A 57,671-nucleotide genomic window follows, 5' to 3' on the forward strand; every position below is an offset into this window, starting at 1 on the left:
GCGGCGACGCTGACCGTGAACACCAGCAGGTTGGTGGTGGCTGTCCGTCCTTCGACCACGGTGCCGTTGAGCGACAGGTTGACCGCCTCACCGGTGGCCGTGTCGGTCAGCCCGGAGGCACCCGCCACCACGCCCAGCGCATAGGTCTGGGTACCCGCACCATCAGCGCCAAACGCCGAAGTGAAGTTGGCGGTAAAGCTCTGGGTATCGTCAGTCGCCAATACGGTTTCATCCACCGTCAGCGTTGGTTCCGCACCGGAGGCGCTGATGCTCGGCCCGTCGTCCTTGAACACCAGGTTCTGCCCGATGTTGAGCGTCGCCTGAACGCTATCGCCGTCCTTGTCGGTGATGGTCGCCGTCAGTGTCACCAGCTCGTCCGAGGTCAGGCTCGTCGAATCATCAGGATTGGTCGGATCGGGATGCACCACCGCGCGCTGCTGGTCGAGCGTGACGTCACCGTTGGCGGCGACGCTGACCGTGAACACCAGCAGGTTGGTCGTGGCCGTCCGTCCTTCGACCCCGGTGCCGTTGAGCGACAGATTCACTGCCTCACCGGTGCCGTTATCCGTCAGCCCGGATGCTCCCGGCACCACGCCCAGCGAATTGGTCAGCGTGCCCGCGCCATATGCGCAAAACGCCGAAGTGAAGTTGGCGGTAAAGCTCTGGGTATCGTCAGTCGCCAATACGGTTTCATCCACCGTCAGCGTTGGTTCCGCACCGGAAGCGCTGATGCTGGGTCCGTCATCCTTGAACACCAGGTTCTGCCCGATGTTGAGGGTGGCCTGGGCGCTGTCGCCGTCCTTGTCGGTGATGGTCGCCGTCAGTGTCACCAGCTCGTCGGAGGTCAGGCTGGTCGAATCATCCGGATTGGTTGGATCGGGATGCACCACGGCGCGCTGCTGATCGAGGGTGACGTCACCATTGGCGGCGACGCTGACCGTGAACACCAGCAGATTGGTGGTGGCCGTGCGTCCTTCGACCACGGTGCCGTTGAGCGACAGATTCACCGCCTCACCGGTGGCGGTGTCGGTCAGCCCGGAGGCACCCGCCACCACGCCCAGTGCGTAGGTCTGGGTACCCGCACCGTCAGCGCCAAACGCCGAAGTGAAGTTGGCGGTAAAGCTCTGGGTATCGTCAGTCGCGAGTACGGTTTCATCCACCGTCAGCGTTGGTTCCGCACCGGAAGCGCTGATGCTCGGCCCGTCATCCTTGAACACCAGGTTCTGCCCGATGTTGAGGGTGGCCTGGGCGCTGTCGCCGTCCTTGTCGGTGATGGTCGCCGTCAGGGTCACCAGCTCGTCGGAGCTCAGGCTGGTCGAATCATCAGGATTGGTGGGATCGGGATGCACCACGGCGCGCTGCTGGTCGAGGGTGACGTCACCATTGGCGGCGACGCTGACCGTGAACACCAGCAGGTTGGTCGTGGCCGTCCGTCCTTCGACTACCGCGCCGTTGAGCGACAGATTCACCGCCTCGCCCGTGGCCGTGTCGGTCAGCCCGGAGGCACCCGCCACCACGCCCAGCGCATAGGTCTGGGTACCCGCACCATCAGCGCCAAACGCCGAAGTGAAGTTGGCGGTAAAGCTCTGGGTATCGTCAGTCGCCAATACGGTTTCATCCACCGTCAGCGTTGGTTCCGCACCGGAGGCGCTGATGCTCGGCCCGTCATCCTTGAACACCAGGTTTTGCCCGATGTTGAGGGTGGCCTGGGCACTGTCGCCGTCCTTGTCGGTGATGGTCGCCGTCAGTGTCACCAGCTCGTCCGAGCTCAGGCTCGTCGAATCATCAGGATTGTTGGGATCGGGATGCACCACGGCGCGGATCTGGTCGAGCGTGACGTCACCATTGGCGGCGACGCTGACCGTGAACACCAGCAGGTTGGTGGTGGCCGTGCGTCCTTCGACCACGGTGCCGTTAAGCGACAGGTTGACCGCCTCACCGGTGGCCGTATCGGTCAGCCCGGAGGCACCCGCCACCACGCCCAGCGCATAGGTCTGGGTACCCGCACCATCAGCGCCAAACGCCGAAGTGAAGTTGGCGGCGAAGTTCTGCGTGGCGTCGGTCGCCAGCACCGTTTCGTCTACCGTCAGCGTTGGTTCCGCACCGGAGGCGCTGATGCTCGGCCCGTCATCCTTGAACACCAGGTTTTGCCCGATGTTGAGGGTGGCCTGGGCACTGTCGCCGTCCTTGTCGGTGATGGTCGCCGTCAGTGTCACCAGCTCGTCCGAGCTCAGGCTCGTCGAATCATCAGGATTGTTGGGATCGGGATGCACCACGGCGCGGATCTGGTCGAGCGTGACGTCACCATTGGCGGCGACGCTGACCGTGAACACCAGCAGGTTGGTGGTGGCCGTGCGTCCTTCGACCACGGTGCCGTTGAGCGACAGGTTCACCGCCTCACCGGTGGCCGTATCGGTCAGCCCGGAGGCACCCGCCACCACGCCCAGCGCATAGGTCTGGGTACCCGCACCGTCAGCGCCAAACGCCGAAGTGAAGTTGGCGGCGAAGTTCTGGGTGGCGTCGGTCGCCAGTACGGTTTCATCCACCGTCAGCGTTGGTTCCGCACCGGAGGCGCTGATGCTCGGCCCGTCATCCTTGAACACCAGGTTCTGCCCGATGTTGAGCGTCGCCTGGACACTGTCACCGTCGCCATCGGTGATGGTCGCCGTGAGGGTGACCAGATCGTCCGAGCTCAGGCTGGTCGAATCATCCGGATTGGTGGGATCGGGATGCACCACCGCCCGGATCTGGTCGAGCGTGACGTCACCATTGGCGGCGACGCTGACCGTGAACACCAGCAGGTTGGTGGTGGCCGTGCGTCCTTCGACCACGGTGCCGTTAAGCGACAGGTTCACCGCCTCACCGGTGGCCGTATCGGTCAGCCCGGAGGCACCCGCCACCACGCCCAGCGCATAGGTCTGGGTACCCGCACCGTCAGCGCCAAACGCCGAAGTGAAGTTGGCGGCGAAGTTCTGGGTGGCGTCGGTCGCCAGTACGGTTTCATCCACCGTCAGCGTTGGTTCCGCACCGGAGGCGCTGATGCTCGGCCCGTCATCCTTGAACACCAGGTTCTGCCCGATGTTGAGCGTCGCCTGGACACTGTCACCGTCGCCATCGGTGATGGTCGCCGTGAGGGTGACCAGATCGTCCGAGCTCAGGCTGGTCGAATCATCCGGATTGGTGGGATCGGGATGCACCACCGCCCGGATCTGGTCGAGCGTGACGTCACCATTGGCGGCGACGCTGACCGTGAACACCAGCAGGTTGGTGGTGGCCGTGCGTCCTTCGACCACGGTGCCGTTGAGCGACAGGTTCACCGCCTCACCGGTGGCCGTATCGGTCAGCCCGGAGGCACCCGCCACCACGCCCAGCGCATAGGTCTGCGTGCCGGCGCCATCAGCGCCAAACGCCGAGTTGAAGTTGGCGGCAAAGTTCTGGGTGGCATCGGTTGCCAGTACCGTTTCATCCACTGTCAGCGCCGGCTCGGTGCCGGTGGCGCTGATGCTCGGTCCGTCGTCCTCGAAGATCATCCTGGAGCCGATTTCGGCGATCGTAGTAGAGGCCTGGCTCAGCGTGAAGCCGCCGATATCAAAATCGGCGTGGTCATTGCCCCTGGCGTCGACTGCCGCCCCGTTCTCGATGAGCACGCGGTTGTGGTCCGACGTTGTGGTGTATTCAATCTGGTAGCCGGCCAACACGCCGGTGATGGTTGCAACCCCACCAGAAAAGCTGATGTTAATGGTCGGATCATTCACCGATCCGTCTGAATTCTCGATCACCAGTCCGGTGCTATTGTTGATGACGCGAACACTGGTGATGGCAACCGGCGTATCGTTCGTATAACCGTTGATGAAGTTCACGCCAGGTTCAGCAGCGGTACTGAATGCGCTGATTTTTACCACAGCACTCTTGCCGCTTTGCAGCTGCACGACATCGAAATTGGCCGAGGTCGTATTGTAGACGCTGGTAAAGTCGATGTTGGACTCAACATCTGCTTCGGTCTGACTAAGGTTGGGAATGGTTACGTTCTGCCTGGCACCGGTGACGAATGAAAAGCGGATGCCTTCCTGTTCCGTAATCATCTGGCTGTTGGTGCCAATGGTGGTCGGGCCACCCCCCTGGCTGGTATTGATCCTGTCGCCAGTGTTTATGTTGGCGCCGCTTGACTGGTCAGCGGGGTCCTTGCCGGTGGCGATGATGGTGGGATCGGTGATCCGCACGATACCATCGACCGTTTCAGTGGCCGGGTTCAATTTCGTGAACATCAGGAACAGGTTCTGACCGGAGGGCGCACCGGCCAGACTGAATTCCAGGTCCTGAGTGGCGCCAATGAACACCTTATCCAGCAGGTTGAGCGAATCATCGGGGTTCGTTGTATCGGGGTGCTTGAGTGGTTGGTACTCCACGGTCCAGATCTTGCCGCCGGTGACCGGTGATCCGGTTTCTTCAATGTAGGCCGCGAACACGATCGCGCCATCTGCGCCCCCGGCTCGACCCAGAAGGATGTTGTTGTTCGTGTCCGTATAGAGAAGGATGCTGGTGCCATCGAGGGTGTCCAGTCCGCTGTCCACGCCATTAAGGGGGGCGCCAGCGCTGTCGACGAAGCGGATATCGGTAATGCTTCCGCCGCCGGTGATGGTGAACGCCTCGCTGCCCGTGTTGCCCGCGGCACCGGTATAACCACTCAAGGCCGCACCTGTTGCGGTGCCTGCTCCAAGTGCGGTCAAACGGGTGGAGAAGGTCGAGGGTAGAGATGCTACTAGAATGTCGTTATCGTCAGCGTCTCCTGCAGGGGTTGGAGTGGCGGTTGCGTTCTGCAACCCGGCCGTTTCGTCTAGCACAAGGTCCTCGCCGGTGATTGCAATAGCCATGATTTTTCTCCCGAGCAATTGCGGTCATTGAGGTCTGACCATTGACCTCTACAACTATGACCAAGCGCCGGGAATTGCACATTGGCCGATACTCCCAAGCGGGATGGGAGTTTCGGCCTAGTCGTCCTCGTTGGTGGTCTGCCGCAGGGTGCTCAGGTTGATGCGAGCGTGCGGATCGCCTGTTGGAACTGCAAAAAAATGCGAGGGAGGCTTGTGCCACCCTCGCATCCTTTTACGCGCGCGACGCCTCAGGCGCTGCCATAAACAATGTCGCTACTCAGAACATCAACCCCGACCAAGGTGATGGTCGTGATTTGTCCGCCCGTTTCGGTAACCGTCACGATGCTGTCTGCGCCGCTGGTGTCAATCTGGACAGCGGCGTTCTGGTCGCCGTTGAGCACCAGGGTGTCTCGCAGGTTTGCGTTCGCATCGAAGCCGGTGACCTGGTACTGGTCCTCATCGAATGACAAATCGACGTTGAAGGCATCGCGCTCACCGCCCGTACCCACCAGCGTGTAGTCGAAGGTGCCGGTCAAGTCGTTGGCGAACAGGTTGGCGTCAAACGTACTCGTCGCCGAGTCCCCATCCCTGTCCGTCACCGTCGCGTTGAACGTCAGCTGGATATCACTGGCCAGGCTTTCGGTCTCCTGAATGAACTGGATCACCGGGATCTTGATCGTGCCCAGGCCCATCGTGAGCTGAACCGCGTCAATGAGCTTGGAGCCCTCTCTCTCGATGACGAAGGACGTCTGTCCCCCGGCCTCCGAGGTCAGATCAGCGGCAAGAACCTTCGTCGGCGAACCCGAAGTGGTGCCGTCCGCGTAGAAGATCGTGTAATACAACTCTTCCGTTGCCGGGTTGTACCCCTGCACCGAGTTGTCGATGAACACTTTCATGCCCGTCAACAACGTCTCGGGGTTGATGACGAAACTCTCGTCACCCACGGATTTGGAGTCATTGGGGTCAGCGCCATTGATGCCTGGTATTGTGTTTCCATCCAGGTTGTTGTTGCCAATACCGATGCCGGACGTGCTGACGTTCATGTTCGCGGTGCCGAGGAATGCAAAGCCGCCGGCTTCTACCTGCGCTTCGGTGAGGTCGGGCGCTCCCAGCCCAATGGCGGAAAAGATGTCGCTTGAGGAAGTGGTTGCGTTTACACCAAAAAAGACAATCTCCTCAGATGGCGAAGGAATAGTCGGCGGATCCTGCTCTGGAATCAGCAATGTGCGCACTGGATCCGGGCCGCCGGCACCGAGCGAGCCATCGGCACTGCTGAGCACAACCGTCGAACTGAAACCTTGCACCAGATCCAGTACATAGCTGCCATCGGCATAGGCGCTCAACGTGTAGTCGATGGTGGTATCCGCCGTGGCGGCGTTGTTGTCGAAATCGGCGGTCAACGTCCCGGCGAATTGGTACGCGCCATTGCCGTCCGGTGAGGGCGACTGCTCGGTGAGTGTGGCGGTCCCGGTCGTGGTGGTGTTGTCTGGCCTGACGAGGGTGAACGGGTTATTCACCGAGATATCCAGACCGTTCGCATCCAGCCCGTCGGCGCCAGCCGAATGACTCCAATACCCGGTTTGTGGCAGGACGCTACCGGTGCCGATCAGGTTGCCAAAGGCGAGTGCAGGGCCGTCATCCTCGAAGATCATCCTGGAGCCGATTTCGGCGGTCGTAACAGCAGTTTGGAGCAGCGTGAAACCACCGATATCAAAATCGGCGTGGGTATTGCCCCTGGCGTCGAGGGCCGCCCCGTTCTCGACGAGCACGCGGTTGTGATCAGCCGTTGTGGTGTATTCAATCTGGTAGCCGGCTTTAACGCCGGTGATGGTTGCAACCCCATTAGCATCAAAGCTGATGGTAATGGTCGGATCATTTACCGAGCCGTCTGAATTCTCGATCACCAGCCCGGTGCTGATGTTGAAGACGCGAACATTGGTGATGGCAACCGGCGTATCGTTCGCATAGCCGTTGATGAAATTCACGCCAGGTTCAGCAGTGGTGCTGAATGCGCTGATTTTTACCACAGCACTCTTACCGCTTTGCAACTGCACGACGTCAAAATTGGCCATCCTCGCATTGAAGACGGCGGTAAAGTCGATGTTGGCTTCAACATCTGCTTCGTTCTGATCCAGGTTGGGAATGGTCACATCCTGCCTGGCCCCCGTGACGAACGAATAACGGATGCCTTCCTGTTCCGTAATCATCTGGCTGTTGGTGCCGAAGGTAGTCGGGCCCCCCGCCTGGCTGGTATTGATCGTGTCGCCAGTGTTTATATTGACGCCACTTGACTGGTCTGCGGGGTCCTTGCCGGTGGCGATGATGGTGGGATCCGTGATCCGCAAGACACCACCGACGTCGACAACTGTCGGGTTCGCCGTCGTGAACATCAGGAAGAGGTTCTGACCGGAGGGTGCACCGGCCAGGCTGAATTCCAGGTCCTGACTGGTTCCGACGAACACCTTATTCAGCAAATTGAGCGAATCATCGGGGTTCGTAGCATCTGGATGCTTGAGCGGTTGGTACTCCACGGTCCAGATCTTGCCGCCGGTGGCCGGCGATCCGGTTTCTTCGATATAGGCCGCGAACACGATCGCGCCGGTTGCGCTCCCGGCTCGGCCCAGAAGGATGTTGTTATTCGTGTCCGTATAAAGAAGGATGCTGGTGCCATCGAGGGTGTCCAGTCCGCTGTCCAGGCCATTGAGGGGGGCGCCAGCGCTGTCGACGAAGCTGATATCGGTAATGCTGGCTCCGGGGTCAGGGGTAATGGTGAACGCATCACTGCCCGTGTTGCCCACGGCACCGGTATAGCCACTCAAGGCTGCACCTGTTGCGGTACCTGCGCCAAGTGCGGTCAAACGGGTAGCGAAGGCCGAGGGCAGGGACGCCACCAGAATGTCATTGTCGTCAGCGTCTCCCGCAGGGGCTGGCGTGGCGGTTGCGTTCTGCAATCCGGCCGTTTCGTCCAGCGAAACGTTCACGCCGGTGATTCCAATAGCCATGATTTTTCTCCCGAGCAATTGCGGTCATCGAGGCCTGACCGTTGACCATTGCCCGAACTATGGGCATGGGCCGGGGATTGCGCATCGGCCGATACTCCCAAGCGGAATGGGAGTTTCAGACTACTTGGATGGGGGAACAGCACGAGGGCGTGAAGGAACGGTGCCGCCTATTCCGTTTGTGAATGAGGACATGCCGCAAGGCTCGTCCGGCCTTGGCTCAGGGACCGCAGTGGCCCAATAAAAAACGGCCTGGCCCCTTGCGGGAGCCAGGCCGTGTACCTGCAGCGGTTTTCAGACTTCCTTAGTGATCAAAGCACGAGATCTGTCGGTGCCAGGTTAGTTACTCCCACCAGTTCGACCACGACAGGATTTTCGATGTCAATCGTCTGGACATCGGTGAAATCGCTATCTGCATCGACGACCTTGAAATCCAGCGTTAGATCAAGGGTCGCTGGTGTAGTCGTGGTGGTGGAGAAACCAGCATCGATGATCTTCAGCGGATTCGTACTCGTATCCTCCGCAATCGTGTTTCCAGGCCCGACGAGACCACTGACCGGCTGTGCGGAAGTGCTGCTTGCGCCATCGTCACCGACATTGCGATTCAGATTTATCGCGCTGCCCGTAAGGCCAGCATCATTCGAAAGAATCTGAATACCCTTGATGAGCCAGTTATCACCGGTCTGAATGTTGTAGTCATTGCTTTCAACAATCAACAGAGCATCATTATTGTCCAGGAACGGGTCGTTCGGATCGGCTGGGTCGTTGAGGATAAGGGCCTCGTACTTGGTTCCAACAAGATCGGAGTTGTTCGTATCGTTCTCGTACACATCGCCTTGGTCGACGTAGATGGCACGTGTTGTAGTGATGGAGGAATCATTTGCATCAACAAGACTGACTATAAGCAAAAGATCATCGCTTTCAGTCTCGTATCCATCGAACTTGATAAAGAAATCGGTCGCGTAACTGTAATTGGTGGCGCCCAGATTTCCTTTCGGATCAGTCTGGAAGAAATTGATGTTGGCCGCTTCACCTGCCTGGATCGTATTTCCGGAGACGCCCAGAGCAGTGCTGGACAAGGTTACAGGGGCCTGCGTGCCGCTCACAAGCTCACCCGCCGTCACAACATTATTGCCGCCGGCAGTAAGTGGTGCCTCGAAGCCCGTGATCTGGATGAAGAAACCTTCCCCAAGCTTCCCAGTGGCCACAGGTGATGGGCCACTGGAAGGCTCCATACCATCCACGTCATACGTTTCGTATCCAGTGCCTTCGCCCAGTGTGACGTCTTGCTTCCCTTGCAGCGCATCCATCTCGAACGTATAGGTGTCATTGGCTTTGTCAAACACCAGCGTGCCTTCCACCAGTTCAGGATCGGTGCCAGCATTGCGATCGTGATCGTATTTGAACGACACGTTAAACGTGGCAGCGTCGAGATTCTCTGAATCCCAGGTGACTGTTGGATCAACGATCGCAACATCGTTCGCCGTACCAGAGAGGGCGAGTGCGGCAAAATCACTGTCCGCTGCCGAAGAGTAGGTCGGCCCGCGCTTGTCCGCACCTATCGAGTAGGCGAAGTCACCCGAAAAGGTCCATGACGTCGCACCCAAATCGGGATCGACATCCTGCACAGGGGCTGTCCCTATAACGGGCGTATCGTCGTCGACGTTGATTCCCAGCGTGCCATCGGCCGTATCGCCATCACCATCGGTCACCCGGTAGTTGATGGTGAACGCCTGGTTGTTCTCGGTCAGGCCTGCCGCATGGAGGATCGGGTTGTTTTGCGTCACCGTGTAGGCGCCCGTTGCCGCGACCATCGTCAGCGTCAGCACAGTGGTCGTGCCCTGCTTGACCAACAGATTGGTGCCATCGGCCACATAGGTGAAGCCTGTGGGCGCTCCGCTGGTGAGAAAGGCCACCGTGCCGGCCCCGTCCTGACCAAAGTCGTGGCCTAGAGTGCCGCTTGTGTTAGCCGCGTCTGCATCGTCGCCCGTGCCGCCCGAATTGCCACCCGTGAGTGCATCGTCGTCGAGCAGCACCGTGTTGTTGGCTGACACCGCCGGTCCATCGTCGTCGAAATTGATGTCGTTGCCGATGCCGACGCTGTCGGTGCTGGTGTCGCCGTCGCCGTCAGTCACCATCACCACGGCGTTGATCAGGCCGGCCAGATCGACCTGGTCGTCATGGGCCGCCGCCGTACTGCCGGCGGTGGGGTGCGTGAGCGAGACATACTGCGCCACCGCCACGTTGCCGTCTTGCAGCAGCGCAATCGCGAACGCCGCCGGATCGTCTATCGTGACCGTGCCATTGGCCACGTCATAGCGGCCGACAATCAGATCGCCTTCCTTGAACAGCTTGATGTCCTTGCCATCAGTGGTGTTGAGCAGCGAGTCGGTGCCGTCACCGCCCACAATCTCCAGCGACAGCACTTTTGTCGCACCCTCTTGGTCCTGACCAAAGCTGCTGAGTGTCGTACTGGCCAACGGCGTGGTGCTGATCGCGAACTCCGTTGGATTCAAGTCCGTGCCCTTGTTCACCACTTCCGTGTCGAACAACGCCAGAACCGCCGCCGCATCGCTGTCGTTATCCTGGTTGCCGGCCGTTTCGTCGATCGTCACCACGCCGCCGCCATCGGCCACGTCCGCGCTGGGCCCGTCGTCGTCGAAGTTGATGTCGTCGCCGATGCCGACGCTGTCGGTGCTGGTGTCGCCGTCGCCGTCGGTCACTGTCACCACTGCGTTGATCAGGCCGGTCAGATCGACCCGGTCGTCATGGTCTGCCGGCGTGCTGCCGGCGGTGGGGTGCGTGAGCGAAACATATTGCGCCACCGCCACGTTGCCGTCCTGCTGCAACGCAATCGCGAACGCCGCCGGATCGTCGATCGTGACCGTGCCATTGGCCACGTCATAGCGGCCGACAATCAGATTGCCTTCCTTGAACAACTTGATGTCCTTGCCATCAGTGGTGTTGAGCAGCGAGTCGGTACCGTCACCGCCTACAATCGCCAGCGACAGCACTTTCGTCCCACCCGCCGCGTCCTGGCCAAAGCTGCTGAGCGTCGTGCTGGCCAAAGGCGTGGTGCTGATCGCGAACTCCGCTGGATTCAGGTCCGTGCCCTTGTTCACCACTTCTGTGTCGAACAGCGCCAGAACCGCCGCCAAGTCGCTGTCGTTATCCTGATTGCCGGCCGTCTCGTCGATCGTCACCGCGCCACCGCCATCAGCCACATCCGCGCTTGGCCCGTCGTCGTCGAAGATCATCTTGGAGCCGATTTCGGTGGATGACGTGCTGGTCTGCAGCACCTTGAAGCCGCCGATGTCGAAGTCGGCGTGTGTCTTGTCGCTGTTCTTGGCGGTCAGCAACCCGGCGTTCTCGATCAGCACGCGGTTGTGGTCGGTCGCCGTGCCGTAGGTGATCTGCGCGTCGGTCGGAATGCCGGTGATCAGCACCGTGCCGTCGGCGTTGTAGGTGATGACGGCGGTGCTGATAGTGACGCCCGCGAACGTTTTCACGGTGACACTGCCGTTGGTGATCGCGACCTTTTCACCGTCGTCGTTGGCGTAGCTGTTGATGAAGTTGACGCCGCTCTGCGACCCGTTGACGTTGTCGGCGTTCTTGAAGGCAGTGAGCAAAATCTTCGCGGTCGTGCCGCCCGTCTCCTGCACGACCTGGAAGGTCGCAGCGCGGGCGCCGAAGTACTGGGTGAAGTCGATGTTCGCTTCGATACCCGCTTCGCCTGGGCTCAGGTTGGGGATCGTGACGTCCGCCCTGGCACCGGAGACGAAGCTGAAGCGCAGGCCTTCCTGTTCGGTGATCGCCTGGTTGTTGGTGCCCAGGGTCGTGTTACCGCCGCCCTGGCTGCTATTGACCGTGTCGGCGCTGGTGATGGCAGCGCTGCTTGCCGACTGATCCAGCGGATTCTTGCCGGTGACAATGATCGAGACACCGGGAATCCGGCCGTTCACATCGGCCGTCGCGCCCTCGGTCGTGAACATAAGGAACAACTGCTGACCCGACGGCGCCCCAGCCAGGCTGAAATTCGCGTCCTGAGTGGCTCCGATAAAAACCTTATTCAGCAGATTGAGCGAATCATCGGCGCTCGTAGTATCTGTATGCTTGAGCGGTTGGTACTCCACCATCCAGATTTTGCCGCCCGTGACCGGCGATCCGGTTTCTTCAATATAGGCAGCGAACACGATCGCGCCGGTTGGGCCCCCGGCTCGGCCCAGAAGGATGTTGTTGTTCGTATCCGTATAGAGAAGGATGCTGGTGCCATCGAGGGTATCCAGACCACTGTCCAGGCCATTGAGCGGTGCGCCGTTATTGTCGACGAAGCTGAGATCGGTAATGCCTGCTCCGGGGTCAAGACTGACGGTGAACGCATTGCTGCCTGTGTTGTCAGCGGCACCGGTATAGCCACTCAAGGCCGCAGCCGTTGCGGTACCTGCACCCAGTGCGGTCAAACGGGCAGCGAAAGTTGAGTTCAGGGACGCCACCAGAATGTCGTTGTCGTCAGCGTCTCCCGCAGGGGCTGGCGTGGCGGTGGCGTTCTGCAACCCGGTCGTTTCGTCCAGCGAAACGTCCTCACCGGTGGCCACGACGCTCAAAGCGTTGGCCGTAATCAAGGAATCTTGCTCAATAGTCATGACTTTTTCCTGGGCAGTTGCGGTCATCTAGGCCTGACCGTTGACCTTTGGTCGCAACTATGGATAAACGCCGGGTATTGCGCATCGACCGATACTCCCAAGTGGGCTGGGAGTTTCAGACTACTTGGGAGGGGGAGATGGAACGGCGCGAAGGAGGGAGTGTCATATTCCGTTTGTAAATTGTTCAGGCCTGAGATAAATCCTAACGAATAAGCGGTCAACGAACAGGCGCGTATAGCTCTGTAACCGTCCCTGGCGGAGCAGTCTTCTCGCGTTTAACGATGCGTGTTTAAAGACACTCCGTGTTACTTCCCGAAGGGCTACAAGACCTTGCGCCGTTGCCTACGGTTAAGCCAGAATCCGCCGGCTTGTGCGCCGATGGCCCGGGCTCTATCGTTTCCCTGTCGCTGAATAACAGCGATCGGGTTTGGTAGACCCTCAGCATCGACGCATAGCGTCACCATCGGCGGTCCTTTCTTAAGGCTGCGTTTTATGGTGGCCATGCGCAGGGCTCCTTCGGGAGCGCCGGTTCCGATGCCCGGTCTACCAACCTTCGTATGGCCACCACCCTCCGTTTGGTAGCGAGATGGTGTTGGCTCCTTTTAAGAAGCATCGGAGTTTCTGCTATGTTCAAAGTTACGCCCAACCCACCGGACACCGATCCGGCATCCCCGTACGAATCCCTCGACTCGAAAAAACTCAACGAAGCCGCCGAGCGCGCCCTCGATTTCTACCTCAACCCGGCGGCGATCATGAACAACACCCCACGCAAACCCAGCACCATGTACATGGTTGCGCCGGATGTCGGCCATGAAGCCTTGCTGGTTCAAACGTGCGAGAACCTGGCGTCGGCCAGTGTCATGGCCAGCGACCTCGCTGCATTGGTGGAGGGCACCCACCGCAATACACTGCTGGCGCTTCAGCAGGTCATCATGCTGGGGGAATTGGCGGTGAATCGAATGCTGGATAACTTCGTTCCACCCAAGTAATCACTCAGCCCTTTACCGAGAGCTTGCCCTCGGTAAAGGGTTTTGATGGCTCACAACGACGTTCTGACCACCAATGGACAATCAACCGGCTGGGCTCCCGAGACCTCCAGGGCCTCGATCAGGTGCCGGGCCGCATTGCGACCGATCTCGTAGTACGGCAGTTGCACCGTGGTCAGCGGCGGGAGGAACAGTTCGGCGATGCCGATCATGTTGTCGTAGCCGAGCACGGCGACATCGTCGGGAATTTTCAGGCCACGGCCCAAAAGCAGCTGATAGGCACAAAAGGCAATCCGGTCGTTGCCACAGATCAGAATGTCGAACTCGGGGCGACCCTCAGTAATGTGCCGGTCGAGGATGGCTGCGGTTTCACCATAGGCATCATGATCGGAAAGGTCGTATTGCAGGAGTGCGTCAGGCGCCAGGCCGAATGCCTGACAGGCACGCTGCAGGCCTTTTTGCCGCAGCCCCCAGGCCAGACTCTGTTTGGGCAGATTGATACACAGCGGGCGCCGATAGCCTTGGCTCAACGCATGATGTACCGCTCGATACTGCCCCGTTTCGTCGTCTGGCACATAACTGACCAGGTCACTGTCATCTGCCAGGCAATTGGCGAGTACCAGGGGTTTGCTCTTCAAACGCTCGGGAATGCTCACGTGGCGAAACCCCATGGCGCTGAAGATCAACCCGTCGGGACGGTGCGACAACATCAGGTCGATGTTCTGGTCGGTGGGCGGGTTGCTCAACAGGTTGAGGATAAATACATTCCAGCCGGCTTGCTGCGCGGTCTGTTCGATAGACAGCAGCAGCTCGACCGCGAACGGTGTGGTCGCGGTGTCCAGTGCGAACACACCGATGGTTCGCGACTGGAGGTTGTCGCCGCGCATTTTGCGCGCCGACAGGCTCGGTACGAATTGCAGTTCGTCAATGGCGCGACGCACCCGCTGAAGGGTTTCGGGGCTCAGTTTTTCCGGATTATTGAGCGCTCGAGAAACCGTCATCAGGGACACGCCGGCCAGCTGTGCAACGTCTTTCACTGAAGTCATGCGAGGCGAGGCCGGTCAGGTTGACGCAGGATCATGACACAGGGCCCGGGCTTCTCGCGACTCGAATGACGCTGCTCATAGCCATCCCGAGGCCAGAGGCCATGCCTTGGGAATGGAGACACGTCCGCCACTCCCGCTGGCAAACAGCTTCACCCCCAGACTGTCGGGCCGCGGATAGAGGCGACTGCTGAAGCTGAAGCGCCCGTTTTCGTCGAACACCTCGATGGACGAGCGATCGAGGAACACACGCAGTTCCAGTCGCCCTTGTGTCGGGTCTATCGACACGCTGCGCTGACCGGTGACTTGCGCTCCCGAGCGGCTGCGGTCCAGCACCAGACGCTGCAGCAATGCATCGTAGTAAAGCAGGGTTTCTTCATGGTCATCGTCGCTGCAACGCAAGGCGATTCCCAAGTGGCCGTCGGTGCAGCCGCGCAAATCCAGATGCACATGGATTTCGAGCATGTCGCCATTCACTTGCGGCACGCACCGGGTTCCCGATTCATCCCACCAGGGCGTGCCCGGCAAGGGCGCCATGCGCAGAGCGGTGAGCTCCCGTGCCGGATACACGCAAAGGCGATCTGCATGCAGTTCAAGTTCGCGCGGCAAACCGAGCATGCCGCACCAGTGATGGGCCTGGCTCGGCATCGGGCTTTCCCACATGTCGAGCCACGCCCACACAAGGCGCCGACCATCGGCGGCCAGGAGCGTTTGCGCGGCATAGAAATCGTGGCCGTTATCCAGCTCGATAAAAGGCCCGCCGGTGAAGTGCCACTCGCTGTCGAGTCGGCCCACTCGATAACCGGTCTGGTACTTGTTGAGCCGCTCGTAACCCTCGGGTTGCATGCCTTGGGGGGAGTAGAGCAGCACATCGCGTCCGTTCAGTCGGAACAGATCCGGGCACTCCCACATATAGCCGTCGCCCGCGCTGCCGCCGGACACATAGTCGAGGAACTCCCAGGCGTGCAGATCCGTGGAACGGTACAGCGGGAGCAACGGCACATTGCCCAGACGTGCGCCGGCAATCAGGTACCAGCCGTCATCCTCCTGCCATACCTTGGGGTCGCGAAAGTGCATGATCGTGTCTTGCGGTGCGGTGTCGATGACGGCGCCATGCTTGATGAACCGGATACCGTCGGTACTGGTGGCCAGGCACTGGACTTGGCGGATCGAGCGCTCGTCACCCACGTCCCCCAGCCAGGTGTGCCCGGTGTAGATCAGTGCCAGGGTATCGCCACACACCACCGCGCTACCGGAAAAACAACCGTCGCGGTCGAAATCATCACCGGGTGCCAAAGCAATGGGTAGATGCTGCCAATGGACCAGATCGGCACTCTTGGCATGCCCCCAATACATAGGGCCCCATTTCGCGTCGAAGGGATGGTGTTGATAGAACACGTGGTATTCGCCACGAAAGTACACCACCCCGTTAGGGTCGTTCATCCAGCCCGCTGGAGGGGCAAGATGATAACCGGGTCGATAATCGTGGATGACGCGAGACAAGCCGTCACTCAGCGCACACTGCGCAAGGTCAAGGGCGCAAGACATTGGGTCGTTCATGGGATTCAAATACACAGTCATAGGGCGCTTGCTCGTGCCGAGCGCAGAGGGACGCCCTCGGGCAGGGTTTCAATGGCGTGGCGCTTCAAGGCCGTGCCGTCGGCGTCGAACAAGTGCAGATTGCCGAAGTCCAGCTGCAGCTCGACCCGATCGCCCGCCTGCCATCCGGCGTTGACCTCGCAACGACAGATCATGGGCTCGTCGTGACCGGTATCGAGGTGCACATAGGTTTCGCTGCCCAGGTATTCGACTGCGGTCACGACGACGCCGGCGGTTCCATCCGCCGCCGTGAGCGACATGTGCTCCGGGCGAATCCCCAGGCTCAGCGTCGTGCCTGCCGCCAGGTTCGAGCTGTCGAAGGGCAGGGACGTGATGCCCCATACGAGGGTATCGACCAAGCTGGTTTCACCTGGCGCCTGCAGGCGCGCCGACAGAAAATTCATTCTGGGCGAACCGAGAAAACCGGCGACAAAACGGCTGGCCGGGCGTTCATAGAGTTCGCGCGGTGAGCCGACCTGCTCGACGCGACCGCCATTGAGCACAACAATTTTGTCGGCCAGGGTCATCGCTTCAACCTGATCGTGGGTGACGTAGATCATGGTCGAGCCGAGTCGATCATGCAGCCGGGCGATTTCGTTGCGCATCTGCACCCGCAAGGAGGCGTCCAGGTTGGAAAGCGGCTCATCGAACAACAAAATGTCCGGTTCCCGCGCCATGGCCCTGCCCATGGCCACACGCTGACGCTGCCCGCCAGACAGCTCCTTTGGCTTGCGCTGCAGCAGTTTGTCCAATTGCAGGATTTTCGCCGTTTTCAGCACGCGCTCGCGCAGGCTGGTCTTTTCCGTCTTGGCCAGTTTGAGACCAAAACTGATGTTGTCGTAGACGCTCATGTGCGGGTACAGCGCATAAGACTGAAACACCATGCCGACACCACGTTCGCGCGGCTCCAGGTCGTTGACCCGACGCCCGTCGATCAGCAGGTCGCCGGCGCAGATCGAATCCAGTCCGGCGATCAGTCGCAGCAGGGTCGATTTTCCGCAGCCCGAAGGGCCGACGAACACCACGAATTCACCCGCCGCGATTTCCAGGCTGACGTCGCGAAGAATCCGCGCGCCGCCCAATTGTTTGTTGACGTTGTCCAGTTTCAATTTGATCACGATGCTGTTCCTTGTCTTTGTTGGGCATCAACCCTTTAACGCGCCGGCAGTGAGACCGGAAACGATTCGGCGCTGGAAGATCAGCACCAGAATCACCAGTGGGACGGTGACCAGCACCGAGGCGGCCATCAACAACCCCCAAGGCAACTCATGGGGGCTGCCGCCGGAAATCAAGGCGATGGCGACCGGCACCGTGCGTTGCGTGTCGGTGAGGGTGAAGGTCAGGGCAAACAGGAACTCGTTCCAGGCGGCGATGAAAGCCAACAGGCCAGTGGTGACCAGTGCGGGCCAGAGCAGCGGCAACAGCACGCGGGTCAGCGTGACCCAAGGTGAGGCGCCATCCATGATTGCCGCTTCTTCCAGTTCATGAGGCAGTTGCCCCATGAACGTGGTCAGCACCCAGACGGTGAAGGGCAGGGTGAAAATCGTGTAGCTCAGGATCAACGCCCAGGACGTGTTGTATAGGCCCAGGGCGCGGATCACCTCGAACAACCCCGACAGCACTGCGACTTGAGGAAACATCGACACGCCAAGGACCATCATCAAGACCGTGCCACGCCCACGAAACTTCACCCGGCCCAAGGCATAGGCGGCGGTCAGGCTGAGGAACAGCGCCAGCGTGACCACGCACAGCGCAACCACCAGCGAGTTGCCGATCGCCCGCAGGAATGAGGCTTGATTGAGCACTGCCGCGTAATTGGAGAAGTCGGGGTTATCGATCCAGTAGCTCACCTCGAACAAGGCGCTGGACGGCTTCAGCGACGTCACGATGGCGTAGTAGAAAGGGAAGACCGCATACAGCAGCAACACCCCGATCAAGCACCAGAACCCGAGGCGCAACAGGGCTTTTTTCAGTAGGCGCGGGCTCATGAGCGGACCTCCAGTTGACGGCGTCCGAGGTAGAGATAAAGCATGGCAATCACCGCAACCACCAGAAACAACAGCGTCGAGGCCGCGCTGCCATAACCAACGTCCTGGAACTCCACCAGATGCTGGCGGGCATACACCGACATACTCATGGTGCTCGACGAGTTCGAGGTCAGCACATAGATCACGTCGAATACCCGCAGCGAGTCGAGGATGCGAAAGATCGCCGCCACCAGCAAAGCGGGCATCAGCAGGGGAAGCGTGACACGCCAGAACACCTTCAGCGGATGAATGCCATCAACCCTGGCGGCTTCGTAGCAATCGCTCGGCAACATCTGCAAGGCCGCCAGCATCAGCAGCGTGACAAACGGCACGGTCTTCCAGACGTCGACGATGATCACCGCCCACATCGACAGATCCGCATCTGCCGTCCAGGCCAGGGGCGCGTCAATCAGGCCGAGGCTCAGCATCAGGTGATTGATGATGCCGAACTGGTCGTTAAGCATCCATGACCAGATCTTCGCCGAGACAATGGTCGGAATCGCCCAGGGAATCAGAATCAACGCACGCACCAGAGAGCGGCCGGTGAACTTGATGTTGAGCAGCAACGCCACCAGCAATCCCAGTACGACTTCCAGTCCCACCGACACCACGGTGAAATGCAAGGTGTTGCGCACCGCGTTCCACCATTGTGGATCGACCAGAATGCCCGACCAGCTGGTACCGTTGTGGAACAGGTAATTGCTCAAGCCAATGAAGGTTCCGCCACCGGTGTCCGCCAGGTTGGCGTCGGTCAGGCTGAACCAGAATGTGCGCAGTAGCGGCCAGGCCGCCACCAGGGCCAGACACAGCAACATCGGTGTCAGAAACAGCCAGGCGGCGCGCACTCGACGACGTTGCACGGGCGTTTCCCTGGTGAGCAGCAGCTCCTCACAAGGGGCATGGGTAGTAGAGACAGACATGGTGATTTCCTTCCTTGTGGCTTACCAGTTCCGGCGTTTGATGCGCGTGAGTTCGCTTTCCAGTTCGGCCAGTGCCTGATCGACCGGTAGCTCGCCCGCCAGCACGCCATGCACTCGATCGAAGAACGCATTGGAGACCCGTGGATAGCGATCGGCGGTGATGGCAGCGGGGCGCATCACCCCATCGTTGAGAATGCTGTGCAGCTGAGCGTAATAAGGCATGGCCGCGAGCAGTTCGGGGTCTTGATACAGCGACTCGATAACCGGGTTGTAGGCGCCTATCAGGGCACGACGTTTTTGCTCTTGGGCACTGGTCAGGTAGCTCACCAGCTCTGCGGCAAGTTTTGGATGGGCGCTGTAACGCGATACCGCCAGGCCCCAGCCACCGAGGGTGGAGGCATGGCTGCCAGCCTCGCCGCCGCGGGGCAGGGGCGCGACCCCGACCTTGTCTTTTACGGCACTGTCCTGGCTTTGCACCAAGGCCCAGACATATGGCCAATTACGCATGAACAGCGCATTTCCCGACTGGAATACGCCACGTCCTTCTTCCTCGGTGTAATTGAGTACGCCCCGGGGGGAGATGTCGCCCACCCAACTTTTCGCCAGGGTCAAAGCCGTTCTTGAAGCCGGACTGTTGACCACGATGTCGCCTTGTGGATTGACCAGTCCGCCTTCCGGTTGGCTGCTGATCCACTCCAGCGCATTACACGTCAGGCCCTCGTAGGCGCGCCCCTGAAAGATGTAGCCCCACGCATTGGGGTTACCGGCGGTGCGCTCGGCCTGTTGAATATTCCTCGCGGTAGCAGTCATTTCCTCCCAGGTCTGGGGAACCTGCTGGTTGTACTTCTCGAGCAAGTCCTTGCGGTAGTACAGCAGACCCGAGTCGGTGAACCACGGCATCGTCACCAGCCGTCCGTTCACTGTGGCGTTATCCACCTGTGCCTGGAAGTAGCCTTGGGTCGCGTTGGCGGGAAGCACCTCGCGCAGATCCATCAGATGTTTGGCCAGCATTCCTGGCCACACCATATCGATTTGAATGATGTCGATGTCGCTGGACTGGGCACTGAGGATCTGTTGGTAGAACGACAACCTCTCGGTCGCCGAGTTAGGCGTGGAAACCACCTCGACGTTGTTGCCAGTCTGTTTCGACCACGCCTCCACGGCCTCTTTGCAGAGTTGTAACTCTGCACCCACCGCCCCGCACGAGATCGTCAAATCGGCTGCGCTCGAAAGCGATGGAAGCCCGGCACAAAGGGTAAGCAGTGCTGCTGGAAGGAGAGATTTGAGCTGTTTCATAAAGCCCTCTTTATTTTTGTTTTTAGAAAAGTTAACGTTAACATCGCCAAATGTAGCAGCGTATTTGCGATGAGGCATCCTTTTTTTCGTTGATTTTGGCAAATCACGACTCACGAAAGAAAAGGTCGGTCGCAGGACAAAACAATAAAAACAACACAGGAAATCCCCATGCAGAAAGCATCAAGCTGGCTACTCGCAGGCGTGCTCGGCACCTCGGCGGCGACCACTCACGCAGCGACTCTGGAAGAACGCATGGCCGCGTTTGAAGCCCGTGCCAGCGCAGCGGAAAAACGCGCAGCCGCAGCCGAACAGCAAACCCAGGCACTCGCCAGGGAATTGCAGCAGATCAAACTTGCCACTTCCACCTTGCAGCCCGCAGCGTCCACTGCAGCAGCCATGTCGGCGCCTGCTTTGGACACCCGACTGGCAAAACTCGAAGCCCGCCAGCAAAGCATGGAAAAGCAGGGCAGTGCTGGACACCTGACTGACGGCTTCAGCTTCAAGGGCTACGCCCGTTCCGGATTGCTAATCAACGATGGGCTGGGTGGTGGTCGTGGCGGCCCTTATACAACGCCGGCCGGTTCAGTCGGTGGTGCCGTCGGGCGACTCGGCAACGAAGATGACACCTACATGCGCATAGACCTGTCGAAAGAAATCTATGCGCAGAACGGCACCCGTTCCAAATTCACGGTGTCCATCGCCGACGGTGTGGAGAGTTCCAATGACTGGACGGCCGAAGAAAGCAACCTGAACGTGCGTCAGGTCTTTACCGAACTCGATCACCTCGCCGCCTTCAAGGGCAATTCAGTGTTCGAGAATTCCACCCTGTGGGCCGGCAAGCGATTCGACAGAGATAACTTCGATATCCACTGGCTGGACTCGGATGTCATCTTTCTGGCCGGCACCGGGGGTGGTATCTACGATGTGCAGATGAACAAGGATTGGCGCTCGAACTACTCCTTGATCGGGCGTAACTACGGGGATTTCAGCGAGGGCGGCGTCAATGCCGATGTGGAAAGCTACATCCTGACCTCCAACCAGTTCTTCGATAATGGTCAGTGGCAGTGGATGTTCAATGGCATTGGCTCGAAGAAAAACGATTTTGGCACTCGCACCAACGAGGCGGGGCTGACGCCTGCGGATTCCGGCTTGCACAGCATGGTGGCCAATCATCAGAAAAACTTTTTCGGCAGGGAAGGCTTCTTCAAAACGGCACTGCTCTATGGGCAAGGTCTGGGGGCAGAAGTCAAGAATATCGGCTCGGATGGCGAGCTGATCGACGATGCCCGCGCGCTGCGTCTGGCGCTTTATGGTGAGACACCCATTGCTCCCGGCTGGCGCATCGGTCCCAGCTTGCTGGCCGAACAAAGCAAGGACAGATACGTCAAGGGTGACGACTACCGCTGGATGACCCTGAACATGCGGTTGGCCAATGAAATCAACAGCAATTTCGAGATGGCCTACGAAATGAGCTGGCAAACCATGGACCTCGACCCCAAGGGCTACATGCAACGTAATGCGGTCGACGGTAACTTCTGGAAATTCACGATCGCCCCGACATTCAAGCCTGATTTTGGAGACCTGCTCACACGTCCCGAATTGCGCGTATTCGCCAGCGTCATGAACTGGTCCTCGGACCTGGACCGATACAGTTCCACAGACAACTTCGGCAAGTCGGACTTCAACGCCGGTGGTGTATGGCAATACGGCATACAGATGGAAACCTGGTTCTGATACCTGTTTCATCTGCGCCATGCCTTACCTGTAGGAGCCAGCACCGCTGGCTCCTACGAAAAGCGTTTTACTCACGCTGAATCACGATGGGCGGCTCGATCAGTTGCAGTTCGAGCGCGCCCGAGGCTGGCACGAAGCGCGGGCCGGTGCTTTCAGGCGTTGCCCGCAACCTCCAGGTGCGCTGCACCTTCGCCAGTTTGGCGACGCCTGATCCCAGGGACCAGCGCCGGCAGACCTTTTCCAACTTGAGTGGGTAAAGGGTGAGTTGGTCGCCTTTGAAGTGCATGCGCAGGAAGCATTTGTGGTCGGCGATGCACTGCGAGGAAAAAACCGCCTCGCTATGTAGTCCCCAAAAAGTGTTGCCCATCACCATCCATGCACCGAACAACAGGCCTCCCAAACTGCCACCGAGCACCAGCGTCTCCGCCAGGAACAACGAAACCTGGTACAGGTTTTCTACCTCGAGCTGCAAGTAGTGGATGTTGACACGGCCCATCAGCCATAGCAGTCCGATCGCCAGTCCCAGATGAAGTAACCCGTGAGCCGCTCCAATGGCATAGGCGAGCTTGCGGGTGCGCTTGACCCCGGCGGCTGAGAACACTGCGCAACCCAGCACAATGATCACGGCGAACATTACCGACGAAGGACTGTGTGACAGGACCAGGAGCAGGTGTCGCCAAACTTCGCTGATGTTGGGAATAGACGCTTGGAGGTCAGACAATACGTCCATCAGGCTGCGGTTGCCTCGTGCCGGGTGGGGCACCGTACTGGCGCTTTGTACCATCCAGTCGAACAGCAGGTACAAGATGGCCAGCATGCCGCAGAACGAGAGATTGCGGGTGGGTAGCCGCCATGCCCGATTACGCAGTTGCTCGGAGGTCTTTTTGTCCGGGTAGACCGCAGCCAGCTCGTAGTGCTGTCGGGTGCCGCCAACCTTGATCGGCTTGGGCGGATCTGGAAGCTGATGGGTGGCATTCAAAAAGGCGCCACCGCCTCCGCAGGTGATGCGCTGCGGCGCCTGGGTGCCAGCTTTTGGCTGGTAGCGCGCGTAGTGGTGCGAGTCCCCGGCCAAGACCACCGCGAGGTGGTCACCCAAGAGTTCCTCGATCTCGCGCAGGCTGCGAAAGCGCGGCGTCTGGGTTTCGATCGAGGGCAAGGCCTTGCTCTCCTCGCGTGCCAGCCGTTCGGCTTCATCCACCCAACTCGGCTCGGGCGTGCAGAGGATCACGCGATCGCCTGGCTGCAATTTGGCGTGCATCTGCTCGAAGTATTGCTTTTGCTGCCGGTCGATCATGGATTCAAACTGCAGATCCAGTCCCCAGATCCACCAGCCATTGGGCAACTGCAGCACGTAGTAACCGGTGCGTTGGCGGGTTTCCCAAGCGCCGATGGGCTTGCGCTCGCAAAACAGTTGGGAGAAACCGCGCAGACCGTCATACCAATCGTGGTTGCCGGGCGTCGCCACTATCCACGGTGCACCCGGCTGCCGCACGGGCTGGTCCTGGTCATCAGGGCGCTCCTTGGGGACCGGCGCGGGAAATGCGGCGCGGAAGGGATCCAGGAAACGGGTGCGGTAGCCGTTGCGGGCCGGTGTGGGATAGACCTGATCGCCGCCGAGCAGCAGCACGTCGCCGCGCGGCAGCGAGAGTTGGTGTTCCGGCAACTCGACAGCATGGCTGACGCACAGCGCCATGGAATAGGTGGAGTCCCAGCCATCGCCGGTATCGGCCAGATAGTCGATCCACACGTCACCGTCGGCGGCCACCTGGATGGGCGGGTTAGAGTCCCGAGGGTTGAGCATGGCCAGCACCTCGCGTGGGTCCGCGAAGGCGCCCATCGTGGTGGCGACAGCCGTTTGTAAGCCCGTGCGCATTAGCTGCAACGGGCCTAGCCAATTGACCATCGCCTCCTGGGTATAAAGCTCTATGCGGCTATTGAGCGTGGGGGATTGGGTGGAACGGGTCATGGCGAGGGGCGCAGAGTGCGGCGTAGGCGCCTCTCCAGCGCGAAACTCAATCGATTGCTCCTTCATCATTCAGCCTCCATTGCTGTAACGAGTTCAGGTACCTCAAAAGGGTGATCTTTTGTCGGTCGATTCAGAATAGGTCAGTTATGCGATGGCCGCCGGTTCATAGCCTCAAGGAGAGGCTGTCGTGCATCGCTCCCGAAAACGTTGTCTCTACCGGCCCGATGAGAAAGACAGGTCCCACGCGGAAATCGTACCCGTTGAGGTTCGTTCACACGTGAGGAGGCCACGGTTGGTTCGCAGCGCTATCGACGTAGTGTTTGATTCACGCATCAACACATCCGCGGCACCCCGCGTTGCGCTGCCACACGCATCCAGCGTGGAACCATTGGCATTCCAGAACATCAAGCGCGCCACGGCATCATCGCAATCGAGCATCACCGCGAGTTGATTGAATCCGACGCCTCGGTGCCGATCACCCATTCGACGAGCCATGGCACTTGTGATTGGATTGGCCGAGTTTCGCGAGTCCACAATGACGAAGTCATCGCCATTGGCGTGCATTTTATGAAAACTCAGCGGCATAAAGAGATCCTGTCGACGAGACATGGGGTGAATGACGTTAGAAGGCGATCCAGCCCCATTCGAATAGAAATGGACCCGCCAGAATAGCGGGTCCGAAAGGAGGATCAGAGTTTCGGCAACTGCCCGATGCGCCCGAACATTTCGGTCACGATCTGCAGATCCAGCAGGAACTGGTCGACAGTCTTGAACTCGTTGTCGTTGTGGCCGGTGTACTTGACCTCGGGCCTGGCCAGACCGAATTGCACGCCATTGGGCAGCTCATGGACCGAAGTGGCGCCGGCAGAGGTGCCGAACTTGTGTTCCATGCCAAGGTTTTCGCTGGCCACGGCCAGCAGGGCCTTGACCCATTCACCCTCAGGATTGCGGTGCATCGGCTCGGCGATCGAGTAGTCAAAGGCCGCCGCAATGTTGGTCTTCTTGCTCCAGGCGCCAAGCTTGTCGGCGATTTCGGTCTTTAGCACTTCAGGGGATTTGCCCTTCGGCACGCGCAGGTTGACTGCGAGCTTGAAGGCTTTTTCATCCATCCCGACATAGGTCAGGGATGCGGTCAGCGGTCCCATGAAGTCATCGGAAAAGCCGACCCCCAATTTGCCACCCAGGTAGTCCAGGCCCCAGTTGTCAGCGGCGTAGCGGGCGGCGTCGGTCATGTGGTTGTGCTTGAGCGCGACCTTCCCGTCGAGGCTGTTGATGAAGTCCAGCATTCTTGCCACCGGGTTGACGCCTGACTCTGGCTCGGAGGAGTGGGCGGAAACGCCGGTAACCGTCAGCTGGACGTCCTTGCCGACGACCTTGGCGCTCACCTCGAAGTTGCCACCATTGCGCTTGGCATAATCGCTACCGGCCTTCTGCAGGCTGGCGGCCAATTCGGCGGGCTTGTCAGTCACCAGGGTGGCGACCGAAGTCGACGGAATCTGATTGGTTGCCAGACCGCCCGTCATTGCAGTGATTTCGGCGCCTTTGCCCTCTGCGGCGCGCCGAGGAAAACTGGCCATGACGGTGCCATAGCCTTTCTCGGCAATCACTACCGGGTAGCCGCCATCCAGCGCCAGGTTGTAGTTGGGTGTCGGGTTGTGTTCGAAGTAATAGGGGATGGCGTCGCCCGTGGTTTCTTCGGTGGTGTCTACCAGCAGCTTGAAATTCCTGGCCAGCGGCAGCTTCTCTTCCTTGATGATCTTCATGGCGTAGAGCGCCACCACAATGCCGTTCTTGTCATCCTCGGTGCCCCGGCCATACATGCGGTCACCGACCAGGGTGACCTTGAACGGATCGAGGCGGGTGCCGTCTTTCAGAACCCAGTTCTCCGGCGTCACCGGCACCACATCGGCATGAGCGTGAATGCCCACGACTTCGTCGCCGTTGCCTGCGAGGGAGATTTCATAGACACGGTTGTCGATGTTGCGAAAGTTCAGGTTGAAGGCCTGGGCAAGGCCCTTGAGCTTGTCGGCGATCTTGATGAATTCGGGATTGTCGTGCTGAGCAACGCCGTCCACCCGGAAGGTCGGGATTGCCACCAGCTCGCGCAGGGTCTCGGTGGCAGCATTGCCGTATTTCACCCGTGCATAGAGGCCAAGCAAGCGATGGATCTCGTTCTGCTGTTCAGGGGTAAGGGGCTTGTTGCTCTGGAAGGCACTGATAGCCGGGCCGAGGTCGTTGGTTTTGGCAAGGTCGCTTGTGGCCAGGCGTCCCAGGAACTGCCTGAAATCGGTTACCGATGCGTCACTGAAGGTCTTGAGGATGGTCGCGCTCTGTTGCGGGGTGATGTTGGCGTGCGCCGAGGTTGTGAACGACGAAAGGCTGGCGAGCATCAGGGTTGTCGCGGCCAGGTGCTTGAGTGATAAATCCATTGTTGGGGGCATTCCTTTGCAGGCAGTTTGTGGGAAATATCTGGTCGATAAGTCAGAAACTTTTCCAAACTAACACCACGAGGGTGTGGTACGGGAGTCCCTGAAACGGGATTTGTCGCACAAAAATGCAAAAGCGACGCAGAAACGAACAGCCTACCAACGTAACTCGAAGGCATTTTTCGCGCCCGGCTGGATGCTGCTGCCCAAGCGTGCGCACTCGCGAGAAAGGGTGTCGTGCAGCCATTGACGGTCATCCCCTTCGGCGCGACAGAGGCGAAAGCGACGCAGGTGGGTGGGGATCAGCTCCAGTGACTTGAGGTTCCCGCCCGGGTCCAACGAGGCAAAGTACAGAAGGCCCAGGTCGCCGCGAAAGGCTGTGTGGCCTTCGATGCCTTCGTAGTCGTTCAGCAGATCACCGCAGCCATAGAGAATCAGGCGTTCGCGGTACACCTCGATGCCCTTGACGTGGTGCGAGGAATGCCCGTGTACCACGTCAACTCCGGCCTCGTCGATCAAGGCATGGGCGAACCGGACTTGCTCGCGCGGGATATCGAACCCCCAGTTGCCGCCCCAATGAATGGAGGCGACCACCAGATCCCCCGGTTTTTTGCTCTCGAGAATCCGTTCGGCCACAGGGCGCAGGCTGTGCATCGTCAGATCTTCCAACCGCGCGACGCCCGCGCGCTTGTCCGTGGCGGCCCAGTCCAGCGGTATGCCGCTGTCGGGTACGCCGAGGCCAAACACCAGCAAGCGCCGCCCGCCAGGCTGCGGCAGCACGGCGGGCGCTTCGGCAGATTGCCGGTTGTGCCCGGCGCCGGCGCTGCACATACCGTTGCTCGACAAGGTATCCAGCGTATCGGCCAGGCCGGCGGGCCCCCAGTCCAGCACATGGTTGTTGGCCAGCACGCAGCAGTCGATGCCGGCTGCGCTGATGGCCGGGAAGTTCTCCGGGCTCATGCGGTAATTGATGCCCTTTAGCTCCGGTCGTCCACGACGAGACACCGCAGTTTCCAGATTGATGATGCGTGCGTGTGGCTGGCGAAGTTCAAACTCATCCAGCGCAGCGCCCCAGACATAGGTGAAATCGACGGGGAGGGGAATCGGGCCATTGAGCCTTTCTGCCAGCCGGACGTAAACGCCGGCATGCTTGACGTAGTCTTCGTAAAGCCGCGGATCGCCAGGATACGGCAGTACGGCGTCGATGCCGCGGGCGGTCATGACATCGCCTGCGAGAAACAGCTTCAGTGAATCGGTAACAGCTGCCATGGCACCCTCCAGGATCAGGAGTAAGCATCTGTTTTAAAACAAATATATTTTTGTATTGGCCTTCCCAGGCGAAGCGAAAGTTGGTAAATTTCCGCCCGTTCTTGCAGAGGCTCTTACAGGCCTTGTCCGCAAGGACAAATCAGAAAGAGAGTGCCAAGCACTCGCCGCAACAGATACAGGGGCGTCGCCAAGCGGTAAGGCAGCAGGTTTTGATCCTGCCATGCGTTGGTTCGAATCCAGCCGCCCCTGCCATTTTCCTTTGACTCATCCAAGTATGGCTCCGCCGGCAGGTATTGCGGGAGTCCCGGATGAGTGTCTTTACAGAAAACGCCAACACCGATCCGGCCTGGCGTTTTTTTATTTCTGCAAATCCCTCTGGGTGGCGCCTTTAACATTCAGCCGTCTTGCGAGCGCAGCGAGCGCGGCGCCGTAGCGGCGCGCTCGCAAGTCACTCAGTGGGGCGCGCGAGGGATGGTCTTGAGCAGGTCTTCAGGGCTGATGTGGCCGACAACCGGCTGCACGCTGCCCGGTTGCGGCAGGTCAAGAATGTGTCCCTTCATCTTGCCGATCACGTGCATCTCGCAAGGCTTGCAGTCGAACTTCAGCGTCAACACCTCGTCACCGTGCACCAGTTGCATCGGCGCGACTTTGGTGCGCACGCCGGTGACGCCCTTGGCCTGTTTGGGGCAGAGGTTGAAGGAGAAACGCAGGCAGTGCTTGGTGATCATCACCGGCACCTCGCCGGTCTCCTCATGAGCCTCATAGGCCGCGTCGATCAGCTTGACGCCGTGACGGTGATAGAAGTCGCGGGCTTTCTGGTTGTAGACGTTGGCCAGAAACGACAGGTGCGACTCCGGATATACCGGTGGTGGATCGGTCTCGGCCTTGCGACCACCCCGTGGGTGAGCCTCGATGCGGGCCGCGGTCAGCGCTTCGATGACTTCGCGGCGCAAGGCCTTGAGCTGCGAGTTGGGGATGAAATACGCCTGGGGTGCATCCAGCTCAATTGCTGTGGCGTGGTACTGAGTGGTGCCCAGTTGGCCGAGCAGGTCGTGCAGTTGCTCCAAGGCCTGTTCCGGCTTGTTGGCCAGGCCGAACGGGCCGTCCAGGGCGACACTGGCGCTGACACCTTCCTCGCTGGTGGCGGTCAGCTCCAGGCGATCCTCGCGCAGGCGAGCGACCCAGGCCAGACCCACCCGGCGCTCGGCGGAGGTCTTGAGCAGCGCCTGCTGCCAGTTGTGGTCGAGGTTGCGGCTCAGCGGGTGATTCGGTCGCAGCTGGTGCAACCCCTTCGGCATCTCATTGGGCTCTACACGATAGCGGTAGCGCTTTTCCCCGTCCTCTTCGAACTCGCCCTTCGGCTCGGCGATGTTGGTGCGCCAGCCCACCACCTCGCGCTTGACCAGCACATTGAGGCCGTCGCCGTTGGACAGCGGTTCGTGGGTGACCACCAGCAGATCGCGCTTGCCGACTTTCTCCACCACGCCCACCGGCAGGCCGGTGAAGGTGGGTGTGTCGAAGGCGCCGATGTCGATCTTGCGGTCGCTGACGAAGTAGTCGGTGCTGCCGCGGTGGAAGGTCTTTTCCGGGTCGGGCAGGAAGAAGTGCGCGGTGCGGCCGCTGGACGCGCGGGCCAGGTCCGGGCGGTCTTCGAGAACCTCGTCCAGGCGCTGGCGATACCAGGCGGTGATGTTCTTCACATAGCCCATGTCTTTGTAGCGACCCTCGATCTTGAACGAGCGCACGCCGGCTTCCACCAGCGCGCGGATGTTGGCGCTCTGGTTGTTGTCCTTCATCGACAGCAAGTGTTTTTCGTAAGCGATCACACCGCCTTTTTCGTCCTTGAGGGTATACGGCAGGCGGCAAGCCTGGGAGCAGTCGCCACGGTTGGCGCTGCGGCCGGTCTGCGCGTGGGAGATGTTGCACTGGCCGGAGAACGCCACGCACAGCGCGCCGTGGATGAAGAATTCGATCGCCGCATCGGTCTCGTCGGCAATGGCGCGGATCTCCTGCAGGTTCAGCTCGCGGGCCAGTACCAGTTGGGAGAAGCCGGCCTGGTCGAGGAACTTCGCCCGCGCCAGGGTGCGGATGTCGGTCTGGGTGCTGGCGTGCAGCTCGATCGGCGGGATGTCCAGCTCCATCACGCCCAGGTCCTGGACGATCAGCGCATCGACGCCGGCGTCGTACAACTGGTGGATCAGCTTGCGGGCCGGCTCCAGCTCGTTGTCGTGCAGGATCGTGTTGATGGTGGTGAAGACCCGGGCGTGGTAGCGACGGGCGAATTCCACCAATTGGGCGATATCGCTCACCTCGTTACAGGCGTTGTGGCGGGCACCGAAGCTCGGGCCGCCGATGTACACGGCGTCAGCGCCATGCAGGATGGCCTCGCGGGCAATGGCCACGTCGCGGGCGGGGCTGAGCAGTTCCAGGTGATGTTTGGGTAGGGACATGTATTTTTAGTCTGGCTTGTCACGGTCAAGGTGCGCATTGTAGCGGCGAAACGTTTGACCGGCACCCGTATGCTGCCCGATGGCGAGCGGGGCTGCAGGATGCAGCTGTGGCTAGCCCCTGCCAGGCATGTCGATGTCATGTTGATGCACCCGTCGATACAGCGTGGCCCGGGAGATGCCCAAGGCCTTGGCCGCGGCGGTGGGTTTCCAGCGATGACGCACGAGGGCATCGATGAGTGCCTGGCGTTCCGGGCTGGCGCAGTGTTCCACGGTGTCAGCTGAAGCCGGATCATTGAGTCGATGTCCAAGCAGTTGCTCAGGCAAGTCACTCAACAGAATCAAATGGGTCTCGCATACCGCACAGGCGTAACGCAGCACGTGCCGCAGTTCGCGCACATTTCCAGGCCAGCGATAACCGAGCAGGCATTCCAGTGCGGCGCTTCCCAGTTGCATCTCCATTGCGCAGGTCGACGATTCTTCTTCGAGTATCCGGTTGATCAAGGCCAGTCGATCACTGCGTTCGCGCAACGGCGGCAATTGGAATCGCGCGCCACTGAGGCGAAAGTACAGGTCCTCGCGAAACTCGCCAGAGGTCACCCGTGCTTCCAGATCGCGGTGGCTCGCGCAGACGACCTGAATGTCTATCGCTTTGCTTCGTGACGCTCCCAGGGGCGCCACTTCGCCCTCGGCCAAAACCCGCAGTAGCCGGGTTTGCAGGGGCAGGGGCATATCGCCGATTTCATCGAGAAAAAGCGTGCCGCCATCGGCCTGTTCCAGCAGACCTCGCATACCTTTATTCGATGCACCGGTGAAAGCGCCGGCCACATAACCGAACAGCTCGCTTTCGATCAGGTTTTCGGGAATCGCTGCGCAGTTCACCGCAATAAAAGGTCGCTCGCGGCGCAGACTGGCCTGATGCAACTGGCGGGCGAAGACTTCCTTGCCGGAGCCGGTTTCACCCTGGATCAGCACGGGTAAATTGCGATCTTTGACCCGCACCGCAAGGCGCAGGCTTTCTTCCAGTCGCGGGTCGAGTTCGGCCGCTGACAGCACCCGGCGCGCAGGGTTGCGTTTGACCCGCCGTGGCGCGCTGAGTCGTCCATGCAAGGCATGACGGCCACCTTGGTCGTGAAGCAGGCAGAGCGATTCGTCCCTGGCCCGATGCAATAGTTGCTGATCGAACACTTGGTCGATGTGTTCCGGCAGTTGGCCAAGGCTTTGCAACAGCCACTGCCGCGCCGCGGGGTTCAGCGCCTGCAGTCGTCCGTCATCGTCCCAGGCGAGCAGGTAATCGGGTTGGCTGTCGACATAGCCCGGGCTGTTGTGGGCCCGCAGCACCCAGTAACCCTGGGCACTGCTCATGAAAAACGCTTGTTCTATTTCCCGTGCGCTCTGCACCACCATCTGCCGGATCAGGTGTTGCGAACGACGGTCGTCCGGCGAGCGCACCGCGGACACATCGAGCACCCCGAGCAGTTCGCCCCGAGGGTCGAAGACCGGAGCGGCAGAGCAGGTGAGTCCGATAAAAGCGGCTCGGAAGTGATCTCGCTTATGCACCGTGACCGGTGTTCGTGCTGTCAGCACCGCGGCCACCCCACAGGTGCCTTCCTCGCCTTCTGACCAGCAGGTGCCCAGGTACAGACCGGCTTTGCGGCAGTCATTACGGATGGAGGTTTCCACGCGGTAGTCGATGGTCTGGCCCTGGGCATCGGTGAGCAACACGCAGTAGTCGGCATCGCGCACGCGCCCGTGGAGGCGGGCGACTTCTTCGCTGGCGATGCGCAGGAACAGTTCGGAGCGTTCTCGACACTCCTGCAACACGTTCTGCGAAAGGATCCGCGGCCCTTGTAATGATCCGGGGTCCAGGTGGTGTTGCTCCATGGAGCGACGCCAGGAGTCCAATATCAAATCCGACACAGGCAGTTGCGGCAGGTGCGCTGCGTTCTTCAAAACACGGCTGACGCAATCCACGTGCGCCTTCGAGTGTGCGGAAAGCATTTAAGGTCTCCGGTTCGATCTTCTTTTAGTTGTGCGGCTATTAAGCGCCGTTCATGGACGGTCGACAAGCATCGGTTCACTCACTGCGAAGGTGAGACGCAACGTCTCAAGGTCTCACCACTACCCCGTGCAGGCTGACATGAAACGTCTCAATCGAGCGTAATCCCAACCCTCATAGACTCAGGTCGTGGCCGCTCTGGAACAGGCGTTCTGGCGCTTTTTTTCGGATCTGGCACCGGCCTTGCTCTAGCCCCTGCAACCAGTGCGACTGGCAACCCGATAATAAAAAGAGGTGCCCTATGTTCTCCTGCCGAGGCCTTTTCCCTTTTGTACCTGTGGTGGTGGCGTGAGTCGCTTGCCCCTGACCGTCGGCATCATTGCCAACCCGGCGTCCGGCCGGGACGTACGGCGCCTGACGGCGAATGCCGGGCTGTTTTCCAGCACCGACAAGGTCTCGGTGATCCAACGGCTGCTGGCGGCTTTTGGCGCCACCGGTGTCGAGCGGGTGCTGATGCCCACCGACATGACCGGCATCGCCGCTGCGGTGTTGAAGAATAGTCATGGCCGCCAGGCGCGTGACAGCCACTGGCCAACCCTGGAGTTCCTCGACCTTACCTTGCGCCAGAGCGTGGCGGACACTCGCCAGGCTGCGCGCTGGATGGCCGAACGCGGCGTGTCGCTGATCGCCGTACTTGGCGGTGACGGCACCCACAAAGCGGTGGCAGCAGAAGTCGGCGACATTCCACTGCTGACCCTGTCGACGGGGACCAACAATGCCTTCCCGGAACTGCGTGAAGCCACCAGCGCCGGGCTGGCCGGCGGGCTATTCGCCAGTGGCCGGATCCCGCCCGAAATTGCCTTGCGCCGCAACAAACGCCTGCTGGTGCGGATTCCGAGCCGCGACCTGTGCGAAGTGGCTTTGGTGGACGTGGCGGTGTCCTCGCTGCCCTTTATCGGCGCCCGGGCAATCAGCCGTGGGATCGATTTGGCCGAGGTGTTTGTCACCTTCGCGGAACCGCAGTCCATTGGCATCTCGGCCCTCTGTGGCTTGTGGTTTCCGGTATCGCGCCAAGCGCCAAATGGCGCCTGGATGCGCCTTGACCCGCAATCGTCCGAAGCGTTGCTGGTGCCCCTGGCGCCCGGCCTGTTGCAAGGCTGCGGGGTACTTGCGGCCGCGAGCCTTGAACCCGGCGTTGCCCATCGTCTGTGCCTGAGCAGCGGCACCCTGGCCCTGGATGGCGAACGGGAAATCGAATTCAACGCCGATGACTTGCCCACCGTCACCCTGGATTCCGGCGGCCCGCTGAGCATCGATGTCAATGCGGCACTGGCCTATGCCGCGCAAGAGCGGCTGCTGGCCATCGGTCGAGAACACCCGCAACACCCTTTGAACCTTGCACTTTGAAACTTGAGCCTCAAGACACCCTGGAGAATAAAAATGTCGACACAGCTGACCGCTGATCAATTGCTGCATGCCTATCGGGTGATGCGCACCATCCGCGTCTTTGAAGAACGCCTGCACGTGGAGTTCGCCACCGGCGAGATACCCGGTTTCGTCCATCTTTATGCCGGTGAAGAGGCCTCGGCCGCCGGTGTCATGGCTCACCTGGGGGATGACGATTGCATCGCGTCCAACCACCGTGGCCACGGTCACTGCATCGCCAAGGGCGTTGATGTGCACGGGATGATGGCGGAAATCTACGGTAAGAAAACCGGGGTCTGTCAGGGCAAGGGCGGCTCCATGCACATTGCCGATTTCGAGAAGGGCATGCTCGGAGCCAACGGCATCGTCGGAGCCGGCGCACCGTTGGTTGTAGGGGCGGCGCTGGCAGCCAAGCTCAAGGGGACCGACGGCGTCGCCGTGGTGTTCTTTGGCGACGGTGGTTCCAATGAAGGCGCGGTGTTCGAAGCGATGAACATGGCCTCGGTGTGGAACCTGCCGTGCCTGTTCATTGCCGAGAACAACGGTTATGCCGAGGCCACGGCCTCCAACTGGTCCGTGGCTTGCGATCACATCGCCGACCGCGCAGCCGGCTTCGGCATGCCCGGGGTTACCGTCGACGGCTTTGATTTTTTTGCTGTTCACGAAGCCGCCGGTGCCGCCGTGGAGCGGGCTCGCGCCGGTGAAGGACCGTCGCTGATCGAGGTCAAGTTGACCCGCTACTACGGTCACTTCGAGGGCGACGCCCAAACCTATCGGGCACCGGATGAGGTCAAGTATTTCCGCGAGCACAACGACTGCCTGATGCAGTTTCGCGAACGCACCACCCGGACCGGTTTGATCGATGCCAGCCAGTTGGACCAGATCGATAGCGAAGTGGACCTGCTGATCGAAAATGCCGTGCGCAAGGCCAAGTCCGACCCCAAGCCGAGCGCGGCCGACCTGCTCACCGACGTCTACGTTTCCTATCCCTGAACGCCCCCTATAACAAGAATCGAGACCTTCATCATGGCGAGAAAAATCAGTTATCAGCAGGCAATCAACGAAGCCCTGGCCCAGGAAATGCGCCGCGACCCCAGCGTGTTCATCATGGGGGAAGACGTCGCCGGCGGTGCCGGTGCTCCCGGTGAAAACGACGCCTGGGGCGGCGTGCTGGGCGTGACCAAGGGCCTCTATCACCAATTTCCCGGACGCGTGCTGGACACGCCGCTGTCGGAGTTGGGTTATGTCGGTGCCGCGGTCGGCGCAGCGACCTGTGGCGTGCGCCCGGTGTGTGAATTGATGTTTGTCGACTTTGCCGGTTGCTGTCTGGACCAGATCCTCAACCAGGCGGCCAAGTTTCGCTACATGTTCGGTGGCAAGGCTTCCACTCCGTTGGTGATTCGCACCATGGTCGGCGCGGGCCTGCGGGCAGCCGCCCAACACTCGCAAATGCTTACATCGCTGTGGACCCACATTCCCGGGCTGAAAGTCGTCTGCCCGTCGTCACCCTATGACGCCAAGGGCCTGTTGATCCAGGCTATCCGCGACAACGACCCGGTGATTTTCTGCGAACACAAACTGCTCTACAGCATGCAGGGCGAGGTGCCGGAAGAGCTCTATACCATCCCGTTCGGCGAAGCCAACTTCCTGCGCGATGGCAAGGACGTGACCCTGGTCTCCTACGGGCGCACGGTCAATACAGCGATGGACGCAGCCCGCAGCCTGGCGGGGCGAGGCATTGACTGCGAGGTCATCGACCTGCGCACCACCAGCCCGCTGGACGAAGACAGCATTCTGGAAAGCGTGGAAAAGACCGGACGCCTGGTAGTGATCGACGAGGCCAACCCGCGTTGTTCCATGGCCACCGACATCTCTGCCCTGGTGGCGCAAAAAGCGTTCGCCTCGCTCAAGGCGCCCATCGAGATGGTCACTGCGCCGCACACGCCGGTGCCATTCTCCGACGCCCTGGAAGACCTCTATATCCCTGACGCGGCGAAGATCGAAAATGCCGTGCTCAAATTGATCGAGTGGAGCAAGCGTTCATGAGCCAGATCCATACCCTGACCATGCCCAAGTGGGGCTTGTCCATGACCGAAGGCCGGGTCGATGTCTGGCTCAAGGAGGAGGGCCAGGCGATCGCCAAGGGCGATGAAGTACTCGACGTGGAGACCGACAAAATTTCCAGCAGCGTCGAGGCGCCGTTTTCCGGTGTGCTGCGTCGGCAGATCGCGCGCCAGGATGAAACCCTCGCGGTCGGTGCATTACTCGGCATCGTGGTTGACGGCGAAGCCAGTGAGGCTGAAATCAATGCGGTGGTCGAGCAGTTCCAGGCCGCGTTCGTGCCAGGTGACGGCGCCGAGGAAGACAGTGGGCCGAAGCCACAGAAGGTTGAACTGGACGGGCGGCTGATCCGTTACTTCGAGCGCGGCGAAGGCGGGGTGCCGTTGGTGCTGGTGCACGGGTTTGGCGGTGACCTGAACAATTGGATGTTCAATCATGAAGCGTTGGCCGCCGAACGCCGGGTGATTGCTCTGGATTTGCCGGGCCATGGTGAGTCGACCAAACAACTGGAGCACGGCGATCTGGATGAGTTGAGCGGGGTGCTGCTGGCACTGCTCGATCATCTGGATGTTCCCGCGGCGCATCTGGTGGGGCATTCCATGGGCGGTGCGGTGTCGCTCAACACCGCGCGTCTGGCACCCCATCGGGTGCGTTCCCTGAGCTTGATCGGCAGCGCCGGCCTGGGCGCGGAAATCAACGGCGAATACCTGCAAGGTTTTGTCGAGGCGGCCAGCCGCAATGCCCTCAAACCACAGTTGGTGCAGCTGTTCTCCGACCCAGAACTGGTCAATCGGCAGATGCTCGAAGACATGCTCAAGTACAAGCGCCTGGAAGGGGTGGACACAGCCCTGCGCCAGCTGGTTTCGGGGTTGTTCAAAGAAGGGCGGCAACAACTCGATCTACGCGGCGTGGTGCAAGAAGGTCGGCAGCCGGTGTTGCTGATCTGGGGCAGTGACGACGCGATCATTCCTGCGGCCCACAGCGTTGGCCTGACAGCCCAAATCGAAATCCTGCCGGGCCAGGCGCACATGGTGCAGATGGAAGCGGCCGAGCAGGTCAATCGGCTGATTCTGGACTTTGTCCAACAACACTAATGTTCCCTTGGCGGCCCTTTGCGGGTCGCCGAGGCCAACGATTTCAAGGAGATTCCAGCATGAGCCTTCTAATTAACCCGACCCGCAGCATGCGTGCCGCTGTCTGGCATGGCCGTCACGATATCCGCGTCGAAGACGTTCCGTTGCCCGTGTCGCCACCTGCGGGTTGGGTCCAGATTCGCGTGCAATGGTGCGGTATTTGCGGTTCCGACTTGCATGAATACGTGGCCGGGCCAGTGTTCATCCCGGTGGATGCGCCGCACCCGCTGACCGGGATCAAGGGACAGTGCATTCTCGGTCATGAGTTCTGTGGCGAGATCGTCGAAATCGGCGCCGGGGTCCAGGGGTTCAGTGTGGGCGAACCGGTGGCCGCCGATGCCTGTCAGCACTGTGGCACGTGTTATTACTGCACCCATGGGCTGTACAACATTTGTGAGAACCTGGCCTTCACCGGGCTGATGAACAACGGTGCGTTCGCTGAGTTGGTCAACGTGCCGGCCAATCTGCTTTACAAGTTGCCGGCCAACTTTCCCGCTGAAGCCGGGGCGTTGATCGAACCGTTGGCAGTGGGCATGCACGCGGTGAAAAAGGCCGGGAGTTTGCTGGGGAAAAATGTGGTGGTGGTTGGCGCAGGAACCATCGGCCTGTGCACCATCATGTGTGCCAAGGCTGCTGGTGCGGCCCAGGTCATCGCCCTGGAAATGTCAGGAGCGCGCAAGGCCAAGGCTTTGGAGGTTGGGGCGAGCCATGTGCTAGACCCCAATGAATGCGACGCTCTGGCGGAGGTACGGCGGCTGACGGGCGGACTTGGTGCGGATGTCAGCTTCGAATGCATCGGCAACAAACACACGGCCAAGCTTGCCATCGACCTCATCCGCAAGGCCGGCAAGTGTGTGCTGGTGGGCATCTTCGAGGAACCCAGTGAGTTCAACTTCTTCGAACTGGTCGCCACCGAAAAACAAGTGTTGGGCGCACTGGCCTACAACGGTGAGTTCGCCGATGTGATTGCTTTTATTGCCGACGGCCGTCTGGACATCACACCGCTGGTCACCGGGCGCATTCAGTTGGAGCAGATCGTCGGGCAGGGCTTTGAGGAATTGGTCAACAACAAGGAACACAACGTGAAAATTATCGTGTCACCTGCTCGAATCTGAGGCCACCTGAAGCGTACGGCCACGAAAACATCCGTGAGAGGCCCGCTCTGGACTACGCTTTGGCATCCAGGCTGGACGATCAGGTTCTTTCAGGGCACTGAAGAAACCTGATCGTTCGCCAAGTACTACAGGGAGTTATCGCCATGACGGTCTTGCATTGCACGCAGTCCTCCTCACATTCCAGCGACACGTTGCCAGGAAAGAAGACTCGGATACCGCACAATAGGGGCATTCTCGCTCGTATCGGCATCCTGAGTGTTTTTTCGCTCAGTCTGATACCCACTCTGGCCATTTCAGCTACCTCCACTGCAACCTTCACCGTCTCCGCAAGCATTGTGGCCGGCTGCGGGATCACTGCCTCGCCCTTGGCCTTCGGCGCCTATACAGGCGTGGAAGCCGATGCCGAGTCCAGCCTCTCGGTCAACTGCACCAACACCACAGCCTATAGTGTGGGCCTCGGTGCCGGGACGAGCGGCGGCACCGCGACAGCGCGGCAGATGTCGGGCACTCCCGCAGGCATCCTGTTCTATGCGCTGTACTCGGACGTCACGCGGGCGATCAATTGGGGCGACACCGGTGGCACCGGTCTCATCACTGGAACCGGCAGTGGCTCCGTCCAGGTGATCCCGGTCTATGGTCGGGTGGCAGCGGGGCAGCTTAGTCCGCCGGGCACCTATGCCGACACAATGACAGCCACCATCACCTTTTGACCTTGAAGACCGTGGTCAAGCACGGTTCCTTCCTTCAGAAATCCTACCGACACCCTGATACACACGAAATATGCCCCTTCGTCGCAAAGGTGCGGATTTGACGTGTTGTTTCCCCCCTGGATGCTAACCTCACCCTGCGAATAACCCCATAAAGGGAATGGAAATTTGAATGGGCTCGGGGTGTTGGCGATCATGAGCACGTTGCTCAGTGCGACAGCGTTGGCGGCGCAGCTTCAGGTTGAGGTCCGGGTCAATGTACAGCGCGGTTGCCAGTTGGTTGGCCAACAGCGCGAGGCGGGTGTCGAGCAATTGGGCGTGCTCGACTTTGGCACCACCGCCCGCCTGGACGATCCGGCCGGGCCATTGAGTGCAGCACTGGTGACCACACGCCTGCCACGCCTGGAATGCAATCCCGATACCCCTTACCAATTACAAGTTGACGGCGGCCTGCATGGTGGCGTGGGCGAGGTCCGCTATCTGGCGGGCAGCGCAGAGCGCAGCAAACCCATTCCTTATCGCCTCTATCAAGACGCCGCACGGCAGATTCCGCTGCCGGTGAATGTGCTCTTGAGTGGGCGGGTTCCGGACTCAGGTACGGTGGATTTGCCTCTGTATGCACGTATTGAACGGCTGTCCGAGATCCCCCGTGTCAGCCGTTATTCCGACCTTTTGAAAGTGACCGTGAGCTGGTAGCAAGGCATTGAGCGACACCTGTCCGATGGATTCGGGCGGTACAAGGAACGTCGTTCGCAAGTGGACGGCTAATGTTTGAATCCTGATGGAATTAGGATCGGTGCAAGACGATGAAGAGTTGGGTGGTGATGACCCTTGGCACAGTTCTACTGCTGGCTGAGGAGGTGCAAGCGGCGATCAGCGGGCAGATTGATGCGCGCCTGACAATCATCGCCAGTTGTGCAGTGATCAATGGCGTCACCAGCCCCACGGGCAGCCCGGTCGATGATTTCGGGCTGTTGGATTTCGGCTCGCAAGGTCCGACCTGGACCAATCCGATCAACGCCAACCTGAGTGATTCCGGCAACGGCAAGCTGGAAGTCTCCTGCAACCCTTCGGTCACCGGTTTCACCGTGACCATCGATGGCGGCACCCATGGCGACGGCACCACGCGGCGGCTGAGCAATGGTACCCAGACCATCCCTTATCAATTGTTCCTCGATGCTTCCGGTGGCGACAGCTACAGCATCGGTCAACAACGCAATTTCGCTGTTACCAGTGGAGTCCAGATACCAATCCCGGTGTTTGGCTCGGTGGTAGTGAATACCAGCGCGGTCCCGGCGGGAGTCTATACCGACACCCTGACGGTCACGCTGGATTGGTAAATCCAGAGGAAGGACATCATGCATAAGCTTGTATCAAGGATTGGTTTATCAGTGCTCGTTCTGGCGCTGGCCGGCAATGCTCAGGCGGCCACATCCGCCGGCCAGATCACCACCAGCATGACGCTCAGCAGCAGCTGTGAGATCAACGGTGCCCCCGGCGGGGCTACCGGGGTGGACTTCGGTGTGCTGGACTTCGGCACCACCGGCAGTCTGTTCACTGCAGCGAACGGGGCGGTGCTTGCTGGCGGCGGTGGCGCACTGTCGATTCTCTGCTCCAGCGGCACCTTACCGACCGTCACAGTCGGTGCTGGCACCAATGATGGCGGATCTGTCGGTGGCACCCGGGCGCTGGCCGATGGCAGCGGCAACTTCGTGCCTTACGACTTGTACACCGATACCGGTCGTACGCAGGTCCTGGCGATCGACGGGGTGATCGCACTCGCAGAAAGTACCGGCGTGGCGCAGACAGTGAATATCTACGGCAAGGCCGTGGGCAAGGCCGGCCTGCCCGCAGGCACCTACTCGGACGCTGTCGCCGTTGTATTGACTTTCTAGTGCAATGGAGTCCTGCCGCGCTGATCCTGATCGGCGCGACTGGTTTGCCTCTGCCGCTGGCGGCGGAGACCAGTCAGAGTTTTCAGGTCAGCGCGACAGTGACAGCGGCATGTCTGGTGATGGGCGGGGTTTCCACCTACGGCAACCTCGATTTCGGCACCCAATCGGCGCTGGCGACCAACACCGTGCAGGTGCAATTGAGCGACGGCGTGCAGTTGCAATGCACGCCCGGCGTGAGCCTGAACATAAGCGTCGATGGTGGCCAGTACAACAGCAACGGACGGCAATTGCAGCTCGATGACGGCAGTGCCCGTGTGGCCTATCAATTGTTCAGTGACGCGGCCTTCAGTGAGAGCCTGGGCATCGGTCAGAGCGTGGCCGTGGCCTATAGCGATGCGAACAACATCCGATTGCCTATTTACGCACAAGTGCAGTTACCGGGTGATCAGCCCGGAGGGATTTATAGCGACGTGCTGCAGGTGCAGCTGTCGTGGTAGCTCGGTAGTTCGGGCATAAGGAGTAGGCATATGTATTCACCTTTGCGCAGGTTACCGGCCGCGCGTTGCGCTGTGCTGGCGATGGTTTTGCTGGGCGGGGTAAAAGTGCAGGCAGCCAGTTCGGTGCTGATCTGGCCGATCGATCCGGTGCTGGAGGCCGATCAACAGGCGAGTGCGCTGTGGCTGGAAAATCGCGGCAACGAGACGGCGAATCTGCAGATACGGGTGTTTGCCTGGAGCCAGAGTGGTTTCAGCGATCAGTATCAGAACCAGCGCGATGTCATTGGCAGCCCGCCGGTAGCGAAGATCGAACCCGGGCAGAAGCAACTCGTGCGTCTGACCCGTACCCGCGATGTACCGCCGGGGCAGGAGCTGGCCTACCGCATCATTATCGATGAAATCCCCGCGGCCAGGCCCGTGACAGCTGAAGACGGCAAAACCGCTGCCGCCATTCGGTTTCAGATGCGTTATTCGGTGCCGCTGTTTGCCTACGGTGCCGGTCTGTGGAGCAAGGAAGACATGACCCGTAAACGTGACCCCAAAGGCGCCGGTGTGCCTGATCTTAGCTGGCGCAAAGTGGCGGTCGATGGCCGTTCCTACGTGGAAGTGCGCAATCAGGGCGCGGTGCATGCCCGGCTGACCGATGTCGCGTTCAAGCAGGGCGGCCAGACACGGCCGCTGGTTGAGGGATTGCTTGGTTATGTGCTGCCGGGGGCGATCATGCGTTGGCCGGCACCGCAACCGATCAGTGCCGATCAGGCATTGCAAGTACGGGTCAATGGTGCGCCGCAGGTTCAGAGTATTGCGCCGGGGCGGTGACATTTCCCGTAGCAGCCTTCGGCAGTTGCTACGGTTCGCGTAACGGCTTAGTTCCTTGACTGAGAGGCACTCAGGCATCCGCTCGCCACAGTAAGGAAATGTCCATTGACGGACGTAAAGCGGTGATGAGCCAGGATCGGGCTCGCAGTATCAAGCGTCCGCTGTGGGCCGCGATTGGCCTGTGCTGTCTGGTATTCGCCCACCACGGCCTGGCGGGTGACCTGCCGCCAGCCCCCAGTGGCATGGAGGCGGTTGTCGACGCGCAATTGTTTCTGGAACTGGTCGTCAATCAAATGGATACCGGGCGTGTGGTGGCGGTGGAGCAGCGCGGCGGGCGCTTCTTTGTACCGGTCGCGGTATTACGCGAAATCGGTATGGAGCTGCCGCAAGAGCTCAACGCTGAAGTCGCTCTCGACAGTCTGCAAGGTTTGCATAGCGACTACGACAGCCAGGGTCAGCGGCTGTTTTTGAACGTCCCGCCAGACTGGTTGCCGGAGCAGTTTGTCGGCAGCCGTGAGGCGTATCCGCGCACCCCGGCATTGAGCAGTTTCGGCGCCTTGCTCAACTACGACCTGTACCTCAACGACACCGATGACAGCGGCACCTACCTTGCGGCCTGGAACGAGGTGCGGCTATTTGACAGTTGGGGCACGCTGTCCAACACCGGGCAATACCGGCGCACGATTTCCGGAATCAGCAACGGCACACTGAACAATGGATATCGGCGTTACGACACCACTTGGCGTTACTCCGATGACGACCGTCTGCTGACCTACGAGGCGGGCGATCTGGTCAGCGGCGCCTTGCCCTGGAGCAGTTCGGTTCGCCTGGGCGGTGTGCAAGTGTCGCGCGACTTCGGTGTGCGCCCGGACCTGGTGACCTATCCGTTGCCGCAGTTCGCCGGGGAAGCGGCGGTACCGTCATCGGTCGACCTGTTCATCAACGGCTACAAGTCCAGCAGCGCCGAGTTGCAGCCCGGTCCCTACACATTGACCAACATTCCGTTCATCAACGGTGCGGGCGAAGCAGTGGTGGTCACGACCGATGCCCTCGGCCGACAGGTCTCGACCACCGTGCCGTTCTATGTCACCAGCAACCTGCTGCAAAAAGGCCTGATGGATTTCTCGGTGGCTGCCGGCACCCTGCGCCGTGACTTCGGGATTCGCGATTTCGGTTACGGTCCGGGTGTGACCTCAGGCAGCCTGCGTTACGGTCTGAACGATAGTCTGACCGTCGAAAGTCATGCCGAGGCTTCGGATGCGTTGTCCCTGGGCGGCGTTGGCGGCAACCTGCGCCTGGGCAATTTCGGCGTGCTCAACACGGCAGTCAGTCAAAGCCGGTTCGACGGCAATAGCGGTCAGCAAGTCAGCCTCGGTTATCAATACAGCAGCCAGCACTACAGCGTTTCCTATCAACGTATGCAGCGCCGCGACCAGTACGCCGACCTGACCGTTGTCGACAGCCCTTACATCAGCCTCAGCCAGCGTAGCGAGCAGTTGACCCTGAGCGTCAGTCTCAACGGCTGGGGCAGCCTCGGTGCGGGCTATTTCGATGTGCGGGCGGCGGATGATTCGCGCACCCGATTACTCAATCTGACCTGGAGCAAACCGCTGTGGCGCAATACCAGTTTTTACCTGTCGGCCAATCGCGAGATCGGCGATAGCGACTGGGCGATGCAGGCGCAACTGGTCATCCCCTTCGACCTGCGTGGCACCTTGAGTGTGAGTGGCGAGCGCAGCAAGACCGGCGTAAGCCGTCAGCGCGTCAATTACAGTCGCGCTGTGCCCAGCGCAGGCGGCGTGGGCTTCAACCTCGGTTATGCCCACGACGAAGGCCCGGATTATCGTCAGGCCGACCTGACCTGGCGCCTGCAATCGGTGCAATTGCAGGCTGGGGTTTACGGCAGCAGTGATGCCGAAACCCGCTGGGCCGATGCCAGCGGTTCGCTGGTGTGGATGGACCATCAAGTGTTCGTCGCCAATCGCATCGATGATGCGTTCGTCGTGGTCAGCACCGGTGGCTTTGCCGATATTCCGGTGCGTTACGAAAATCAACGAGTGGGCCTGACGGATAAAAATGGCCATCTGTTGGTGCCGTGGAGCAGCGCCTACTATCGCGGCAAATATGAAATCGATCCACTGAACTTGCCGACCAATGTGCAGAGCTCGAATGTCGAACAACGGGTCTCGGTGCGCCGTGGCAGTGGCTACCTGCTGGAGTTCCCCCTGAGCCGGATCATTGCCGCGAGTGTTGTGCTGGTGGACGCGCAGCAGCATGAATTGCCCTTGGGCAGCCGCGTGCGGCACGAGCAGAGCGGGGCGTATGCGGTGGTCGGTTGGGACGGCCTGGTCTATCTGGAAAACCTTGAAGAACACAACAGTTTGCACGTGACTCTGGCCGATGGCCGGACCTGCCAGGCGCAGTTCACGCTGGACATGCAACAGGGCCAGGTGCCGTTGATCGGGCCACTGCTGTGTCAATGAAAACGCCCTATAGAACAGGAAGATGGAGTATGCAATTTTCTGATCGATGGCCAGGTAAGGTGATCGGGTTGATGGCGATTTTTCTGCCGTGTCATGCCGACGCCTTGTGCGAGGTGGCCAGTACTTCACCGGCCGGTTTTGGCTCGATGAGTTCGATCGCGGTGCGTACCACTTTGCAAACCAGCTCCACCACCCATGCCGGATTGAGTTGCACCGGTTCGTTGGCATCGTCGTTGGCCAGTGATGATCATTTTTACGCGACCATTACGTCGGCAACCGCAGGGGTGGTCGGGCCAACCAGTGATGTAATTGGTTACACGGTGTTTGCCAACAACAGCACCAGCTATCCGATCACTCGCGGCGTAGCGTTCGACTTCGCCCGACACTCGATCATCGATGACCTCGGCCTGCTTTCCAACCCCGCGGTTGCCAAGGCCGTACCGATCTACCTGAATACGATTATCGGCAGCAACGTGGCGGCCGGGATTTACTCTGAAACCCTGAACATTTTCTGGAGCTGGGATTATTGCCATGACTATGGTGGAGGCGGCAGTTGTCAGGGGCGAGACATCAACAGCGGTTCCACGAGTCTGACTGTCAATATGACCGTGGACAACGACTGCACGATCACTGCGCCGAACATCAGTTTTGGCAGCGCTTCGGTAATCAGCTCCTTCTCCACCGTCACTGGCCAGACGATCAACCTGGCCTGCACCAAGGGCAGTGCCTACACGGTGGGGCTGGACGATGGTCAGCATGCTGTTGGCGTGGGCGGGCGCAGGCGGATGATCTCGGGCAGCAATTACCTGGCTTATGACCTCTTCAAGAGCGCCGGAACCACCCGTTGGGGCAGCGTCGGCACGGCCCGTCGCGCAAGTTCCGATGCCGAGGTCAACCCCGGCAATGGCCTGGGCACTGGCAGTCAGATCTTCAACTACAACGCCAAAATCTACCTCGACCAGAGCACGCCATCACCGGGAACCTATCTGGACAGTGTGGTGCTGGATGTGGGGTTTTAGTACCTGCTCCCGGCATTAAAAATGGACCTCTGAAAAGAGGTCCATTGGTTTCCATGCTTCAGCGCAACTTAGTTCTTCACGGTTTCCTCAAGAGAGAAACGCCCCAGTGGGTTTTGCTGGAAGTTTTCTATGTTCTTGCGCGAAATGTTGATGTACGGGCTGTAGTAAAGGTCGATCCAGTTGACGTCCTGTTTGGCGACCTTTTGTAAGTCGACGTACATCTGTTCACGCTTGGCCGGGTCCGCTTCCACTCGGGCAGCCGACACCAGATTCTTGACCTTGTCGTTCTTGTAGCGGGTCATGTAGTTCATGTTGGTATCGTGGCCCAGCACGAAGGTGGTCTTCTGGTCCGGGTCGAGGATGTCGTTGGTCCAGTACATCACGGACAGGTCGTAGTCACCGTCGACCAGCATCTGCCAGCTCTGGGTTGGGTCGACCTTTTGCAGGGTGGCGGTTACACCGACGGCCGCCAGTTGCTGCTGAACCAGCACGGCAATCTGCTCATCGGCTTCGTTACCAGCGTTGACCACATAGTTCAGCTTCATGCCCGCTGCGCCGGCATCGCTCAGCATCTGCTTGGCTTTGGTTGGGTCGAATGGACGCTTCAAGTTGTCGGCGTAGTGGTAAAGCGAGCCTTTGGGAATGTAGGAGTAAGCCTCCTGGCCATGGCCGAAGGTCACGGTATCGACCACCGATTTTTTGTTGATGGCCATGTCCAGTGCCTGACGTACTTCAGGCTTGCTCAGCAGACCGTGCTCATGGTTGATCAACAGGTGATCTTCCCGAGTGGAAGGGTCGGAGTGGATGGTCAGGTTGGGATCCTTGCGCAGCGCGTCGACTCGCGAAAACGGTACGAAGATCGCTGAGTCCAGCTCGCCTGCCTGTACCTTGAGCATCCGGGTATTGTCGTCCGGAATGGATATCCACTCCACGCCATCCAGGCTGACCTTGTCGGCCTGCCAGAAATGCGGGTTCTTCTCCAGCTTCACGCGGTCGCCGCGCAGCCACTCTTTGACAAAAAATGCGCCCGAGACCACAGGCTCCTGGGCATAGGCATCTTCGCCCATGCGGGTCATGGCCTTCTGCGAGAGAACCGACACGGTCGGTGAGGCCAGTTGCGAGAGGAACGGTACCGACGGGGTGGTCAGGGTGACGACCAGGGTCTGCGGATCGGCCGCTTTCGCCGTGTCGATCAGTTTGTAGGCGTCGCTCCACAGTGAGGCTTTGTTATCGCGAGTGCGCAACAGGCTGAATGCCGCATCTTCGGCCGTGATCGGCGAGCCGTCGGAGAATTTCGCCGCGCGCATTTTGAAGGTGTAGGTCAGGCCATCGTCGGAGACTTTCCAGCTTTCAGCCAGGCCGGGTTCCATCTTGCTGCCGGCCTTGTCGACCCGGATCAGTGTGTCGTAGACATTGGAAAACACCCAGGTATCGCGGTTTTGCGCGCTCTTGATCGGGTCGAACGTGGTGCTTTCTTCACGGCAACCAATGGTGAGTACACCGGCCGCCTGAGCAATGCCGCTGGCAAGGGTGCAAGCGGTCAATGTGGCTGCGGCGAGCAATTTCAAATGCCTGGATCGCATGGTCAAACTCCTTCTTGATGGGTACGTTGTTTTTTAAAGCAGAGGCTCCTCAAGCACACAGTCGTAACGGCGAGCGTCGAGTTGACGGGTCGGGGGCGCCACCTGGCTACAAGTGGGGCGAACATAGCGACAGCGCGGGTGAAAGGCGCAGCCGGATGGCAGTTGCAAAGGACTGGGTGGTTCACCGGGCAAAGGGTCGGTGGGTAGCGCCCGGGCCGGATCGATGTGCGGAATCGACTGGATCAGTGCGGCAGTATAAGGATGACGCGGGGAGCGGAATACTTCCTCCACGGGGCCTTCTTCGACGATCTTGCCCAGGTACATCACCGCCACCCGATCACAGAGCCGGCGAACGATCGCCAGATCATGGGCAATGAACACAATCGCCAGGTTCATGCGCTGGCGCAGCTCCAGCAGCAGGTTGATGATCTGCCCCTGGATGGACACATCCAGCGCGGCCACGCATTCATCGGCGACGATCAGGCGCGGCTCCACGGCCAGCGCGCGGGCGATCCCGACACGCTGGCATTGGCCGCCACTCAAGGCGTGCGGTTTGCGCGAGGCCAATTCGGGGCGCAGACCAACCAGAGTCAGCAGTTCATCGACTCGGGCGGCAATCAGTGGTTCCGGCACTTTGCGTTGTACCCGGAGCACTTCCGCCAGGGTCTGGCCGATGCTCAGGCGTGGGTTGAGAGCGGCGTAAGGGTCCTGAAAAACCATCGCCGTCTCATGACGCAGCCTCTGGATGTCAATCTTCCCTGCGTGGGCCATGTCGATGCCATCGAACAGCACCTGCCCGGCGTAGATCTCGTTAAGGTGCAGGATCGCCCGCCCCAGGCTGCTTTTGCCACTGCCCGACTCGCCGACCAGCCCAAGTGTTTCTCCGGCCGACAGGGTCAGCGAAACGCCGTTCACCGCTGTCAGCCATTGCCTATTCATGCCCAGCAGACCAGTGCCCGGAGCGGCGAAACGCACGTGCAGATCCTTGACCTCGAGCAGGGTCATGAGCGGTCTCCGGCGGCCAAGGGGTAATGGCAAGCGATGCGGTGTCCATGGCTTACGGGCTGCAAACTCGGCATCAGTGTTGTGCATCGGTTGCCGATTTGCTGGCAGCGCGGATTGAAGCGGCAACCGTGGGGCAGGGCGTCGAGCAGGGGCGGTTGCCCGGCGATGGTTTTGAGCAATGCGTGACCGTGACTGGTGGCCGGCTGACAGTCGATCAGCCCAGCGGTGTAAGGATGGCGTGGATGGGCCAGCACTTCGTGTTTGTTGCCGTGCTCGCACAAACGTCCGGCGTACATCACGGCAATCGAGTCGCAGGTCTGGGCAACCACCCCCAGGTCATGGGTGATCAAGATGATTGACAGGCCACGCTGGTCACGAAGATCCAACAGCAGGCGCAGGATTTGCGCTTGCACCGTGACGTCGAGGGCGGTGGTCGGCTCGTCGGCGATCAGCACGTTCGGGTTGCAACCCAGCGCCACGGCGATCATCGCTCGCTGACGCATGCCGCCGGAGAATTCGTGAGGGTAACTGTCGACTCGCCGCTGCGGATCGGGAATGCCCACTTGCCGAAGTACGTCGATGGCCTGGGCGCGGGCTTCGCGCTTGCTGGCGCCTTGATGCAGGCGAATACCTTCGCCAATCTGCTCGCCAATGCGCATCAACGGGTCGAGATGGCTGCTGGGGTTCTGGAAAATCATCCCTAATTGGCGTCCACGCATGCGGCGCATGCCGGCCTCGTCCAGATGCAATAGATTTTCCCCGGCCAGTTGCACGGTTGTGCCTTCGACTCGCAGGTTGGGCGACGGCAGCAGTCTCATTAACCCCCGACAAGCCATGGTTTTGCCGGAGCCGCTTTCCCCCACCAGTCCGAGCACCTCACCCTCGGCCAGGTCAAAGGACAAGCGATCCACCAGGGTCACCTCGTGCTCACCCTTACGGACGATGACGCTGAGCTCTTCGACCTTCAGCACAGGCGCACTCATGAGCGTTCACCCAGACGTTCGGCAACAGCGTCGGCCAGCAGGCTGAAGCCCATGGCCAGGGTGACGATCGCCAATCCCGGAAAGGTGCAGATCCACCAGGCGGAGGTAATAAAACTCTGGCCTTCGGCGACCATCGTGCCCCACTCGGCGGTGGGTGGTTGAACCCCGAGGCCGAGGTAACTGACGGCCGCGCCGTTGAGCAACACCAGCACCGCATCGGACATGGAAAACACGATCGAGCCGAACATCGCGTTCGGCAGCAGGTGCCGAAACAGAATGCGCCCATGGCCGAAGCCGAGGCTTTTGGCGGCAAGGGCGAAATCGCTTTCCTTGAGTATCAGGATCTGCGAGCGGATCAACCGTGCGTAGGACACCCAGCCCACCAGAGCCATGGCGATGTAGAAACTCATCAGGCCGGGACCGAGGATCGCCATGATCGCCAGCATCAACACCAGGAACGGGAAGGCCAGGATGATATCGATCAGGCGCATGCAGAACGTATCGAAACGCCCCCCGATATAACCGGACAAGGCCCCGACACAGGTGCCGATCAGAAACGGAAAAATCACCCCTATCACTGCCAGCTGCAAGTCGATGCGGGCCGACCAGATCACTCGAGACAAGACGTCGCGGCCAAAATTGTCGGTGCCGAACGGGTGGGCCAGATGGGGCGCCAGCAGGCGAATATCAGTGTTCTGGGCGATTGGGTCGAAGGGTGCGATCCAGGGCGCGAAGATAGCCAGCACCAGCCAACCGAGCAGGATTGCCAGGCCCAATCCCATTGCCAGTCGAGGGTTGCGCAAACCCAGGCGCAGGTTCAGTCGGGGGGCAGTCGTTGCCTGACTGCTCATCGGATTTTCACGCGTGGATCGATGGCTACCGTGATCACATCAGCGAGGAAGTTTACCGCCACGGTGGCGCAGGCCAGCACCATTGCCACGCCTTGGACTACCATATAGTCACGGGTGAAGATGCCCCGGACCAACAGCTGGCCGATTCCGGGAATGGCGAACAGACTCTCGATGACCACTGTGCCGCTGATCAGCCAGCCGATGTTCACCGCCAGCAGGTTGACGGCGGGTACGAGCGAATTGGGCAGTACATGACGACGAAACACCGCGTCTTCAGACAGACCGCGAGCCCGGGCTGCCGTGACATGGTCGGCTTGCAGTTCCATCAGCATGCTTGCCCGCAGATTACGCACCAACACCGCCGATAACGCCAGGGCAATGGTCAGGCAGGGCAGGACCATGTGGTGCAGTTTGTCCAGCCAGGAGCGCCCGTAGCCGGAAACCGGGAACCAGCCCAGTTGCACACTGAATAGCAGGATCAACATGATCCCCAGCCAGAACGCAGGCATGCCGAGCCCGGCGGTGGTGAACAGGCGGATCAGGTTGTCGCCCCAGCCACCCTTATTGCGGGCCGCAACGGTGGCCAGCGGCACCGCGATCAACATTGCCAGCAGCACACTGCCAAGCACCAGAAACAGCGTGGGCTCGATGCGTGTGCTGATCAGCTTCAAGGCGTCGACCTTGTACAGCAATGACTGGCCGAGATCGCCGTTGAACAGGTTTTTCAGGAAGTAGAAGTACTGCATCCACAGCGGCTGATCGAGGCCGAACTGAGCGCGAACCCTGAGCAGCCCCTCCGGCGTACTGCGCGAGCCGAGGAGGGCGCGCGCCGGGTCGCCGGGAATCGAGCGTACCAGCACAAACGTGATGAGACTGATGCCGAACAGCACCGGCAGCAGCTGCAGGGGCCGTGACAGGATGAAACGGTAACGCGACAGATTCATCGGCTAACCTCGGTGCCGCTGGAGGAAATCCAGCAACACCGGAAAGTAGGCGTGAGGTTCTTCGTAGAAGGGCATATGGCTGCTGTTGGGGAACACATGCAGCGCAGCATCCTTGAGCGCCATTTTCATGCGCATGGCACAGGCTGGAGTGAGTTCGTCGTGCTGGCCGGTGGTAATCAACACCGGCATGGAAAAATCGGCCATTTCCTGCAGACGATTCCAGTTTTTCAGGTTGCCGACGTAGAGGAACTCATTCGGCCCCTGCATGGTTGTGTAGGGCCCCATGTTCCAGTCGCCCAAAGAGCGCGTGACCGGCGCCGGCCATTCGTCCAGACGGCAGACGTGGCGATAGTTGAGGAGGGTGATCGCGGCTTGGTATTGCGGGTGATCGAGGGTGCCCATGGCTTCATGACGTTGCATCATGGCCACGGTTTCGCTGCCCAGCGCGCCTCGCAGACGCTCCAGTTCCTGAGACAGGTGCGGGATATCGCCTACCGTATTTTCCAGAATCAGGGTTTTGAGTGCGTGAGGGTGGTAAATGGCGTATTCGATCGCCAGCCAGCCGCCCCAGGAGTGCCCCAGCAAGTGCACCCGGCCCAGGTCGAGGGCCTGACGGACGGTTTCCACCTCCGCGACATAACGAGTGATGTCCCAGAGGGATGGGTCTTCGGGTCTGTCAGACGCTCCGGTGCCGAGTTGGTCGAAGGCGACAACGCGCAACCCCTTGTCCTTGAGCCAGCCATGGGCGTCACGCAGATAATCGCAGGGAAGTCCCGGGCCTCCATTGAGGCACAGCAGGACCTCATCGCCCTCGCCAAAGCTATAAACCACCAGATTGTGGCCGTCGACTTCAACGTTATAGTGTTGGTCCGGTTCGATTTCACGCCACATCGCACTCTCCCTTTATGATGCTGGCCGGTACGGACGCTGACCAAATGGCTCAACCTTACTGAATAGGTCATGCGCCCAAAAGCTAGTATTTCGTATAGGTTTTGTCTGGCAGTCCTGCGCCGAGGCGTGGCATTCTACGTGCTGAATTTCAGGATTGAAATTAATTAGGGAGCGCAATGGATGCAGGCCAAGCTATCTGACCTCAATCCCCGTCTGTTGTCGGGCAAGAGCCTGGATGAGCAGATGGACAACGCCATGCTGTTGGCCGAGGAACTGGGTTTTGATGCCTTGGTGTACGACTACAGCCCGGTGCCGCTGGACCATCAAGGCAAGTTGATCACGCCCGCAGTGCTCAAACTGCGCAACACTCCAGCCGATTGGCATACCCGTTGGTGTACAGAGGGTTACTACCAGATCGACCCTGTCCAGCAGGTAGCACTCAATTGTGTTTCACCCTTTGTCTGGTCCTACAAACCCGGGACAGACACATTGTTGGAGCCGGTCATCAGTCCGTGCCATGCGCCCGTGGTGAATTACCTCGAAGACACGCAAATGACCTGTGGTGTGTCGGTCCCGATTCATCTGCCCAGAGGCGGTTTTGCCTCGTTGACGGGGCTGCGTACCGGCAGCGGCACCAGTGTCCTGCGCGATGCCCGGCGGGCCCTGGCGGATTTCAGCCTGATTTCCCATGCCTTGCAGGAAGCGGCCTATCCGTTGCTTGGCAAGGAGGCTCACACGCCTTCCATTCACCTGACCAAACGTGAACGCGAGTGTCTTAAATGGGCGGCTGAAGGGCTGACCGCCGCCGAGATTGCCAACCAACTGAATCGCTCATTGGCCACCATCAGCCTCCATCTGACCTCGGCCATGCATAAACTCGGGGCCAAGAATCGGGTCCAGGCCGTGGTTCGGGCCACCCATTATCGGTTGCTCGATAGCTGAAACAGGGCAAAACCTATCTATTTCTCTAGTTATTTCCAACGTCTGATCCCGCTATCGTGTGCCGTACGGTTTTTTAGGGGCGGCAAAGAGAAATGGAATCTATCGGAATACGCGAAGGCTTCGCACCTTTTGGTCCTTATCAGACCTGGTACCGCGTCACGGGTCACTTCGACGGTAAAAACACGCCGCTGGTGATTCTGCATGGGGGCCCGGGCTGCACGCATGATTACGTCGACGCTTTCAAGGACATCGCCGCGAGTGGCTATCCGGTGGTTCACTACGATCAACTGGGTAACGGTCGCTCGACCCACCTCCCGGAAAAAGATGCCTCATTCTGGAACGTAGCGCTGTTTCTCGATGAACTGGACAACCTGCTGGATCATCTGGAAATCAGCGACAATTACGCGCTACTGGGGCAATCCTGGGGCGGCATGCTCGCCAGTGAGCACGCCGTACGGCAACCTGAGGGGCTACGGGCCTTGATCGTCGCCAATTCCCCTGCGGATATGCGCGTCTGGGTTGAGGAAGCCAACCGTTTACGTCAATTATTGCCTGCCGGTGTGCATGAAACATTGCTTGAATACGAACGTGCAGGGGATTTTCAAGCGGTCGCCTATCAGGAAGCATCGAGGGTTTTTTACGACAACCATGTGTGTCGCGTCCTTCCCTGGCCGGACGAAGTCGCGCGTACGTTTGCCCAGGTCGATGCCGACCCCACCGTTTACCATGCCATGAGCGGGCCGACGGAGTTTCATGTGATAGGCAGCCTGAAAGACTGGACCATTGTCGACCGCTTGCGGCATATCAACGTACCGACGCTGGTGATCTCCGGTCGCTACGATGAAGCAACCCCGGCGGTGGTCAAACCCTATCTGGAGCAGATCCCGAACGTGCGTTGGGCGTTGTTCGAGAACTCCAGCCACATGCCTCATGTCGAGGAGCGGGTTGGCTGCATGGGGACGGTAGTGAGTTTTCTGGATGAGTGCTTGTAGGCAGGACAGCCCGTGAGGTCCACGGGCCTGCTTGTGCGGCAACACGACTCAAAGATCGATCACCAAATCAGACGTCGGAATGCTGCACAACAACCGTCCAGGCCCTGGGTCACCGATAGCATCGGCTTGCTGGGCACCGAGCCCAGCTACAAGCTGATGATGGAGTGCGACACCTTGCTGATGATCGGCTCGGGTTTCCCCTACTTCGAATTTCTGCCCAAGGAGGGGCAAGCGCACGCGTCTGGAAATGGTCACCCTGTATTGGCATCTGGTGGTGTTCATCCTCGGTGAGTCAGCGACCCGCTGAGGTCAAATTTCCTCGTCATTCCTCAGCCGAAACCTGCGGCTGATGTGTTGAGTGCCCGGCTGACAAGAGATGCACAGGGTATTCAGCCATGATTAATCGCAAGTGCTCGATGGCTTCCAGGTATTTAAGATCGGCTTGTCGTCTTTTCTTCTGATACTGCATGAACTGTTCGACGTCCATGTGGGGCTGGTCGAGAAGATCAAGGGCGGCGTGGCTCAAGTGATAGGCTTCGCTGAACAGTTGTTTGTTACGTTCAAGCGCCAGGTTTAGACAGGCTATCGCTTGATCGGAAGTCATCGTACCGTTCATTGCTGCGACCTCTTTTATGGGTGTGTTCCAGGTTTTTTTGGGTAGTGCAGTGCAGGAGCCAGGCTATTTACCGCGACGCTCTACCTTGAGGTAACGTCGAGCCACAGCACCAGACCATGGGCCTTTTGCTCATACCCGTTGCTTTAACGCAACGGGTGCCAATAAATCGGACTGGGCGTGGTAGCCATGCGGATTACGCAGCTGCCATCGCCAGGTGTCTTGGATCATTCGCACCAGATCGCGCTGCGCGTACCAGCCCAGATCACGCCCGGCCTTGGTGGGGTTGGACCAGCATTCAGCGATATCGCCGGCGCGGCGTGGCGCGAATTTGAAGGGGATGCTAATGCCGGTGATGTCTTCGAAGGCGCGGATGATCTGCAGAACGCTGTAGCCATTACCGGTTCCCAGGTTCCAGGCATGGATGCCGTTTCTGCTCTGCAACGCTTGCAGCGCTTTGAGATGGCCATCGGCAAGGTCGACCACATGGACGTAATCGCGCACGCACGTTCCGTCAACGGTGGGATAGTCGCTGCCGAACACGGTCAGTTCGGGCACTCGCCCCATCGCGACCTGGGTCAGGCAAGGCAGCAGGTTATTGGGTCGGCCATTGGGGTTTTCGCCAATCTGCCCGCTCTCGTGCGCGCCGATAGGGTTGAAGTAGCGCAACAAAGCGATGCTCCAGCGCGGATCCGACAGGCACAGATCGGCGAGCAATTCTTCGGTCATGAGCTTGGTGCGACCGTAGGGGCTTATCGGTTTACCGGTGCCCAGGTCCTCAATGATCGGTATCTGCCGGGGGGCGCCATACACGGTGGCCGATGAGCTGAACACCAGTTTGAAGACTTCGTAGCGGGCCATCGCATGGCAGAGATTGAGCGTGCCGACCACATTGTTGGCGTAATAATCCAGCGGCTTGCGTACGCTTTCCTCGACGGATTTGAGGCCGGAAAAATGCATCACGGCATCGATGTCGTAGCGGCTGAAAATATCGTCGAGCAGTTTCGTATTGCGAATATCGCCTTCAATGAAATCGACCCGTGTAAGGGTCAAACGCTCCAGACGCGTGAGCGATTCCCGGCAGCTGTTACACAGGTTGTCGAGCACCAGCACCTGCTGGCCGGCGTTGATCAGGGCCAAAGTGGTATGAGAGCCGATGTATCCGGCTCCGCCTGTAATCAGCGTGGTTTTTCCCATGATAGGGCGCTCCTCCGGTCACAAGAAGACGGTCAAGATAGGGAGTGCGATCCGTGCGAGAGTTGTTGGGGGAAGAGTGGAGCGCTGCACATTGATGAGCATGGATATCTACACATCTTCCCGATTTTGATCGGTGTACATATCCGTTTCTGCGGTAACGGCCTATCAGGCAGCCTCGCTCCTACAAAGGGCAATAACCGCCAGCCAGCACAACCGCAGAAACAATGCCCATGCATTGATGAGTGCATTCAGCGAGCGGTGAACACCAATTTGAATTCCTGTGGCCACCGCGGGTGCAACGCGCTATAGGCCAGCGCATAAGTCAGCGTGCCGATACCAATGCTGCAGGCCAGGTGCAGATAGCCGCGCAAACCCAGGTGGGAAGAAACAAACACCACGACGGCGGCCATGATGAGCGTGGCGATCACGCTGCGATAATTGGATTCGAAGACTGGGCGCCAACCGTAACCTATTGCCGTATTCAGCCCGCGCATTTGCAGGGGCGTGATGATCACCATCCGCGCCAGCAAGGCCAGGGCTGCGGCCATGCCTGCGTAGCGGTGACCCAGGCTGTAAACCAGCGCCAGCGCCAGCAGGGTGGTTGCCACTTCAGCCTTGACGGTCAGGTGAGTGCGATTGATCGCCACCAGGGCTGTCGTGGCGTACATGGCGGTGTTGCCGATGGCTGCGGTGCAGGCCAGTACTTGCAGCAAGGGAATGGCTTCTGCCCATTTGGCGCCGAATATCAAAAGAATGATGTCTTCGGCCGTTAACGCGATGCCGACGAACAGTGGCGTGAGCAGGAAACCACTGATTGCCGTCGAGTCGCTGATCAACCCGATCAACCGCGGGGTATCGGTACCGCGCCGGGCAAACACCGGCAATGCATAACTCATCAGGCCGTTATAAATCGCCGTGCGAGGCAGATCGATGATGCGCATGGCGATATTGAACATGCCGACGGCATGGGTGCCGGCCGTAATACCGAGTACCACATTGACGCCGCGCTGCAGCATATGCCAACTCATCACGTTGATCGCAACCGGTGCTCCGGCCCTCAACAGTTCGCGCAGGAATGGCCCGTCGATGTAGAAGGCGATCCGGCGGCGGTTACCGAGCATCAATACAACGACCGAAACGAACTCCATGATCAATACCTGAGCGATCAACGCCCATGGGCCAAATCCCCAGAGCGCGATGGCGATACCTCCCACGCCGCCAGCCACTTTGCCCAAGAGCGTGCGCGAGGCCAGCATCTTGAAGTTGCTGGCGCGGCGCATTTCCACGACATACACCCGCGACATCATGGTGAAGAGAATTTTCACCGAGGCGGCCGCCGTCATCCATTGGATCATCAGGGACGTCGTATACAGCATTACGGCGAACGAGATGACGACGATAGAGGCCAGACTGATCAGCACGGCGAACCAGAACGCCGTGCAGATGTGTTTCTCTTCGAGATGCTCCAGACGTACCAGTGGGTCTTCGAGCATTGACGAGTAGAGAATGGCCACTACCTCGACAATGGCAATGATCACCGTGCCCATCCCCAGCTCGGCCGGCGACATGAGCCTGGCAAAAGCGATAAAGGTAATCATGGACAGGAAAATCAGGCCGAATTTTTCGGTGAAGATCCAGATTAATGTCATCAGGCGATGATTGGCCATGGGTAGAACCCGCAGTGGATTTGCGGTCGACAGGCAGTGATCGGCTCAGGGCGACTTACGCAGTGTTTTCACCCGCGCATAGAGATAGCGCTAGGTCGTCGCTTTGGCGGGTACGCCCTCGAGCGTCACGCAATCACCAGGCGTGAAAGGGCGTCCTGCCAGGCCAGAGCGTTTGGCGTGGTGGTGACGGAATGACAGGGCCAGGACGCAGAACACCAGAAACTCCGCCGAGCGATAGTTGGGCACGACATACGCCACATAGTTGGTGAGCATGAACGATCCGATGATGACCATCGCACTGACGTGAAACCGTGCAGACTGATCAGCCATTACGGCCCGATAGTGTTTGATCAGTGCCTCGACCAGCATGAGGATCAACGCGATCAACTGAACGATGCCGCCGTTAAGCAAGGTTTCCATGTAACCGCTGTGGGCATTGCCGATGTAACCCCAACGGTTGATGAATACTTCGGCGCTTGGGCTGGACCAGAAGGCGCCGAAGCCGTAACCCTTGAGGAATTCGGCATCGATCAGTGGTGTGAGCAGGTCCCAGATCCGCGTGCGGTCGGTGAGTGACGGGTCACGACCGGTCAGCTCCAGCAGCAACGCATAATTGCCGTATAG

General features: G+C 59.8%; 41 protein-coding genes, 1 tRNA gene and 2 pseudogenes (1 of these 44 running past the window's edge). 19 read left to right on the forward strand and 25 right to left on the reverse strand.

Features of this window, described 5'->3' with window-relative positions:
• From MMG91_RS22035 to MMG91_RS22045, 3 genes are all read right to left on the reverse strand, one after another.
• A partial coding sequence (locus tag MMG91_RS22035) for a DUF5801 repeats-in-toxin domain-containing protein (protein WP_310660686.1) occupies positions 1-4,871 on the reverse strand: 4,871 nt, incomplete at its 3' end.
• A gap of 248 nt (positions 4,872-5,119) precedes the next feature.
• Positions 5,120-7,873 carry a DUF5801 repeats-in-toxin domain-containing protein gene (locus MMG91_RS22040; RefSeq protein WP_310660687.1) on the reverse strand — a complete coding sequence of 918 codons (2,754 nt, stop codon included), beginning with the start codon at positions 7,871-7,873 and terminating at the stop codon, positions 5,120-5,122.
• Positions 7,874-8,181: 308 nt separating this feature from the next.
• On the reverse strand, positions 8,182-12,513 hold the full coding sequence (locus tag MMG91_RS22045) for a DUF5801 repeats-in-toxin domain-containing protein (RefSeq protein ID WP_310660688.1): 4,332 nt from the start codon (positions 12,511-12,513) through the stop codon (positions 8,182-8,184).
• Between the two features lie 626 nt (positions 12,514-13,139).
• On the opposite strand from MMG91_RS22045, the gene MMG91_RS22050 reads away from it, so the two are divergent.
• The gene (locus MMG91_RS22050) at positions 13,140-13,502 is read left to right on the forward strand and encodes a DUF6124 family protein (RefSeq protein ID WP_305445758.1); all 363 of its coding nucleotides are present in this window, start codon (positions 13,140-13,142) and stop codon (positions 13,500-13,502) included.
• 50 nt (positions 13,503-13,552) lie between these two features.
• On the opposite strand, the gene MMG91_RS22055 is transcribed toward MMG91_RS22050, so the two are convergent.
• From MMG91_RS22055 to MMG91_RS22080, 6 genes are all read right to left on the reverse strand, one after another.
• On the reverse strand, positions 13,553-14,545 hold the full coding sequence (locus MMG91_RS22055) for a LacI family DNA-binding transcriptional regulator (RefSeq protein ID WP_305445757.1): 993 nt from the start codon (positions 14,543-14,545) through the stop codon (positions 13,553-13,555).
• Positions 14,546-14,620: 75 nt separating this feature from the next.
• Entirely contained in the window at positions 14,621-16,123 is a 1,503-nt protein-coding gene (locus tag MMG91_RS22060) for a glycoside hydrolase family 32 protein (RefSeq protein ID WP_310660689.1), read from the reverse strand.
• The gene (locus MMG91_RS22065) at positions 16,120-17,259 is read right to left on the reverse strand and encodes a sn-glycerol-3-phosphate ABC transporter ATP-binding protein UgpC (protein WP_310660690.1); all 1,140 of its coding nucleotides are present in this window, start codon (positions 17,257-17,259) and stop codon (positions 16,120-16,122) included. Before MMG91_RS22065 ends, MMG91_RS22060 begins: the two co-directional genes overlap by 4 nt.
• Positions 17,260-17,286: 27 nt before the next feature.
• Positions 17,287-18,129, reverse strand: a complete 843-nt coding sequence (locus MMG91_RS22070) for a carbohydrate ABC transporter permease (protein ID WP_310660691.1) — start codon at positions 18,127-18,129, stop codon at positions 17,287-17,289.
• Positions 18,126-19,088: a carbohydrate ABC transporter permease gene (locus MMG91_RS22075; protein WP_305502119.1), complete on the reverse strand. Its 963-nt coding sequence runs from the start codon at positions 19,086-19,088 to the stop codon at positions 18,126-18,128. Before MMG91_RS22075 ends, MMG91_RS22070 begins: the two co-directional genes overlap by 4 nt.
• A 21-nt stretch (positions 19,089-19,109) precedes the next feature.
• A complete protein-coding gene (locus MMG91_RS22080; protein WP_305445752.1) occupies positions 19,110-20,384 on the reverse strand; it encodes an ABC transporter substrate-binding protein in 1,275 nt (424 codons plus the stop codon).
• Positions 20,385-20,552: 168 nt separating this feature from the next.
• Between MMG91_RS22080 and MMG91_RS22085 the strand changes: the two genes are divergently transcribed.
• Complete coding sequence (locus MMG91_RS22085) at positions 20,553-22,118, forward strand: carbohydrate porin (protein ID WP_310660692.1); 1,566 nt, start codon at positions 20,553-20,555, stop codon at positions 22,116-22,118.
• A gap of 67 nt (positions 22,119-22,185) precedes the next feature.
• On the opposite strand, the gene MMG91_RS22090 is transcribed toward MMG91_RS22085, so the two are convergent.
• The 4 genes and pseudogenes from MMG91_RS22090 to MMG91_RS22105 form a co-directional block, all read right to left on the reverse strand.
• A complete protein-coding gene (locus tag MMG91_RS22090) occupies positions 22,186-24,150 on the reverse strand; it encodes a metallophosphoesterase (RefSeq protein WP_310660782.1) in 1,965 nt (654 codons plus the stop codon).
• Positions 24,151-24,330: 180 nt separating this feature from the next.
• Positions 24,331-24,669: pseudogene (locus MMG91_RS22095) on the reverse strand (diaminopimelate epimerase); the annotation flags it as partial.
• Between the two features lie 104 nt (positions 24,670-24,773).
• Positions 24,774-26,513, reverse strand: a complete 1,740-nt coding sequence (locus MMG91_RS22100; RefSeq protein ID WP_310660693.1) for a dipeptidase — start codon at positions 26,511-26,513, stop codon at positions 24,774-24,776.
• Positions 26,514-26,666: 153 nt separating this feature from the next.
• Positions 26,667-27,779: a CapA family protein gene (locus MMG91_RS22105; RefSeq protein ID WP_310660694.1), complete on the reverse strand. Its 1,113-nt coding sequence runs from the start codon at positions 27,777-27,779 to the stop codon at positions 26,667-26,669.
• Between the two features lie 177 nt (positions 27,780-27,956).
• On the opposite strand from MMG91_RS22105, the gene MMG91_RS22110 reads away from it, so the two are divergent.
• Positions 27,957-28,031 (forward strand) — tRNA-Gln (locus MMG91_RS22110).
• A gap of 200 nt (positions 28,032-28,231) precedes the next feature.
• Here the strand turns inward: MMG91_RS22110 and MMG91_RS22115 are convergent.
• Entirely contained in the window at positions 28,232-30,229 is a 1,998-nt protein-coding gene (locus MMG91_RS22115) for a U32 family peptidase (protein WP_305445747.1), read from the reverse strand.
• Positions 30,230-30,340: 111 nt separating this feature from the next.
• Complete coding sequence (locus MMG91_RS22120; protein WP_310660695.1) at positions 30,341-32,227, reverse strand: sigma-54-dependent Fis family transcriptional regulator; 1,887 nt, start codon at positions 32,225-32,227, stop codon at positions 30,341-30,343.
• 346 nt (positions 32,228-32,573) lie between these two features.
• Between MMG91_RS22120 and MMG91_RS22125 the strand changes: the two genes are divergently transcribed.
• The 13 genes from MMG91_RS22125 to MMG91_RS22185 all read left to right on the forward strand — a co-directional run bounded on the left by MMG91_RS22125 (position 32,574) and on the right by MMG91_RS22185 (position 45,379).
• Positions 32,574-33,632 (forward strand): ATP-NAD kinase family protein, encoded by a 1,059-nt coding sequence (locus MMG91_RS22125; RefSeq protein WP_310660696.1) that lies wholly within the window; start codon positions 32,574-32,576, stop codon positions 33,630-33,632.
• 33 nt (positions 33,633-33,665) lie between these two features.
• Positions 33,666-34,643: a thiamine pyrophosphate-dependent dehydrogenase E1 component subunit alpha gene (locus MMG91_RS22130; protein ID WP_310660697.1), complete on the forward strand. Its 978-nt coding sequence runs from the start codon at positions 33,666-33,668 to the stop codon at positions 34,641-34,643.
• 33 nt (positions 34,644-34,676) lie between these two features.
• Entirely contained in the window at positions 34,677-35,696 is a 1,020-nt protein-coding gene (locus MMG91_RS22135) for an alpha-ketoacid dehydrogenase subunit beta (RefSeq protein ID WP_030128853.1), read from the forward strand.
• Positions 35,693-36,805: an acetoin dehydrogenase dihydrolipoyllysine-residue acetyltransferase subunit gene (locus MMG91_RS22140; protein WP_310660698.1), complete on the forward strand. Its 1,113-nt coding sequence runs from the start codon at positions 35,693-35,695 to the stop codon at positions 36,803-36,805. Before MMG91_RS22135 ends, MMG91_RS22140 begins: the two co-directional genes overlap by 4 nt.
• A gap of 89 nt (positions 36,806-36,894) precedes the next feature.
• Positions 36,895-37,959 (forward strand): 2,3-butanediol dehydrogenase, encoded by a 1,065-nt coding sequence (locus tag MMG91_RS22145; protein ID WP_305449811.1) that lies wholly within the window; start codon positions 36,895-36,897, stop codon positions 37,957-37,959.
• 143 nt (positions 37,960-38,102) lie between these two features.
• On the forward strand, positions 38,103-38,669 hold the full coding sequence (locus tag MMG91_RS22150) for a spore coat U domain-containing protein (protein WP_310660699.1): 567 nt from the start codon (positions 38,103-38,105) through the stop codon (positions 38,667-38,669).
• Between the two features lie 192 nt (positions 38,670-38,861).
• The gene (locus MMG91_RS22155; protein ID WP_310660700.1) at positions 38,862-39,362 is read left to right on the forward strand and encodes a spore coat U domain-containing protein; all 501 of its coding nucleotides are present in this window, start codon (positions 38,862-38,864) and stop codon (positions 39,360-39,362) included.
• Between the two features lie 128 nt (positions 39,363-39,490).
• Positions 39,491-40,006 carry a spore coat U domain-containing protein gene (locus MMG91_RS22160; RefSeq protein ID WP_405046558.1) on the forward strand — a complete coding sequence of 172 codons (516 nt, stop codon included), beginning with the start codon at positions 39,491-39,493 and terminating at the stop codon, positions 40,004-40,006.
• A gap of 18 nt (positions 40,007-40,024) precedes the next feature.
• A complete protein-coding gene (locus tag MMG91_RS22165) occupies positions 40,025-40,561 on the forward strand; it encodes a spore coat protein U domain-containing protein (RefSeq protein ID WP_310660701.1) in 537 nt (178 codons plus the stop codon).
• The gene (locus MMG91_RS22170) at positions 40,561-41,058 is read left to right on the forward strand and encodes a spore coat U domain-containing protein (RefSeq protein ID WP_310660702.1); all 498 of its coding nucleotides are present in this window, start codon (positions 40,561-40,563) and stop codon (positions 41,056-41,058) included. The genes MMG91_RS22165 and MMG91_RS22170 overlap by 1 nt, the downstream gene beginning before the upstream one ends.
• Before the next feature lie 30 nt (positions 41,059-41,088).
• Complete coding sequence (locus tag MMG91_RS22175) at positions 41,089-41,877, forward strand: molecular chaperone (protein WP_405046559.1); 789 nt, start codon at positions 41,089-41,091, stop codon at positions 41,875-41,877.
• Positions 41,878-42,002: 125 nt separating this feature from the next.
• On the forward strand, positions 42,003-44,360 hold the full coding sequence (locus MMG91_RS22180; protein WP_310660784.1) for a fimbria/pilus outer membrane usher protein: 2,358 nt from the start codon (positions 42,003-42,005) through the stop codon (positions 44,358-44,360).
• 29 nt (positions 44,361-44,389) lie between these two features.
• Positions 44,390-45,379 (forward strand): spore coat U domain-containing protein, encoded by a 990-nt coding sequence (locus MMG91_RS22185; RefSeq protein WP_310660703.1) that lies wholly within the window; start codon positions 44,390-44,392, stop codon positions 45,377-45,379.
• 68 nt (positions 45,380-45,447) lie between these two features.
• On the opposite strand, the gene MMG91_RS22190 is transcribed toward MMG91_RS22185, so the two are convergent.
• Genes MMG91_RS22190 through MMG91_RS22215 form a run of 6 tightly spaced genes read right to left on the reverse strand, consistent with a single transcriptional unit; the run spans position 45,448 to position 51,636 of the window.
• On the reverse strand, positions 45,448-46,962 hold the full coding sequence (locus MMG91_RS22190) for an ABC transporter substrate-binding protein (RefSeq protein WP_310660704.1): 1,515 nt from the start codon (positions 46,960-46,962) through the stop codon (positions 45,448-45,450).
• 33 nt (positions 46,963-46,995) lie between these two features.
• The gene (locus MMG91_RS22195; protein WP_310660705.1) at positions 46,996-47,967 is read right to left on the reverse strand and encodes an ABC transporter ATP-binding protein; all 972 of its coding nucleotides are present in this window, start codon (positions 47,965-47,967) and stop codon (positions 46,996-46,998) included.
• Entirely contained in the window at positions 47,964-48,950 is a 987-nt protein-coding gene (locus MMG91_RS22200; RefSeq protein ID WP_305502099.1) for an ABC transporter ATP-binding protein, read from the reverse strand. Before MMG91_RS22200 ends, MMG91_RS22195 begins: the two co-directional genes overlap by 4 nt.
• A complete protein-coding gene (locus MMG91_RS22205) occupies positions 48,947-49,801 on the reverse strand; it encodes an ABC transporter permease (protein ID WP_310660706.1) in 855 nt (284 codons plus the stop codon). The genes MMG91_RS22200 and MMG91_RS22205 overlap by 4 nt, the downstream gene beginning before the upstream one ends.
• The gene (locus tag MMG91_RS22210) at positions 49,798-50,745 is read right to left on the reverse strand and encodes an ABC transporter permease (protein ID WP_038983062.1); all 948 of its coding nucleotides are present in this window, start codon (positions 50,743-50,745) and stop codon (positions 49,798-49,800) included. Before MMG91_RS22210 ends, MMG91_RS22205 begins: the two co-directional genes overlap by 4 nt.
• Positions 50,746-50,748: 3 nt before the next feature.
• Entirely contained in the window at positions 50,749-51,636 is an 888-nt protein-coding gene (locus tag MMG91_RS22215) for a proline iminopeptidase-family hydrolase (protein WP_310660707.1), read from the reverse strand.
• Between the two features lie 180 nt (positions 51,637-51,816).
• On the opposite strand from MMG91_RS22215, the gene MMG91_RS22220 reads away from it, so the two are divergent.
• The 3 genes and pseudogenes from MMG91_RS22220 to MMG91_RS29020 form a co-directional block, all read left to right on the forward strand.
• The gene (locus MMG91_RS22220) at positions 51,817-52,578 is read left to right on the forward strand and encodes a LuxR family transcriptional regulator (RefSeq protein ID WP_310660708.1); all 762 of its coding nucleotides are present in this window, start codon (positions 51,817-51,819) and stop codon (positions 52,576-52,578) included.
• A gap of 92 nt (positions 52,579-52,670) precedes the next feature.
• Positions 52,671-53,570, forward strand: coding sequence for a proline iminopeptidase-family hydrolase (locus MMG91_RS22225; RefSeq protein WP_310660709.1), 900 nt, complete (start codon positions 52,671-52,673; stop codon positions 53,568-53,570).
• 102 nt (positions 53,571-53,672) lie between these two features.
• Positions 53,673-53,804: pseudogene (locus tag MMG91_RS29020) on the forward strand (hypothetical protein); the annotation flags it as partial.
• An 88-nt stretch (positions 53,805-53,892) separates the two neighbouring features.
• Here the strand turns inward: MMG91_RS29020 and MMG91_RS22230 are convergent.
• The 4 genes from MMG91_RS22230 to MMG91_RS22245 all read right to left on the reverse strand — a co-directional run.
• Positions 53,893-54,186, reverse strand: coding sequence for a hypothetical protein (locus MMG91_RS22230; RefSeq protein ID WP_305502094.1), 294 nt, complete (start codon positions 54,184-54,186; stop codon positions 53,893-53,895).
• A 129-nt stretch (positions 54,187-54,315) separates the two neighbouring features.
• Positions 54,316-55,380 carry a UDP-glucose 4-epimerase GalE gene (gene galE, locus MMG91_RS22235; RefSeq protein ID WP_305445729.1) on the reverse strand — a complete coding sequence of 355 codons (1,065 nt, stop codon included), beginning with the start codon at positions 55,378-55,380 and terminating at the stop codon, positions 54,316-54,318.
• 248 nt (positions 55,381-55,628) lie between these two features.
• On the reverse strand, positions 55,629-57,047 hold the full coding sequence (locus MMG91_RS22240; RefSeq protein ID WP_310660710.1) for an oligosaccharide flippase family protein: 1,419 nt from the start codon (positions 57,045-57,047) through the stop codon (positions 55,629-55,631).
• 90 nt (positions 57,048-57,137) lie between these two features.
• Positions 57,138-57,671, reverse strand: the end of a protein-coding gene (locus MMG91_RS22245) for an O-antigen ligase family protein (protein WP_310660711.1). The gene runs 783 nt beyond the window's last position; the window shows 534 of its 1,317 coding nt (coding positions 784-1,317); its start codon lies off the right edge, out of view — the gene reads right to left on this strand; it ends in the stop codon at positions 57,138-57,140.

Source organism: Pseudomonas sp. JL3 (assembly GCF_031570575.1).
Lineage (GTDB): Bacteria > Pseudomonadota > Gammaproteobacteria > Pseudomonadales > Pseudomonadaceae > Aquipseudomonas > Aquipseudomonas cucumis.

What these genes read in the sequence shown, in the direction of transcription:
- MMG91_RS22040 (WP_310660687.1), bottom strand. Translation starts at nt 7,873, where the DNA reads ATGGCTATTGGAATCACCGGCGTGAACGTTTCGCTGGACGAAACGGCC.
- MMG91_RS22045 (WP_310660688.1), bottom strand. Translation starts at nt 12,513, where the DNA reads ATGACTATTGAGCAAGATTCCTTGATTACGGCCAACGCTTTGAGCGTC.
- MMG91_RS22050 (WP_305445758.1), top strand. Translation starts at nt 13,140, where the DNA reads ATGTTCAAAGTTACGCCCAACCCACCGGACACCGATCCGGCATCCCCG.
- MMG91_RS22055 (WP_305445757.1), bottom strand. Translation starts at nt 14,545, where the DNA reads ATGACTTCAGTGAAAGACGTTGCACAGCTGGCCGGCGTGTCCCTGATG.
- MMG91_RS22060 (WP_310660689.1), bottom strand. Translation starts at nt 16,123, where the DNA reads ATGACTGTGTATTTGAATCCCATGAACGACCCAATGTCTTGCGCCCTT.
- MMG91_RS22070 (WP_310660691.1), bottom strand. Translation starts at nt 18,129, where the DNA reads ATGAGCCCGCGCCTACTGAAAAAAGCCCTGTTGCGCCTCGGGTTCTGG.
- MMG91_RS22075 (WP_305502119.1), bottom strand. Translation starts at nt 19,088, where the DNA reads ATGTCTGTCTCTACTACCCATGCCCCTTGTGAGGAGCTGCTGCTCACC.
- MMG91_RS22080 (WP_305445752.1), bottom strand. Translation starts at nt 20,384, where the DNA reads ATGAAACAGCTCAAATCTCTCCTTCCAGCAGCACTGCTTACCCTTTGT.
- MMG91_RS22085 (WP_310660692.1), top strand. Translation starts at nt 20,553, where the DNA reads ATGCAGAAAGCATCAAGCTGGCTACTCGCAGGCGTGCTCGGCACCTCG.
- MMG91_RS22090 (WP_310660782.1), bottom strand. Translation starts at nt 24,150, where the DNA reads ATGAAGGAGCAATCGATTGAGTTTCGCGCTGGAGAGGCGCCTACGCCG.
- MMG91_RS22100 (WP_310660693.1), bottom strand. Translation starts at nt 26,513, where the DNA reads ATGGATTTATCACTCAAGCACCTGGCCGCGACAACCCTGATGCTCGCC.
- MMG91_RS22105 (WP_310660694.1), bottom strand. Translation starts at nt 27,779, where the DNA reads ATGGCAGCTGTTACCGATTCACTGAAGCTGTTTCTCGCAGGCGATGTC.
- MMG91_RS22115 (WP_305445747.1), bottom strand. Translation starts at nt 30,229, where the DNA reads ATGTCCCTACCCAAACATCACCTGGAACTGCTCAGCCCCGCCCGCGAC.
- MMG91_RS22120 (WP_310660695.1), bottom strand. Translation starts at nt 32,227, where the DNA reads ATGCTTTCCGCACACTCGAAGGCGCACGTGGATTGCGTCAGCCGTGTT.
- MMG91_RS22130 (WP_310660697.1), top strand. Translation starts at nt 33,666, where the DNA reads ATGTCGACACAGCTGACCGCTGATCAATTGCTGCATGCCTATCGGGTG.
- MMG91_RS22135 (WP_030128853.1), top strand. Translation starts at nt 34,677, where the DNA reads ATGGCGAGAAAAATCAGTTATCAGCAGGCAATCAACGAAGCCCTGGCC.
- MMG91_RS22140 (WP_310660698.1), top strand. Translation starts at nt 35,693, where the DNA reads ATGAGCCAGATCCATACCCTGACCATGCCCAAGTGGGGCTTGTCCATG.
- MMG91_RS22145 (WP_305449811.1), top strand. Translation starts at nt 36,895, where the DNA reads ATGCGTGCCGCTGTCTGGCATGGCCGTCACGATATCCGCGTCGAAGAC.
- MMG91_RS22150 (WP_310660699.1), top strand. Translation starts at nt 38,103, where the DNA reads ATGACGGTCTTGCATTGCACGCAGTCCTCCTCACATTCCAGCGACACG.
- MMG91_RS22155 (WP_310660700.1), top strand. Translation starts at nt 38,862, where the DNA reads ATGAGCACGTTGCTCAGTGCGACAGCGTTGGCGGCGCAGCTTCAGGTT.
- MMG91_RS22160 (WP_405046558.1), top strand. Translation starts at nt 39,491, where the DNA reads ATGACCCTTGGCACAGTTCTACTGCTGGCTGAGGAGGTGCAAGCGGCG.
- MMG91_RS22165 (WP_310660701.1), top strand. Translation starts at nt 40,025, where the DNA reads ATGCATAAGCTTGTATCAAGGATTGGTTTATCAGTGCTCGTTCTGGCG.
- MMG91_RS22175 (WP_405046559.1), top strand. Translation starts at nt 41,089, where the DNA reads ATGTATTCACCTTTGCGCAGGTTACCGGCCGCGCGTTGCGCTGTGCTG.
- MMG91_RS22180 (WP_310660784.1), top strand. Translation starts at nt 42,003, where the DNA reads ATGAGCCAGGATCGGGCTCGCAGTATCAAGCGTCCGCTGTGGGCCGCG.
- MMG91_RS22185 (WP_310660703.1), top strand. Translation starts at nt 44,390, where the DNA reads ATGCAATTTTCTGATCGATGGCCAGGTAAGGTGATCGGGTTGATGGCG.
- MMG91_RS22190 (WP_310660704.1), bottom strand. Translation starts at nt 46,962, where the DNA reads ATGCGATCCAGGCATTTGAAATTGCTCGCCGCAGCCACATTGACCGCT.
- MMG91_RS22195 (WP_310660705.1), bottom strand. Translation starts at nt 47,967, where the DNA reads ATGACCCTGCTCGAGGTCAAGGATCTGCACGTGCGTTTCGCCGCTCCG.
- MMG91_RS22200 (WP_305502099.1), bottom strand. Translation starts at nt 48,950, where the DNA reads ATGAGTGCGCCTGTGCTGAAGGTCGAAGAGCTCAGCGTCATCGTCCGT.
- MMG91_RS22205 (WP_310660706.1), bottom strand. Translation starts at nt 49,801, where the DNA reads ATGAGCAGTCAGGCAACGACTGCCCCCCGACTGAACCTGCGCCTGGGT.
- MMG91_RS22210 (WP_038983062.1), bottom strand. Translation starts at nt 50,745, where the DNA reads ATGAATCTGTCGCGTTACCGTTTCATCCTGTCACGGCCCCTGCAGCTG.
- MMG91_RS22215 (WP_310660707.1), bottom strand. Translation starts at nt 51,636, where the DNA reads ATGTGGCGTGAAATCGAACCGGACCAACACTATAACGTTGAAGTCGAC.
- MMG91_RS22220 (WP_310660708.1), top strand. Translation starts at nt 51,817, where the DNA reads ATGCAGGCCAAGCTATCTGACCTCAATCCCCGTCTGTTGTCGGGCAAG.
- MMG91_RS22225 (WP_310660709.1), top strand. Translation starts at nt 52,671, where the DNA reads ATGGAATCTATCGGAATACGCGAAGGCTTCGCACCTTTTGGTCCTTAT.
- MMG91_RS22230 (WP_305502094.1), bottom strand. Translation starts at nt 54,186, where the DNA reads ATGAACGGTACGATGACTTCCGATCAAGCGATAGCCTGTCTAAACCTG.
- galE (WP_305445729.1), bottom strand. Translation starts at nt 55,380, where the DNA reads ATGGGAAAAACCACGCTGATTACAGGCGGAGCCGGATACATCGGCTCT.
- MMG91_RS22240 (WP_310660710.1), bottom strand. Translation starts at nt 57,047, where the DNA reads ATGGCCAATCATCGCCTGATGACATTAATCTGGATCTTCACCGAAAAA.